This is a genomic window from Paenibacillus sp. 79R4 (assembly GCF_013393165.1).
In the GTDB taxonomy this organism is placed as follows: Bacteria; Bacillota; Bacilli; order Paenibacillales; family Paenibacillaceae; genus Fontibacillus.
Window position 1 is genome coordinate 1 of sequence record NZ_QJOT01000021.1, and the last position, 57,671, is coordinate 57,671.

Sequence of the window (57,671 nt, forward strand, 5' to 3'; positions counted from 1 at the left end):
CCAAGGACAGGGATTCACGGGAACTGGGACTCCGTTTTTCACCAAGGACAGGGATTCACGGGAACTGGGACTCCGTTTTTCACCAAGGACAGGGATTCACGGGAACTGGGACTCCGTTTTTCACCAAGGACAGGGACTCATGGGGACTGAGGACTCCGTTTTTCACCAAGGACAGGGATTCATGGGGACTGAGGACTCCGCTTTTCACCAAGGACAGGGATTCATGGGGACTGAGGACTCCGTTTTCGTGCCCTAAAGGCGGGGAATACACAAGGCTTGGTACTCCCCTTGTTGCGCCGGACCAATCGGACATGGTTGACCGTTAACATGCTTCCCCAATACGGTCGTCCCCCTATACCGGACAATAATGTCCATTACAGGGGCATTATGACGAATTGGGGGATCATCACGCCAATTTCTTTATACGGCTAACGGAAATTAGAGCCCTTATTTTCGTAAAATAAGGCCATTTGAATTTCTAACGGAACTGGGGTACGTTATTAGACCAAAAATAAGGGATATTACTCGGATCTAGCCCAAATAACGTCCCTCATTTCCGTTAGAATTTGTAACCTGCTGATTTCGGCCATTTAGCGGATCATATTTCCGTTAGCAGTGCGACTTAGTATGATTGAGTCGTTAGGAGCGATAAATGTAATAAGCGAATGAGGGCGATTGATGCGTTAGGAACAGTTGGTGGGTAAGTAGATAATGCGGTAAAGACGGTAAGTGCGGTAGGGGAGATTAGGGGAGATAAGTGCGGAGTGGCGTGAATAAGTACGATAAGAGTGATAAGTGTGTTGTGATAAGCGAATGAGGGCAATGTAGGAGATGGGAGCGTTGGAAGCTATCATGGTAACCCTAAAATTCCTGACGCATAAACTTGCTGAATTTCATTATACGGCTAACGGAAATCAGAGCCCTTATTTTCGTAAAATAAGGCCATTTGGATTTCTAACGGAACTGGGGTACGTTATTAGACCAAAAACGAGGGATATTACTCGGATCTAGCCCAAATAACGTCCCTCATTTCCGTTAGAATTTATAACCTGCTGATTTCGGCCATTTAGCGGATTACATTTCCGTTAGCACTGCGAACTTAGCTCTTAAGGCTCAGTTTTAACACTTTGGCTTTGCGCCTTGTTTTCAACACTATATTTCTATACTATATTTCTACACTTAGCTTCTACACTTTTGCTTCTACTCTAACCTCTGCACCCAGCTTCTGTAGTTCACTTTTACTCTAACATCTACATCTAGCTTCTGCTCATCATCTCCCACCCTACTCTCCGCACTCAGCTTCCACACTTTACTTTTGCTCTACTCCTACCCCCTGCTTCCAACTTCAAGTTTACTCTAACACCTACACCTAGCTTCTGCTCATCATCTCCCACCCTACTCTCCGTACTCAGCTTCCACACTTTACTTTTGCTCTACTTCTACCCCTGCCTTTGCACTTCAATTTCACCCTAACACCTACATCTAGCTTCTGCTCATCATCTCCCACCCTACTCTCCGTACTCAGCTTCCACACTTCACTTTCACTCTACCTCTACCCCCTGCTTCCAACTTCAAGTTTACTCTAACCACCTATACCCTCTAGCTTCTGCACGTCATCTCCCACCCTACTCTCCGCACTCAGCTATCACACTTCATTTTTACTCTGCTTCTAAGCTACTGCATTTTATTTCTACTCTACTCTCCGCACCTAGCTTCAAACTTTAAGCTTCACACTAAACTGCTATCCTAACTCCAGCGCCCTACATTTCACGCAGAACTCGCTCCTACCTGCCACCATATGCTACGGAATCAAACGAGTTTGAAGATGTTATCGTAGACGGTAGGCTTGATTTCCTACCGAGGGGTTCTGATAGAGCGTCAACCTATGATGACTCAGGGGCGCCGGAGTCAGGAGCCAATACCGCCGCTACTGATCTTAAACCAAATGGCAGGCTACATGATGATCGCTGCCCATATTGCGGAATTGCGGAGCCTCGGATTTGCAGCGTTCTACGGCGAACGGACAGCGGGTATGGAACTTGCAGCCTGCTGGCGGATTGGCTGGACTCGGTATATCCCCCTTCAACACGATTCTCTCTCGCTTCAGCTTCGGAATCGGAATAGGCACCGCTGACAGCAAGGCCTTCGTGTAGGGGTGCAGCGGGTTCTTGAACAGCTCGTCTCGCGGTGCTGTCTCCATCATCGTACCGAGGTACATCACGCCGATCCTCGTGCACAAATGCTCTACTACACTCAGATCATGCGAGATGAACAAATAAGTTAAGCCGCGTGTCTCCTGCAAATGGCGAAACAGATTAATGATCTGCGCCTGAATCGAGACATCCAGCGCCGATACAGGTTCATCAGCAATGATCAGATCCGGATTCAGCACAAGCGCGCGGGCGATCCCGATCCGCTGCCGCTGACCGCCGGAGAATTCATGCGGGAAACGATCGATATGATAAGATGACAGGCCGCAGGAGGCCAGCACCTCCTCCACCCGTTCCCTCACCTCCCCCGCCGGTACAAGGCCATGATCGATTAGCGCTTCGCCAATCGCATCGCCGACACGTACCCGCGGGTTCAGCGAGCTGTACGGGTCCTGGAAGATCAGCTGCAGCCGCGGGCGAATTTTGCGCAATTCCTGCGGGGATAAGCCATATAAGTCCTGGCCCTGGAAGATAACGTCCCCCGACGTCTTTTCCGTCAGGCGTACAATGCTCTTGCCAACCGTGCTCTTCCCGCTGCCGGATTCCCCGACCAATCCGAAGGTTTCGCCTGGATTAATTGCAATATTTATATCATCAACGGCCCGCACATGACCCACGGTACGGTTCAAAAGACCGGATTTGATTGGAAAGTACTTCTTCAAATGATTAACTTCTAATAACGGCTTAGACATGAACCGCCGCCTCCTTTTCGTACAGCCAGCAAGCGACCTTCTGCTCCGTACCAAGCTCCCTCAGCTCAGGTCTGCGAACTTTGCAAATCTCCATGCAATGCTCACAGCGATCATGGAAATAGCAGGATTCCGTCAGCTCCAGCGGATTTGGCACCTGCCCCGGAATCGAGTACAGCTCATCCTGCCGCTGATTCAGAATCGGCTTGGCCCGCAGCAAACCCTGGGTGTACGGATGTTTCGGATTCGCGAACAATTCGGTAACCTCGCCTTCCTCTACAACCTTGCCGGAATACATCACGATGACATAATCGGCCATCTCGGCAACAACGCCGAGATCATGCGTAATCAGCAGGATCGACATGCCTGTCTCTTCCCGGAAATTACGCAGGATGTCGAGAATTTGCGCTTGAATCGTAACATCCAGCGCCGTCGTTGGCTCATCAGCGATCAATAATTTCGGCTGACATGAGATCGCGATGGCGATCATAATCCGCTGCAGCATACCGCCGCTAAGCTCATGCGGATAAGAGTCCGCAATCTGTCCAGCGCGCGAAATGCCCACCTGCTCGATCAATTCGATCGCCCGCTTGCGCGCCTCTTTCTTGCTCATCCGCAGATGTTCGATCAGCGGCTCCATGATTTGCTGCCCGATGGTCAGCACCGGGTTCAGCGAAGACATCGGCTCCTGGAAGATCATCCCGATCTCTTTGCCACGGATAACCCGCCGCTCGTTCTTGTTCAATTGGAGCAAATCCGTTCCGTCCAGATCGATCCTGCCACCCACAACCTTCCCGTTCGGACCTTGAATCAGGCCCATGACCGACATCGCGGTTATGCTCTTTCCGCAGCCGGACTCACCTACGATACAAACCGTCTCTCCCTTACGTACTTGCAGGCTGACATCATCAACCGCCTTCACAGTACCTTCCTCTGTATAGAAATGAGTGCTTAAATGTTCGATATCGAGCAAATGCTTTGCCATGATGACAGCCACCTACCTTTTATTTTTGGGGTCCAACACATCTCGAAGTCCATCACCAAAAATATTGATAGCAATGACGGTGATGAAAATACACAGGCCTGGCGGAATCCATAGCCAAGGCCTCTCTTGGAAATCGATCAGATTGTTGGCTGAATCGATCATATTCCCCCAAGTGGGAGTTGGCTGAATGACACCCAATCCGAAAAAGCTCAGCACCGATTCCATCAGGATTGATCCCCCAATATTTAGCGTAGCAATAACGATTAATAACGGTGTAATATTCGGCAGCAAATGATGAAATAGCTTGCGGCGATCCCGCAAACCAAGCACAATCGTCGCCTGCATATACTCGCGTTCACGCAAGCTAAGCATCTCGCCCCTGACCAACCTGGCCAGACCCGGCCAGCCTACGAAGCTGAGCATGATCATCACGATGTACATCCGATAGTCGGTCGGAACCTTCCAGGCGGACAACATCGCGCCGGCGATGAACAGCAGCGGCAGACTGGGAATCGTCAGCAGCAGATCGGCGATCCGCATAACAATTTGATCAACAACACCGCGGTAATACCCGGCGACCGCTCCCAGCAAAGAGCCGATAAATACCGACAGAACCATCGACGCGAAGCCAACGGTCAAGGAAATACGGCCCGCTAGCATCACGCGAGTCAGAACATCGCGGCCAAGCTGATCTGTTCCCAGCCAGTGCTTGGCGCTAGGCGCCTTATTCATCATCGCCAGATTGTTATGATTGCCCGAATACGGCGAGAAGAGCGGGCCAATAAAGCAAAGCAGGATCATAAAAATAACAATGACAAACCCGCTAACCGCGAGCTTGTTCCTCAATAGACGTTTTAGGGACTGCCTCCACAGCGAAGACTTCACGGCCGTTGTCTTGACCGGTGCCTTCGCCCCTCCGGAGGCCAGATTACCACTCAGAGCTGACATAGGGTGTACGACCTCCTTATAGTTTCACTCGTGGATCAGCCAATTTGTAGAGCAGATCCGACAGCAATGTTCCGATCACGGTCAGAATAGCAATGAACATCGTGAAGCCCATCAGCAGCGGATAATCCCGCGATGAGAAGGAGGACATATAAAGCTGTCCGATCCCGGGCCAGTTGAATATTTTCTCGATGATCAAGGAACCGCCGAACAATGCTGGCAGGTCGAAGCCGACCAGCGTGATCGCCGGAAGCAAGGCGTTGCGCAAAGCGTGAGTGAACAGTACCTTACGCTCCTTAAGCCCTTTGGCGCGGGCCGTACGAATATAATCCTGCTTGATCACATCGATCATATTGCTGCGGAAGTAACGGGTTAAGGACCCGAGACTAAGCAGCGTCATAACTACGACCGGCAGCGTCATATGCTGAACGACTTCCTTCACATAAGCAAATCCGGTCGCATTGCTCCCAGTCGTCGTCATACCTCCCGGAGGCAGCCACTTCAAATCGACAGCGAAGCCCTTAATCAGCAGCAAACCGATGAAGAAGGACGGGATCGACATCGCGGCAAAAATGACAACCATAATGAGCGAATCAAACCAGGAATATTGCTTGTATGCTGCGATAACGCCAATGATGACCGAGATCAGCCAAGTAAAGAAAGTGGAGACGATCGCCAGCAGGAAGGAGTTCCATATATATTCATTAAAAAGCTGAAGAATCGGCTTCTGCTGTGCCAGAGAATAGCCGAAGTCTCCATGGAAGGCGTTCTTCATCCAAATCGCATATCGTTCAAGAACCGGTTTATTCAGCCCGTAAATTTGCCGAAGCTCCTCTTTACGCTCAGGACTAAGCTTCAGGTTGCCGCTGATAAAATCGCCAGGCGTAAAAGCGTACAAGCAAAAAATGAGCAGCGACGCGGCAAACAGAATGATAATCATATAAGTGAGACGTTTAACAAGATATGTGCTCATGATCGGCTCCTTATGATGCATCCCCCATACTGTCAGACAGTACAGGGGATGAGTGGATTAATAATTTATTTCAGAGACCAATGATTAACATCCTGGAATCCTGCGAACGGATTGTTGATCACCCCGTCCAGCCGGCCATTGTACGCATAATAGCTCTTTCTGTAGCTTGTAAAAATAACCGGCAGCTCGTCGTTCAAAATTTTGTACATTTCCGCATAATACTGCTTCCGCTGCTCCGTATCGCTTGTAGAGAGCGCTTCATAATACAGTCCCTTCACCTGCGGATTGTCATAACCCTTGATTTCTCCATTGATGAACTGCTGCACACCGTCGGAAGGATCGCTCAGAATTGGCGTGGAGAAGGATACGAGATCATAATCCCCGCTTTCATACTTAGCAACCAAGGCGTTGAAGTCCGCGAATACCTCAGGTTGGAAATCGATGCCGATCTCCTTGAAGTTCTCTGTAGCCACCGCAATAAAAATATCGGTAGCCGGGCTCTTGCTGCCCAGGAAGTGCAGAGTCAGCTTCTTGCCGTCCTTCTCGCGGATTCCATCCGAACCAACAGTCCAGCCGGCGTCATCCAGGGTTTGCTTCGCTTTTTCCGGATCATAAGCATAAGGATTGATTCCATCTTCGGTGTAAGACCAAGAGATTGGAGCTGTCGGAATATTCGCCACTTGCCCTGCTCCCTGGTTGGCATCGACATAAATCCCCTGACGATCCAATCCGTAGGCGAGCGCTTGACGCACATTTTTATCCTTATAAGCTTCATGCTCCAGATTGACGCCCAGATAGCCATATACACTCGGAGTGTAAGGAACGATATTCAAGTACCCCATATCTTTCAGCTTCTTCAGATTGTCCTGTGTGGCTGTAAAGGAACCATAATCTACTTCCCCGGTCTCCAGGTACTGCCAGGTATCCCCTTCAGAGGTTTTGTAAATGAAATGCTCCGTCTTCGGCTTGCCCAGGTAGAAGTATTCATTGGCTGCCATGCGAACTTCCTGGCCCGGAATGAATTTCTCCAGCTTGTAAGGACCGTTGCCCACCGGATTTTCATGCAATTTCTTGATGTATTCCAGATCGCCGAATTTATAATCTTTGCCATAATACGCTTTGGACAGAACCTCGCCGCCGAGTACAATCGGTGCTGTGGCAATAGGCTTCTCCAAAGTAACGGACACGGTGAGCGGATCAACAACTTGAATTCCCTCGATAGTGGTGGTCTTGCCATCTTTGTAATCCTGCCCGCCTTTGATCCCGATCGAAGGAATGATCGAATCGCCATCATAAGCTTTGTCATATAGCAAAGTCCAGGTAAAAGCTACGTCATCCGCGGTCATCGGAGAACCGTCGCTAAATTTCAGATCTTTGCGCAGATGGAAGGTGTAAGTAAGCTGATCACCGGAAATATCCCAGCTTTCTGCAAGCTCCGGAACGGCCAGCCCCTTGTCATCCTGTGTGACGAGTCTGGAGTACAGTAGCGAAGATACATTGCCGTCATAGCCGCTTTGTTGAAAATAAGGTGTGAAGGCACCGCTTGGATTCGTCAGGCCAACAATAATTGTATCTGTACGCTTCTGGGCCAGCGCTGGCAACTTTGCCATATCGCTCGCGGCAATCGGCTGATTCGCATCGACAGCACTGTTCTCCGCATTTGAATTGCTGGAATTGCCGGATACGTTGCCGGTTCCGGTATTTGCCGTATTCCCCGCATTATCGCTCGAGCACGCGGACAATAGCAATGAACCCGCCAATATTAATGAAGTTAACAAAATTGCACTTTTTCTCATGAGACCTCTCCTGCCCCTCTTGAAAATATAATTTTGTAAATCCTTTAAATATTAAGCATATGTAGAATTTCGATTATTCCGACAAACTAACTATGCTTTGAAACTGTTAGTGTTTATTATAAGTACGTTCACCAGTTCTGTAAAGAGAGAACTGATAAAGAATTCTTATATTAACGAAACCTCAAGAAATATAAGTAAAAAAATAGCCTCTCCCTCGCATCTGCGAGAAAAAGGCCGTCTGCTATTTTTCAATATAATCGAGTAATTTGCTCTGAATTTCATTCAGCGCTTTGCGGCGCAAGCTATATTCCGTCACGGTCTCGCCCTGAAAATGCACATAAATAAGCCCGGCGCTGCGCAGTTTGGCAATATGATCATGGGTGATCCCTTTGGACAAATTCATTTCACGCACAATTTCGATGAAACTGCGAGGTCCATGATGCAAATAACGAAGTATTCTTAAGCGGCTCTTCTCCGATAGCGCCCGGATTGTACGAAAATCATGCGTTGGCATAAAATCCTCTTCTCCGATATCCGTCCTGGACGAATAGTGACAAAACAGCACATCTCCGTATTGCATGATGACATTCATCGGCTGGAAATGATATTGCGGGACGAGAAGCAGCTTGTCCACTCCGGAGACAGGTTCAAACACCAAGCCATTTGTCGTCTCATCAATAAATGCTTCCTGCCTCATATGTCCCATAGCCGTTCGTCTCTCTTGATCATGGGCGAGCAGGGCTTCGTGAATAGCCGGATCAGATCGTTCGAAGTATTGCCGGTTCCATTCGCTGAAAACCGTGATCATTCTCTGCTGGAAGTCCCCCATATTCGTTGGGAACTGATTGCCGTATGGCGCAAACAATTCATAGAGATCCCCGACAGACATATTCTGCAGCCAAGCGATTACCTCTTCGATCTCATTCATTCCCGTCGAGAGCAAAATGAGCAGGTATGAGAATTTCCAGTCTCCATTCACTTCTAACTCATCGAGCATCGCGGACAATTCGGGAGTAAGCTGTTGTTTAATTTTTTGAGCCCAGTTTGGTGTCAGATCAATTTTTTTGTGAGATTTTCGGCATATATAGCTATGTAGGCTGCTGATAAATTCAAATTTGCGACTATACTGCATGTCTAAATGGTATGACACCTTTTCACACTCCCTTAGAGGTTGCCCAAAAAGTTCCCTTCTCCGTCCCTAGCTCCATCCAATAAAGAAAGTACATTGGAAGTGTAACCCTGAGTACTGGAAGTCTGACTTATTGAACCTACTCTTATCAATAAATTCTAAATTCTGCTAGAAACTTCTAGTTTTTATGCTGTAATCGTTTTCTGTAAACGAAGGACACGATGAAATGATCACCGTGCCCTTCATTTATCTATGGTCTAAGCGCCTGCTTCTTCCAATGGAATAAATTCCTGCTTCAGCAATTTGACGCGTGAAATTCTCTTGTTGTCAGTTTCCTCTACGATGTATATACAACCATCATATTCCACAGTTTGACCGACCTGGGGCGGCAATACTTCAATTCTTGAATAAAGCCATCCGCCAATCGTATCATAATCATCAGAGTCCAGTTCTAATCCGAAGCGATCATTTACCGAATCAATCAGCATCAGACCGTCAATGGAATACACATCCTCTCCGATTTGTTCAATACCTGGTCGCTCCTCATCAAATTCATCCTGGATTTCCCCAATGATCTCCTCAATGATGTCTTCTAGCGTAACAAGACCGGAGGTTCCACCGTATTCATCAATCAGAATCGCGATTTGACATTTGCCGCGCTGCATCTGCTTCATCAGATTGCTAATCGGCATGGACTCTGGCACAGCCATAATCGGACGAATCAAATGATAATAATCATCTGTATTAGAGCGTATCAGATCTTTAATATGAATGAAACCAATAATATGGTCCTTATCTTGATTACATACAGGATAACGAGTGCGAGTACCCTCCAGAGCAATCTGTAAATTCTCATCCATAGAATTTTGGGTGTAGAGACAGATCATCTCGGTACGTGGGATCATAATCTCTCTTGCCGTTGTATCGGCAAATTCAAAAATATTGTCAACCAGCGACATTTCCGTGCTGTCAATCAGTCCGCTCTCGCTGCTCTCCTTCATCATCACACGGATCTCTTCCTCCGTATGCAATGATTCCAGTCCGGAGACCGGCGTAATGCCAAATAATCTCAACAGACCTGCAGACATCGAGTTAAGCAACCACACAGCCGGATACATAATTCTATAAAATATTTTCATCGGCGGCGCAAACAATAAGGTCACAGCTTCGGCCTTGCGCACCGCAAAGGTCTTCGGAGCAAGCTCTCCGAGCACAATATGAAACATAGCGATAAGCACAAAAGCCAGCGTTAATGAAGCCGCATGAACCGAGCTCTCACCCATTCCTGCCCATGCGAATACAGGCGTTAGAATCCGGGCTACAACCGGTTCACCAAGGAACCCAAGCCCCAGTGAGCATAAAGTAATTCCGAGCTGGCAGGCGGATAAATAACCTTCCAGATGATTTAATAAGTGCTTGGCAGTCATAGCACTCTTGCGTCCTTCTTCGACCAAAGCGTCAATCCGGCCGCTCTTGATTTTGACGATCGCAAACTCGGCCGATACGAAAAAACCGTTTAGCAAGACCAATAACAACATCAGTCCTAATGAAAAAAGACTCGGTAAGGGGTCAGTCAAGACGTATCCTATTCCCGCTTATTACGGAGAATAGGTGCACCTCCTTCGCGGTATAAAATAATATTGCTGTTTATTACGGTTATATATTGTCAACTCCCCAATGAACTCATCTCCTTTTAAAGTTGTTACATCAATGAACTAAATGAGTGTTCAAAAAGATCGGTTTTCCGCACCGAGAAGGTTGGACGAAGCTACGGGCAAAGACGTGGGCTCCACGATCTCATAGAAAACGAATTCGTGAGCCTGTGCTTGAAGCTGGTGTGTGAGCACCAAGCATGTTTCCGCAGGAAACATCGCTTCGTAAGCTCGCTTAACCCCGGCTGAATCCAAGACTTGCTGTCGGATAAGCGCTCCGTGTTTCTTCGTGTTAGATATAGAATGGATTCTCGTTATCCACGGAGTTGATGAAATTCTATATCGCAAGAAAACCTGCATTGAAATCGGTCGCTCATTCTTGGATGACTTCGATTGGTTTTCTTATCCAAAACGATCTTTTTGGAACTACATCTATAATTATATTATTATACACTACACAGTCAAACCATAGTGTATGACTGGGGTACAGGCGTTTTTTATGAAAAATATCCACTCTATTCTCACGATTCCACAATGTGTTAAATAACAGGAAAAAGGGACTGTCTCAAAAGTCGATTTACCGACTTGGAGATGCCCCTTTTGCGTTTAACCTGATCACCCGGACATTTTTGACCCTTAGCATTGCTGCTTTGTTACTTTGCCCTTGAAACGGACCGTACGATTGTGTCCATGGCAAAGGCAAAGGTTGCGTATAACCGCAATAATGTTGCCGGGTCGATTCCTACGTGTCGCATATTTTGCTTCTAAAGGTCAGAAATGTCCGTTAGAAACATGTAATTGTTTTTTCTGGCTCTACAAATGCTCACTCTTGACCGCCTGATAAGTTCGATGACGCTGGCTTTCCAGACAACTAGACGCTAGACAGCGGTTGCTTTCCTATTCCGCTTCTTGCTTTTAGCAGCAGCCTCTTGTAGGAGGTACACTGCCCGAAGCATATGGATATTGATATTTCAGCGGCTCGTCAAAGGTAGCATAGTCGAAGTTCACCATCAGGAGCATCGTTCTGACCCCGGTTTTCGGGTCGCTAATAATAATGTGGTCCCGACCGGCAGCTTCCAGCACACCCTTGAAAATTTTCGCGTTCCATTCCGAGTTGTTCTCATAAGTCATATAGAAGGTACCGATCTTCCCGAGATTGAGGCGCAAAATATTTTCAATATAGGATTGCTCGAAAACTGGCGTTTGGGTAGGCACAACGGTTCCCGCTGAAGTCATCGGGCTGCCTACTGGAACCTGCGGCGGCATGGTAGTAGTCTGGGGATGTCCTGTAGACATCGGTGAATAATTGCCTCCTGACGAATAACTGCGAGGAACCGCATATCCGGCATTATAACCGGCCGGGCGATAAGGTTGTGTGAACATGAATCAATTTCCTCCTTAAAATAAAATTACAGTCAAGCGCTAATATACACTTGGGCAATCTTCGCCGGAAGGAGCAAAGAAGCAGTGGGCTTTGAATCTTCCGGTATTCTGCTGGTTATACCAGGTAGCCGGACAATCTCCGGCTGGTCTGAAGAACCATAATGCGTTGCTGGCTGGCCAAGTCCTCTCACCGTTAATCGCTCTCTGGGCCAGACGGATATCCCGATCGCGCGCTCTTTGATAGAAGTAGCCTTTTTGCGTTGCCTCGAAGCCGCCAGGTGATTGAAACACCATATCGTCCATACTGCGGATATTTTTGAAATCAAGGCAATCGCCAAGAATCCGATTCACGCCTACGTTCCCTACCATGAGCATTCCGAGCTCGCCTTCGCCTTCGGCCTCAGCGCGAATCAATCTTGCCAGGAGACTGACATCTGAGGAGTTCGTTTTTATGACTGCCACGTACCGCCCCCCTTTCCTCACTTCTCAACGCTATATCGTATGTGCAGGAGCCTATATTGGTGCAACAATATAGAAGAATATGATGGCAAAGACATCGATCCACTAAAAATCATATTCGCGCTGTATGCGATTTCAATTTTGAATATTTCGTGTCTATTTCTATGGACGCGCTTACATGAATAGCATATACTGTAAATGAATATGGATAAAATACAGCACTTCATATGCGTACTCACCCAGAGCTCCTTCCATAACACCTTTTAGGAGGTTCTCACATGAAAATCGCGATCATTGGCGGTGGACTTGCCGGCTTAACTGCCGCCGCTTACTTATCCAACAGTCCAGACACCGAAGGTACGGTGTTCGAACGCAGCCCGCAAATCGGCGGACGAGCGTTCACTTATGAGAAATCGGGTTTTACATTGAATTTTGGGGCACATGCGGTTTACGGAATCGACAGACACACGCTGCATAATATGGAGAATGAGCTGGGTCTTCAGTTCCAGAGCAAGCAGGTCGATAAGCGCAAAGTAGTGTATGCCAAGCATGAGGCTCTCACGCCGGCTCCACTCGACTTTGTTAATATTATGAAGACTGATGTACTCAGCAAGCGGGAAAAAGTCAGGTTCATTACTGAAATTGCTGCCGTAATCGGGCATCTCCATCAATTGAAGAACCACCGCACATTGGGAGAGTATCTGGATCACACGAATGCATCCCAGGACGTCAAAGAACTATGGGAGCATCTGGTCTGCTCCAACTTCTTCATCAGTCCAGAGGATGCTCGCCAAGTATCCGGCGAAGTCATCGCTGATTATTATCACAATTTATTCCTCTCCGGCAGGCCGGTAAGCTACATCCTAGGCAGTTGGTCCTCCATTACCAATCAGCTTCGCGGTAAAGTCGAAGCGAATGAGAAGTGGAATATTGCTCTCAAGGAGCCTGTTGAATCCATTCGGATGGAGAATGGCAAGTACATTCTGAACACCAAGAGCCGGGAAGCACTTGAGTTCGACCGAGTTGTTATGGCGATGCCGGTTCAGCAAATCGCCAAGCTGCTTGAGACCACATCCTGGAATCAAGCATTCGAGCCGTACAAGAACAACACGCCAAATGAGGTACTAGTATATGATATAGGCCTCTCCACAGTGGTCTCGCGACCGTTCCATTATATTAGCGATATGGACAACAAGCTGTTCATCAGTGATGTGTCGGCCACCGACCATACCGTGGCTCCATCCGGTGGGCAGTTATTGCAAGGCATCGCTTATCTAAATGATGACTCCTTAAGTGAGGAAGAGAAGAAGCAGTACCTGGATAACAAGGTCCAGCAAATGGAGAAGCTGTTCGATACGTATTATCCGGGCTGGCGTGAGGTCACCGAAGTCAAGCGGATGTCGAAGAAAGCTATGGTATCCAGCGTCAAAAATATTGTTACGAATCGAATGTTGCCGCTTCAGCTTCCGGATGTGCCTTTCTTCTTCTGCGGTGACGGTTGCGAAGGCAAAGGGGAATTGGCGGAACGCGCCTTCTCCAGCGGCAGGTCGGTAGCCAAGCTGCTCCTGTCCCGGACCGAATCTTTAGCGCACTAATCAAGTCTTATCTATTATATATAGGCATACAACAAGAGCTGTCCGCCCAGGACAGCTCTTAGTATTCTTGTACTATGAGGCCTTAATACTCATGAAGTCCGCGATAGGTTCGACCAAGACGTTCAAATCCATAGTAACGACTCCCTTGGAACGTCAGTTTTCCTTCGTCTCCTTCTGAGCATTGGCCATATTCCTGCCCGCTTACTACAAATTCAAGACGGTCCCCGCTCTCAACCTCAAAAGTAACGAAATACTTCGTATCCGAGCGATTCACGGACGTCTCCGTATCATGCCTGTGTGATACCTCGGTCCGTTTGCCCACGATCACTGAAGTCACACTTAGTACAGGCTGTCGGTTATTAGCAAAATAACGTCTAATTCCACTCGCCGATGTCAGGAGAATCACCCCAAAGATGACGACGAGAAAGATCGGAAAAGCGGTATTCATTACCCCCAGCATTTCAGCCCATGATTCCATTCTTCTCCCTCCTAAGATCCAACTCGAGCGGTGCCTTCGTGAGCCCTTTGAAGCCCTGTCTTTTTTATGTATATGCCGTCTTACTTAAAACTTGATATTTGCAAATGTAGGAAAATATGAGATCTTGTCCTAAAATAACAGCAAAAGCCCCCGATCCCTTTTTAGAATCGGAGGCTATATTTCGATCGTTTGGCTTATAGAGTTATGCATAGTACATTTGCAGAAGTTGACGTGTTTCTTCGGCACCGTCATGTTCTGCTTCCAACATCCCTTTCTTGGCCCAGCAATCCTGGCAAGCTTCTTCTGTCGTACACAGATGAGCGTCTTCACAAGTATAGCAGAATTGCAGATAATTGCGGGTAGTTTGCTCTTGGTTCATGGTTTTCATGATTACTCACTCCTAAGTTTCATTTTCGTTAGACTCTCTCTTGTTATTTCTGTTCCTCTTTACAAGTTAAATATATCACAAAGTTTCAGGTCAACATGTGATTATTTTCACAATATTAGAAATATCACAAATTCTTTTTATTCAATTTCTCCTCTACTTACTGGCCCTATAAAAAAAGCCGGCATGTGCTACAGCACGCGCCAGCTTCTTCCCCCATCCGAAGTCTGCATAAGCAGTGAGCGTTTCCCGTCACTCTTGGCCACAAGCAGCCAGCCGAACTTCGCCGTGAAAAATTGCAATTTTACCACTTGATTGTATGCTAAATCCGTCATCACATCATGCAGCTTCCCGTTAACCGGCAATGCGGTCCAGGTCTTTCCTTGATTCGTTGTGTGGTATACCGCACCGTTACGAATATTCCAGCCTTCCAGGCTATTGAGGAAGAATGGGGCAGCTCCCTTATTCGTCTCCGTAATCCAATCGATATCAAATGGAGCATAGGTCCAGGTCTTCCCGCCATCCGTTGTAAAATATCCGTTATACTTCACAGCATCATCCCGTGAGCATCCCACCGGAATCCAGCCGATATCCGAATTATTGAAGAAAGTAGGCGCCCCCGTCAGAAAACCGGAACAATTCTTATACTTACTCATATCGAAGAATTGATCGCTCTTATTCCAGGAGGTTCCCCCGTTCCTCGTCACATAAAGCTCCGGATGTCCGAACTCCACCGCACTAATGTATCCCAGCTTGTCGTTTGAGAATGTCATGGATACGGAGTTGCTCTGAATTGGCGTTGAATTCGTGGCCTCAGGCCCTGTCGGGAACAATGGAGAACTCATTACCTTCTTCCAGCTTGCTCCGCCATTATTGGTTAAATACAGCGTTTTCGTTGTATCGTTCTTTTGACTGTTATCAATCGTTAAGATCCAGCCCCGGTCCTCACTAATAAAGAATACGGAAGCAACCTCATTTGCCTTGGGCAAAGAGGTCATCTTCCAGGTAATTCCCCCATCAATCGTCCGAAGCACAATGGCCTCGCCGGACTCGCTAAAATTACGGATAATCCAGCCGTGGGTCGGACTCACAAAATAAATGTCTTTCCCATATTGGGGATTGCTGGAGAATAACACCGACGTTGCTGGAGATATGTTGGTCCAAGTTTCACCGCTGTCATTTGTCATGTACAGACGAAGTTCACTGCGGGTTGTTCCCCAAGCAAGGCCCGTGGAATCCCCCAGCAGCTGAAAATCCGTCAACCTAGTCTGAATCTCATATTTTTGTGTCTCATTAGCAGGACTATTCGCAGCCGGTTTATTTCCTACGGAATCCATATTAATAACAGTCAAGGTTTGTCCTTCTTCAGAAAGCTCACCCGCTTGATCCTTAGGATCAACTGCAGGCGCTTGGGAAGAACAGGCAGTCAGCAGCATGCCCGCTACTGTGACAATCACGATTAACGTATACCACCTTCTCAAGAACTAAAACCTCGCTTTCACATCTCGTTCATTCCAATCATTATACTATATGATTTCTCTCCAGGACTCTTTCATTTCTCACTAAGCTTAATTATTGAGCTATTACGGCTTTACAAGCTAATTACAATCTATTGTCTTTGGCAAAATTCACCGAGAAATGTTGATCAGGCTTATAGACGGCAAAGGTATAACCTTTACTTTTCAAATAGGAGATCACATCCGGCAAAATCTTAACGGTCTGAGATCGTTCATGCATAAGAATGACTTCTCTGTCGCGATGAACCTGCTTCTTCACCTGCTGCAAAATTTTCTCAGGGTGTTTCGAATAACTCCAGTCCATGGAATCAACCGTCCAATCCCACATTTTGAAGCCAGCATCAACGATGTCATCACGGAATTTCTTATCAATCATTGGCGCACTTCCGTAAGGAGCACGGATCAGCCATGGCGGCGTTCCAATAATCTCCTCCATCATTCCTTGTTCCTTCTGGAACTCCTTAATGAAGGGACCACTGCCATGATCATACAGCTTCTTCTTATCATGAGTCATACTATGCATACCGATATAATTGCCTGCCTCATACGCCTTCTTTACTGCTTTCTCATTGCCTGACAAATTCCCGCCGACCATAAAGAAAGTAGCATGAATCCCGTTATCATTAAGTATTTTGACAATCTGTGATGTAAACTTGCCGGGACCATCGTCAAACGTTAAGTAGATCACTTTCTTAGCGTTATTTTGATCATCCTTCTCCACCGGCTTCTTCGAAGCATCGTTGTTCTTATCTGCCGGAGTCTGGTTCTTGCCTTGATCCTTATCTGCCTGGGAGTCGTCCTTGCCGGAATCCTTAGGGTCTTGAGCCCCTTGACCTTGATCCTGTTCCTCCTGCTTGCCATGATCATCAGAATTCGTGTTAGAGGAAGGTTGGTCTGAATTTCCATCCTTATTTGAAGAATTATCAGCAGGGTTATCACCCTCTTGAACAGCTTCAGGTCCCGAGGAAGTGGAATTGTCCTTCTGACTTTCCAATTGAGGAGATACGACCGTAGCCGAGGAACCTGTCTTATCATTCATTAAACTCTTCGATGCAACTACAGATAAAATAATTGCAGCCGACGCCAAAATTATCGCGATAGTAACAATGGGCTTAATTCGACGTTTTCTCTTGTTTCTCGATTTTCTTGGTCTCATGATGACTGGATCTTGCGTGTTTCTGGAATTAGACATTCAATATCACCGCTGTTCCTATCTTTATTTATATTAACATTAATAGAATAATATATTTAACTTACGCCGTCCTTACAGAATGGTTACAATCTATTACGGCTAAGTAAGTATATCTGAATCACTAGCAGGCAGTCCTGCATAAAATGCGTCGTATTATGACATAAATAAACCATCACCAAGGATAACGAATCCATGTTGGCATATTTCTTTCGACAATATATATTAAAATTTTGTAGTTTAAATCATAACTTTTTGCTTCAAATTTAACCCATTTCATGTACAATGAATGAAGTACGATTTACCGGGTACATACATATATGTACTACTTATCGAGCCAATAAGGAGTGAAGATCATGGAACCTAAAGTTTCTTCAAGTAAAGTCGTTATTATCGGTACCGGTGCCGTTGGAGCAACCACCGCCTACACTTTATTGCTTCGGGAACGAGTATCAGAGCTGGTTCTGATTGACGCAAACAAAGAGAGAGCGTTAGGGGAAGCTCTTGATATGAACCACGGTCTGCCTTTTACAGGCGGCATGAAAATCTGGGCGGGCGATTACAGCGATTGCGCTGGCGCCGACATTATCGTCATTGCAGCCGGAGCGTCCCAGCAGCCCGGCGAGACAAGAATCGACCTGTTGAAGCGCAATGCCCGTATTTTTGACAGCATCATCCAGAACATAGTGAAGTACAATACCCATGGTATCATCCTTGTCGCTACGAACCCAGTGGATATTTTATCCTATGTATCCTTGAAGAAGAGCGGTTTCCCTTCCAACCGGGTCATTGGCTCCGGCACGCTGCTTGACAGCGCACGCTTCCGCTACCTGATCGGCGAGGCGAAGGAGATCAATCCGCGCAGTATTCATGCTCATATTATCGGGGAGCACGGGGATTCCGAATTGCCATTGTGGAGCCTAGCTAACGTAGCCGGGATCGATGTGGAATTCACAGATGAAGAGCGGGAAAGTATTTTCGAGAGCACCAAGAATGCCGCCTATGAGATCATTAATGCAAAAGGGGCAACCTTCTATGCCATTGCCCTGGCGCTCGATCGGATCATCGTCTCTATTCTGAAGAATGAAGCTTCCGTCCTGAACGTCTCTACCCTGTTGAATGACTACAACGGAGTATCGGATGTATATCTTGGAGTACCTTGTATTGTAGACAGTACAGGAGTGCGAGAAGTGCTCGATCTTGAACTTAATGATGAAGAACTTGAGAAATTCCAAGCTTCAGCCAACAAACTCAAGGCCGCTATTGCCGAACTTGAACTGTAAAATAAGAAAAGCAGCCAACATGCGGGTTAACCTGCGAATTGGCTGCTTTTTTTAGTAAAACATGATATTTATATTTTGGTTGCTTCGACGGATTGGAGATACATTTGCTGGTATTCACCCTGGCTCTGGACCCAAAGGCGGTAATCCCTCTCCGCTCTGGCCCGATCCTGCTCTGAGATATAACCATCCTGCACCATCTGCTTGCCTTTGAAATCAGCAACCTCAGCCCAGATCAGTGCTTTGTGGATAAAATCCGGATCTTGGCGTTGAGTGAATTCAAGTTGGGACAGAGATACGATATCGTTCAGTTCACCGGTCCTCTCCATCAGCTCGGCCAAATGGTCGGCCATTTCATTATCCATCCCGGCATCTGAGCGCCAACTCAGGAAAGCATTGTAAAAACTTTGCATCGACGACGGAATCGGTGGACTCCATTCTATTCTATGATGGTTATAATCAAGTATGAGCAATTTCCCACCGCTTCGAACCCTTTTGACCATCTGTTCAATTGCCGTGTAAGGGCGGCTCAACCATTGCAACACCCTGGCAGAAGTCACGATATCAAATTGCTGTTCCAACGGAAGATCATAGATATCTCCGACTTCAAAGGAGATCCCCGCTGTTCCCTGCATTTCTGCTCTCGCTTTGGCAATCCAATCCGGATCGTTATCGATGCCAATGACTAAACCTTCCGGGCCAGTGATCTCTGCAATTCCCCGCGTAATTGCTCCGGTTCCACAACCTATGTCCAGTACGCGCATTCCGGGTCTGATCAGCTCGGCCAGCCGCCTGTGTGAATCCGCCAGCGTACGTGCGTCAATCACACCAGAATGATTTAATACCGCTCTTCTCTTTGCCGCTTCATCACTCATGCATTCACCCACTTCCTCAGAAGTTGTTCAAAGTTCGCTTTGGAATAAGTAAACTGACCTTCTATTTAGTAAATCACAATATTTCCTTCACGACGCTTCTCGCGGTCTTGGCGGCTGATGAGACGATTCATCGCTTCCAGATAAGCCTTCGCACTCGCCTCGATGATATCTGTGCTCACGCCGCGGCCGTTAGCAGATGCCTCCCCCTGCCTCAGCACCACATGAACCTCACCTTGCGCATCCGTTCCATGGGTTACCGAATGGATTGCGTAGTCTTCCAGTTCGGCAGCAATGCCAGTTGCTTTGGCAATCGCTTGGTACACAGCATCCACCGATCCGTTGCCCACCGCGGCCTCTTCTACCCTATCCCCGTTCTCCTTCATAATACGAACCGCTGCAGTAGGCATCGTCTTATTTCCATAAGACACTTGAATATTGTCCAGCGTAAGCGGCTTAGGTCCCTCTGCCAATTTCTCGTCCAGCAAAGCCCGGATATCTTCGGACAGAATATTCTTCTTGCGGTCCGCCAATACCTTGAACTTGGCAAAAGCGATATTAAGCTGCTCCTCGTTAAGCTCATAGCCCAGATCGATTAATTTCTCCTTGAACGCATGGCGGCCTGAATGCTTGCCAAGCACGAGCTTGCTTGAGCTTGCGCCAATCGTCTCCGGCGTAATGATCTCATAGGTGCTGCGATTCTTCAGCATACCGTCCTGATGAATGCCCGACTCATGAGCAAATGCGTTCGCGCCTACAATCGCCTTATTGCCAGGCACGCTCATCCCGGTTAATTTGCTGACCATACGGCTAGTACGGTAGATCTCACTCAAGTTCAAGGATGTTTTCGCCCCGTAATAATCACTTCTCGTCTCCAGGGCCAACGCGACTTCCTCCAGGCATGTATTCCCCGCTCTCTCGCCAATCCCGTTAATGGTTCCCTCAAACTGATCAACACCGTTTGCGATCGCGGCCAGCGTATTGGCCGTCGCCATCCCCAGATCATCATGGCAGTGCGTGCTTAGCTGAATCTTCTCAATACCCGGTACACTGGATTTGATCGTCTTGAACATATTGCCGAATTGCTCGGGAGTTGCAAAACCCACAGTATCCGGTAAATTAACAACACAAGCTCCGGCATCAATTGCCGTCTTGGTCACCTCGCAGAGGAAATCGATCTCGGTGCGGCTGGCATCCTCTGCGGAGAATTCAACCTTGCTGAAGAACTTCCGGCCATAGCGAATCGCTGATGCAGCCGTCTCCAAAATTTTTGCCTTATCCATATGAAGCTTATGCTCCCGGTGGATCGGCGATGTGGCCAACACGAGATGGAGGCAAGGATCTTCGGCCTCACGCAGCGCTTCTACAACTGCATCGATATCCTTCATGTGACAACGGGCCAGACTCAGCAGCGTTGCATTCTTGACCTGTCTTGATACCGCACGGATGCTCTCGATCTCTCCCGGAGAGGCTGCGGCGAAGCCCGCTTCAATCCGATCGATCCCCAGCTTCTGAAGCTGAATCGCAATCTCCACCTTTTCCTCCGTCGTCAGGCTTACTCCCGGCGATTGTTCCCCATCACGCAATGTCGTATCAAACACGTAAATTTTCCTCATTTTCTGTTCCATCCCTTCAAAATGATATTAAAAAAACCTCTCACGCCTCTGCTACAGGCCAAATAACCTGTGCAGGGGCGAAAGAGGTTCTCTTCCACGGTACCACCCTTGTTTTGCCGTCTACCTCAAGCCAGCAGGTTCCAGGCGGACCCTGAAACTGCCAAACTGTAATTTACGGCCTCAGATGAATCATAACCACTTTAGGGTCAGATCCAAAGATGCAATAACGGGCAAAACCCGGCATCTCTTAATTACTTCCATCCGCTATATACAGAAGCGTTCGGAGATGCAGCTCCAAGGCGAGTTGATACGCTGATTAAGGCGGCGATTTCAGCATGTTCGCCGTTCTCTGGACATAATCCCTCGTATCCGGTCCTTATCTTAGCTATTCCCTATTCGATTAGAGGTTGTTTAAAAAGCCCTCTTTTTAAACATGTACTTCCAGGCTTTTTTACGCCGGAACAATCAATAACAAATCAAAAAACCCCTCTCATCCCGCGCATCAAATGCGCCATGGGACGAAAGGGGTTAGCTTCCGTGGTACCACCCAGCTTCACTATACATTGCTTAATGTACAGCCTCAGGCAGAGCGAAAATATTCGCTATCTGCGCACGTTAACGGATGCAGACCGGCCATCCCTAACGCTAATCAGCGGTTCAGGACAGCAGCTCAGAGGCGAGTTGGTGCTCGGGATTAAGGCGGTGATTTCAGCAACTACACCGCTCTCTGGACATAAGCGCCCGTATGACCTGCTCCTCTTCATAGCCAATCTTTTCAAAAACTTGATCATATTATATTCACAAATTTAGATTTTAGTCAACCGTTATTTTTATTTTTTTGTATTGCCCCTGCTCCCGGGGAGCAAGTTACTTAACGGAAGAGCCTGTATCCTCAATGATCAAATCAACATCATACGTCACTTCCGACTTACTAAAGACACGATCCCAATCCTGCTCCACCTTCCTCCAAACCTTGGGATGCTGCATCCGAAGATGATCCCCGAATCTTCCAACATCGACCTGGTATACATCACGCATTTTATGAATGACATCCTTCATCATCGTATTCAGCTCTTGCTTGAAGGCTTCTTCCGCTTCGCTGATAAATTCCTCGTTGCCGGCGGACTCCTCCATATCCCAGTTCTCCATAAGCCTTCCCTTCGTCTCGATCTTTACATGAAACGAGATATTGTCCCCATTGACCTGCGATTTTGTGCTTGACTTGGCCGAGATCACTTCGTAGATCAGCACGTTGCCATCCTTGTCATAAGTCTTAAGCACCCCGCCATGGATCGACCCATGAATCCAGGACAGTGCCTGAGTCTCCCGCACGGATAACGATCCGATCCATTTCCTGTTCTTCCCTTGAATGATGGAGGATCCGGCAATAGCTACCTCATCCTTGGAGCTGGACAGATTCTGCAAAGTAAAGCTTGTGCCGGAATTTATGATTCCGTTCAGCTTGGTGAGATTTTTAGGAGGTAATACATTATTGGCTTTGCCCCCGTTCTCGGTCAGGCCGGTAAGCTCCAAGGAGGGGATTTCGCCGGAATTGTTGCTGACAAGTACCTCGCTCGCTTTGCTCTTGCTCATTAATACAAGGCAGCTTGGTCTGATCGCGTTATCCCTTAGCACGAATTTCAACAGCTTGTCAATTTCTATTCGCTGTGCAAGCTCCTCTGAAATAACAATCACTTTGACATGATGACCCATCATTGGCTTGGATCTCCGGGTGGCCATTTGACGGATCATTTGGAACAGAGAGTCCCCGGTTTCCTGAATATTCGAATATAAATCGCTGCTTGATTTATCCGCTTTGCCGGAAGTTGGTCTTTTTTGAAAAGGAATAATTTGAAAAGTGAGTGTAACCCGATCCTTCTTGGGGTAGGCATTCCCATTCATGGCCAGCTCCTTCTCTTCTTTCGATGGTTCGGCCACATCCATCCCCAGCCCCACAAGTACCGTCTGATCCTCGATTTCTTTAATTCCCCAGCACCCGGTAGTAAGAGTCAGCAAAAGCAAGAGCGGGAAGATAGCCAGTATATATCGTCTCAGTCGATCCATTTCACCTCGCATCCCCCTTTTTGAAAATAATGGCATATAGCAGCATTAATGGAGGCAGAATGATGAATATAGCAACCCCGACATTAGCAAAGAAGCCACCGAACTGAAAGAGCTCATTTACGTCTCGGGGAAACGAAGCAATGATAAATATGACCGGCATCGATAAATATAGAATCGGTTTCTTGCTTGTTCGGAAGGTTTGTGCAATCCCGGTTGTAGATATATATTGCAAAATAGAGAAGGTTGTTAGAATTTGCATGATCCAGACAACAAGCAGGAAGAAATCGAACCTCTCGAAGAAAAGCCCCTTAATCTCGAAGCTTCGCAATAAATCCACGATCGGCCAGGTACTGCTGACGGCCCCATGCACACTAATTCCGCCGATCACCATGATGAAAGCGATCAGATTCAGGAATAAAGGGACCGTAATCCCCATAACTAGCGCCGTCCCGGCCTTTCCGGGATGCTTCATTGAAGCGGTGAGGATGAACATAATTTCATGCCCCAGAAATACGAGCACGGTTGAACCGACACCTTGCAATGCTGGGAGAACTCCGTCACCAAGCACAGGGAGCAAATTGTCTATTTCGAACACTTTACTGCTCAGAATCATCGAAAAAACAAATACCACGATAGTGATTGGCAGTATGATCTCGTATAATCGGGCTATCGCCCCAAGCCCACCCAGGATTAGATATAAGCCAACCCAAATAAAGGACATCATAATCCCCCATCGGGGAACATCCTCAAGCAGGTAGAGCGTGGTTACTTCGAACATCACTCTCAGCTCAAAGGCAGCTATAAAAATATAAAAAGCCGCAATTCCAACGTTAAAAAAGCTTCCCAGCCACTTTCCCATAAGATCTCTGGAAAATTGAAAAAGTGTCTTGCCCGGAAATCGCTGGCATAGCTTAACGATGCAGGTTCCGGTCAGCACGACCAGAATGCCTCCGAGGATAATGGATATCCAGCCATCAGAGTTATTCATCTTGTCAGCAAGTACTCTTGGTAAAGTGAGTATCCCCGACCCAAGCATACAGTTGCTGATAATCACTGCGGTTTGTGAAGTCGTGATTTTCTTATCCTCGGTTAACATATAATCCTCCTCGATCACGCCCTCATTTACTTCTGCGGCTGGAATCCTTCGTCTTCATCAGGATGGGGCGCCGGTTCATCAGCTTGAATGGCATGCGAAATACAAAGTCCTTCCAGTCATTCAACCGGTATGGAGACATTGGGCTGACATATGGTACGCCAAAGCTCTTCAGCTTCGACAGATGGCTGCAGATCAAGATGAAAAACAGCACGGTTCCAAACAGCCCCAGAAACGCCGCAAAGAACATCGCCAGAAACCTCAGCATCCGTAGAGTAATCCCGGCACTGTAGGATGGAATAGCAAAGGATGATATAGCCGTTACCGCCACAACAATAACCAGGAAAGGACTGATAATCCCCGCATTTACCGCAGCATCGCCAATAATCAGACCTCCAACGATACCCATCGCAGGGCCGATTGGCTTGGGCAGCCGAATGCCGGCTTCTCTAAGGATTTCAATCGAAACTTCCATAATTAGCGCCTCAATTATCGAGGGAAACGGGACGGTCTGCCTGGCCTCTATAATCGTGACTACTAACTCAGTAGGAATCAGTCCCTGATTATAGGTAATAAAGGAGATATATATAGCGGGTGTAAATACGGCTAAAAAAGCGGTGAAAAATCGCAACAACCGCAGTAGTGTAGCTGGTATCCAGCGCTCGTAATAATCCTCCGGCGACTGGAGCAGCATGCTGAAGGTCACGGGAACAATTAATGCAAAGGGAGTTCCATCAAGTAAAATGGCTACCCTGCCTTCCATTAAAGCACCGATGACCCGGTCCGGCCGCTCGGTGTTCTGGACTTGCTGGAACAGGCTCATGCTGTTGTCCTCAATCAGCTGCTCCACATAACCTGATTCCGCCACATAGTCCATATTGATCGCTTCAACCCGGCGGATAACCTCTTCGACCAGTTCAGAATTGGCGATATCCCTCATGTAAGCGATGATCAGATCCTTTTGGGCGCGCGCTCCAACCTTGAATTTGGTCATCTGCAGGCTCTCGTTCCTGCCATGACGCCTTAATAAGGCGGTATTCTCGCTTAAGGTTTCTGTAAAGCCAGTGCGCGGGCCTCTTAACAGGCCTTCGGATACCGGTTCCTCTATAGGCCTGCTATTTCCGGCAGATCCGTTCATAAACACCACTTCTTCTACCCCTTCAACCAGCAGCGCTACAGAACCCGTTAATATGCTTTCTATTACCTGATCCAGATGGCGAGTATCGCTGACTTGGCTAATGGACAGAATCTGCTCCAACAGACTTTCCCTCGTAATGGGAATAGGGGGGTCATCCCCACAATGGTTCATCAATGATTCCAGCACCCGTGTATCCATCAGATTTTTATCATAAAGACCATCTGCATACAGAAGAGCGGCCTTTTTCTCTTCCCGGAGGATGAATTCCCGAATATGAACATCGCAATGACGAACGGATTGCTGCTTAAGCACCGCAAGATCACGGTCATAGTTCCCCGTTACCGGCTGTTCGCCGGGAGTCTCTCCCCCGTCATTATTACTTGCAGCTTTCGACGTACTTGCCCCCTTGCTCTTTGCAGAGCTGCGATTGTTCAATTGGGATTTCAACCAATTAGACAGAAAGTAGAAGACCACCGGCAGAACCAATGACATGACCGCTTGAAGAATAACGTCCCACCCCGGAAAATGGGATACTATGAATTTCCACATATTTATCATCCTAACGGCTCAAAAGCCATGAGATTACCGAAATTCGACGTAATATTCGCAACATGTAGTCTTTCCATAACTGTCCAAATCATGCAAAAGGAGCATGTGTCCACAAGAAAAAGCGCTTATCCGGCGGTAAACTATTCCGCAGCGAATAAGCGCTTGTTGCCTGTTGTATGATGATCAAAAATAAAACCTAAAAAGGAGGCAAATCATCGTCCTCTACCTCTACCTTCTTATCCATGATCCGCTGAGCGACAACCTCAAATGAATCCGGCTGCAGCAGCTCTACCGGAGAGAATGCCTTATCAAAAGAAATAGATTCACCTTCGAGGATAACCGCATAACGGCCATTCAACTTGGCGATATGAACCTCATTGCCGAAGTCAGCTAATTTTCCCTTAACGACCGTATCGCCGATTCTGAATTTCAGTTCAATCTCCGGCTTAATCTCTACAATACGCTCGGCGGCCTCAATAACCTCTGCCGGCTCCCATTTATCCTGGATCACCCGCTTCTCACTCGCCGCCCATAACTCAATTTCCTTCTCTACCTGCTGGCGCTCTTCCTCGTTCTCATCCGGCCATTTGTTCTCAACATAAGTCTGGACGAACTCCATAACCTGCTCATTGACGATCTCCGGGATCGACATCTCATACGTAACAAAGCGAAGGAAATCTTCAAAATATTTGGCATGGGAGGATTGATGAATCTTCAATTCCCATTCGTCAACCATCCCTTCCTCATACATATGCGGATATAGGATTGATTTCATATTACGCGCACTGATCGCCATCTCAACCGTACTGATCAGGCTGCGTTCATCAGAAATCCGGGCGATCTTCGGTTCAAAGTCACATTTCAGTACGAAGATATACGGATCCTCCGAATATTTCTCCAGCTTCGCCTGTATAACGATCAAAGCTCCTCCGCGAACGGAGCTCGTATCCAGGTAGCTGCGAACCAGATCATCACAGGCATTCTTGTAATCTTCCTTATCCTCAGCTCCGCGCAGTCTCGCGAACATATTGAAGTTCGGATTGCTGTCCAACTCATAGCCAGGTTCTACAATAAAACGCCCTATCTTCGTTGGAGCCTGCTCCACCGCAGGATTCTTCTCCACCTTGCGCTTGGCGATCCGTGAGAACTCCCCGTCCAGAAAAGAACGGATCTCACTGTCCACGTACTCGTAGCCGTCCATCGTCTGAAAATGCTTGTAATTCTTGACTGTCTGGCCTTCCTTGCCCTCAACCTGAATAACGAAGAATGATAAGTAATTAACCGTAAATTTCATGAAATAATAACCCCTTTACGCATCTGAAAAATCCGTAGCAGACAATAGCTCATTATATCACGAAATATGTCGCGAAGGTGTTGTGTCCATAAAATGAAAATACCCTGGAACGGATCCGGTTGCTGATCGATCGTTCCAGAGTATTGATTGGCCGGGATTAAAATTCATCCAAAAAATGAATCCCATCCAAAGCAGCTATTGGTATTAATGTCCGCTTGGAGCATCATCCACATGCTTGACATGGTGCTGGTTCATAAAGACGAACAGGACAGCGATGAGCACAAAGGCAGCTCCCACAATAAATGGCACATGAGAATTGAAGCTTTCGCCTAATTTCCCCGCCAAATAAGGGGCAATCGCTCCGCCGATAAAGCGCAGGAAGCTATAGGCAGCCGAGGCTGTAGAGCGCTCAACCGGAGCTGCATTCATAACGGCAGCTGTAATCAATGTGTTATTGTTGCCCAGCAACGCACCGGCAGCTATTACGGAGATAATGATAGCCAGCTTGGAATCTGTCCAGATCCCCATCGCAAGCAGGCAGAGAGAGAACAAGAACAACAACGCGCTCATCGACTTAATGGTGCCGAATTTTTCTTTCAAAATCGGGGCCACGAATACAGATGTGATCGCCAGCAAGATTCCCCAGCCCAAAAAGATATAACCGAGGCCATGCTCATCCACGCCCATCTCACCCAGTACTAGAGGCGCATAAGCCATCAGTGTAAAAAATCCAAAATTGTAGAAGCAGGCAGTTAATCCGAGAACAAGTAAAGAGCGATGCTTCAAAGCACGGAAGGGTGCTGAAATTGAGGTTTTGGAAGGTGTTCCGGAACTTTCGCCTGCCGAAGCTGAAACCTTAGACCGAGGCATAAATGCGCTAAGGCCGATGAAAGCTACAACCATTAATGAAGCTACGCCAAAGAAAGGGCCCTTCCAGCTGATGGCTCCGAGCCATCCGCCAAGCAATGGCCCGACAGAAATGCCTAAACCGACCGCGGCTTCATACAAAATGACCGCTTGTGTCGTGCCGCTGCCGGAGAGAGTAACAATCGCTGACAATGCGGTAGCTACGAACAACGCGTTACCGAGGCCCCAGCCTCCACGCATGCCGATGATCATCCATATATTGTCGAAGTAGCCGCCTAAAAATGAGAATATCGCAATAATAACGATGCCGAGCAATAAGGTTCTTTTTATTCCCAGTCTTGAAGATATCACGCCGGTAATCAGCATGGCAATCGCCATCACCGCGTTATAGCTTGTGAACAGCAAGGATACCTCACTGCTGCTGGCATTTAAATTTTTTGCAATCGCTGGCAGAATCGGATCGACCAGCCCCAGACCCATGAAGGCAACGATACTGGCAAAGAATACAGCCCATACCGCTCTTGGCTGCTTAAGCAAGCTCGTTGCGGTCTGTTCCGGCTCCAATAGACTTGATTCGGCAGATAGTGCCGCTGATTTTGAAGACATGTATCATTTCCCTCCATCTCTGTTTCTATAAAATGTAATTGTACAATACAACTACATCATTGTATTATACAACTACTTTCGATCTTGTCAATACAATTTCGATCAACTTGCTTTGAATTTATATTGCTATGCGCAATGTGTTACTATTAGTTGGTGGACATAATACAGCTTGTATAATTATTTGAGGTGAGTTGAAGTGGAACATTATAATCTGGATAAGATTGAGCTTGAGCTTGCAATCCTATACCGCAGAATGACTAATCGTAAGCACGAGGTGCTTGACCGCTCGGCCTATATCTTAATGCATCAAATAATGAGGCATGGAAAGGCTGGAATTAAGACTTTGGCCGATGAATTCCATCTTGATATATCGACCGTCAGCAGACAGGTATCTTCGTTAGAAGAGAAAGGTTATGTATTGCGCACCCCTGATCCGTCTGATGGCAGAGCTTTTTTTCTGGAGGTAACCGAATTAGGGCAGCATAAATTTCAGGAAGCGAGAACGGCGCGGCAGGAACGGATCAGCAATCTGCTGAAGGATTGGAGCGATGAGGAAGCTGAACAATTTGGCGCTCTCTTGAAGAAGCTCAACCGAACCTTTAATTGAAAGAGCTTTTTTCTGCTTTGGAGTTTTCAACTGCATCTTTTTGACGGTGGATGTTAGCGCTAAAAAATGTAAAATTTGCATTATTGTTCGAAGCAGCAAGATACGTTTTTGGGTCTTTCTATTATGAATTTTTCATATGATGTAATTTTATAATAAATGAGATTTGTTGATATTTTCAAGCCGCATTCGTGTACAATAGAAAGTAGGATTTAAGTCAGTTTTGCTAATAACCAATAAACTAGGGTTTATATTTAACATCCAAGCTTCCCGGTGCTGAAAACCGTCCTTTTCTGAACACTTATTTTAAGCAAAGGAGATGCGCTCTTATGAACTATAGCGACTATCCTGTGGAGATTATCGAGCGGGCGATGACCCCCCGAGGCGAAATCCAGCTTCAACGTAGGGGAAAAGATTACGAAATCATCAGCAATGGCACATTTCTCATGGCAACCTACAATGGGGAATCAGAGCGCCTGCTTGTGCGTTGTGCTTTACAATATGTCTCACAGCCTCATCATGTATTGATTGGCGGACTTGGCGTCGGGTTCTCCCTGCAGGAGGCCCTGATCGACCCTCGAGTAGAACGAGTGACCGTCGTAGAAATCGAGCAGAAGATTATTGCGTGGAATAAGCTGGAACTGGCGGATAAGTCCGGTCGGGCATTGGAGCATCCTAAAACCCGACTCATTCACGCAGATCTCATCGAATGGATGGAAGTGGCGGAGGAGCAATTTGACCTAATCTGTCTGGACATTGACAACGGCCCGGATTGGAAAGTGTTCGAGCAGAATCATTCCCTGTATCACGAGAACAGCTTCTGTAAATTGCATAAGCTGCTTCAGCCCGGTGGGTGCATTACCTTCTGGAGTGCCACTGCTTCTCCTGAATTTGCAGAACGAATGAAGCGATATTTTGGCCATGTCGAGGTGCTTACGGTTGAGCAATCCCGTGGGGAACCGGATTACATATTTCTCTCACGCAAGCTGGAGGTGTAATAACAAATGAATGTACAAAAGGTGATCGATCGCAAGAAGCTGGACGAACGGTTAGTTCACATGCCTTGGTTCGTACAGCAATTCATCGATTATAAGCTGCCGGATCTCTCCCCCTCCACACTGCTGGAATATATAAGAGATTATGAGCAATTTTTGGGCTGGCTTCGTGCCGAAGGATTATCTGCAGCTGTAAATAACGCAGGGGTTACTCTGCTGGAGCTGGAAACCTTGCGAATGGAGAGCATCGTTGGCTATCGCCTGCATTTAACGACTCGCACAGAGGGGACGAACTCCAAGATCACGGTTTCACGCAAAATGTCCTCCCTCCGCTCCCTGTTTCATTATCTAAGTCAAATCGCCGAGGACGAGAACTTCTACCCGCTGCTGAAACGCAATATTATGGCCAAGGTGGAAATTAAGCGCATCCATAAACCGAAGGATACGGCAGCCAAGCTGAAGGGAAAGATCCTTGAAGAGGATGAACTTATTGAGTTCATTAGCTACATTGCCGAAGGATATGGACATGATATCGAAAATAATAAGCAGGCGCTGTATGCGCACGAGCATAATAAAGAACGCGATGCCTGTATTGCCAGCCTTATTTTGAATTCCGGACTTCGCGTATCCGAGGTCGTTAATTTGAATGTGAATGATCTGGATCTGAACAATAAGCTGCTCTACGTATACCGTAAAGGGAACAATGACGAGACGTTCAAGACCCCGGTCTATTTCCGCGAGCAGTCCAAAGACGACCTCGTCCATTACTTAACGTTGCGGGAGACCAGATACCGCACCCCGAAACGGGAAAAAGCCCTCTTCGTCGCGCTTCCCAACGGCCAGGCCGAAGGCAAGCGAATGACAAAGAGAGCCATCCAAGCAATGATTATCAAATATGCCAAACGCTTTGGCAAACCTTATCTGACTGTCCATAAGCTTCGCCATTCGTTTGCTACCGATTACTATCTGCAAAATGACATTTATAAGACGAAGGAGCAGCTTGGCCATGCCTCGACCGAAACGACCGAGGTATACGCTCACTTGACCGACAAGACGATGTCCGAGGCGATCGAGCGGCGAGTTGAATAGTACATTATCCTATTCAGCAAGGGGCGTTAGCCCCGCTTCGCTTAGGACCCAGGCCGCTATCTTCTCAAGCTCATTTGCAGCAAAATGAGCGAAAGGCGCGGCGGTGACTTCCCCTCCCCGCAAGGCTTGTCCAGTCCCTGCCAATTGCGCGGGGCCGGACTGCGCTTTTGCAGTCCGGGGGATTTCATTCGCCGCTTTTCCATTCCCTGCCGTCTCTATTTCCCTCACTACATAGGCCTTCACCTGATTTAGCTCCTGCAGCAGTACCCGATCTTCTTCGCTGCGAAGCATCACAATCTTCGGAAATGCCTCTCGCTTATAACCCTCCACCAGAATCAGATCGTAACCGCCGAATCGCGCGATTAATTCCATCAAGGAAGTCTCCTGCTCTTCTATCAAGGCCGTCCGGTAAGGAGATGTGATAGCGATCGCTGCTGCGCCATGATGGCGAAAAGCATACGTATCCGTCCCATCATGATCGATCTCAAAGCCATGAGCATCATGCTTGATCACGGCTACTCGCAGCTTCATATGGCTGAACAAGGGCAGCAGCCTGCTGATCAGCGTTGTTTTCCCGCTGTCCTTATAACCGACGATTTGCATAACAGCGGGCGGCGCAGGCCTACTCATCGCTCACCAGCCCCCGCCAGGCAGCCTCAGCGCTTTAACCTGCTCACCGGCCTGAAGCCCTGTGGTCGTTGGGGGTATGACGATCAGCACGTCGCTGTCCTTGATCGTGACCATGACAGACGATTCATCAAGCGCTGCCGGATAAGCGATTGCCTTCCCGGAGGAAAGATCCAGCCTTCCTCTTACGAACCGGGTGAAGTTGTTGATTTTCTTGTAATCGCTGCCCAGTTCCGCAGGGATCTCCGTCAGAAACGGCTTCTCCCGGCCAAGCATCCCGCCAAGCAGCGGACGTACAAACAGCTCGAAGCCGACGAAGCAAGCGCCGGGATTACCGGAAAGCGCAAACAGCATCTTCCCGTTCTTCACCGCTGCTGTCGTCACACTGCCCGGGCGCATCGTCACTTTGTTGAACAGCATTTCTACATCCGGCCCCTTGACCAGATCAGCCATAATGTCGTAATCGCCGACGGACACTCCACCGGTCGTAATCACAACATCATAATTGATCAAAGCCTGCCCGATGATCCGCCGGGCCTTGTCCAATTGATCGGGAATCGCTTCAAGCAGATGAGGCTCCCCTCCCGCTTCAATAATCTGACTCGCCAGCATATAGGTATTGCTATTGCGAATCTTGCCATCCACCAGCGGCTCATCCACATCCAGCAGCTCGGAACCGGTAGAGAGCACAGCCACCCGCGGACGCTTCATTACCGGAACCGCAGCCAACCCGAAGGTAGCCAGCACAGAGATCTCGCCAGCGGACAGCTTGCGTCCTTTCTCCAGAAGCCGTTCCCCTGCGGAAATTTCGTAACCGACCGGAGTAATATTAAGGCCCGGCGAAATCGGCCGTCTTAGCTTGATATAAGTTCGTCCATCCTGGATCTCCAGCTCCGTCATCTCTAGCATAATAACCGAATCCGCCTCATCGGGCACCTTCGCCCCCGTCATAATGCGAGCCGCTGTGCCGGGAACAAGAGGTACAGAAGGCAAACTGCCGCAAGGGATTTGATCTACCACTTGCAGCAGAACCGGCTCCTCCGCATGACAATGCTCTGTATCGCTGCTCTTGACCGCATAGCCGTCCATGCCTGAACGGCGGAAGAACGGATACGGATGGGGTGCAACCACATCTTCAGCCAGAATCCGCCCCATCGATTCAGCAAGCTTCACTTGCTCCGTTCCGCCCGGGACGACGAATGGCATGATGCGAGCCTGGGCCGCTTCGACGGATACGGCATGGCGACGGAATTTATCTTCGTTTGTTGCTGCTGTCTTGTCCATGTCTTTTCCCCTTCCTTCCTATTCGGAACAGGCGCTGAGATAATCGCCGAACACAGCTTCCGTACGAGCCGACACTTCGGTGATTTCAGCCTTGCTTAAGTGATCATAATGAATTCCCATAACGACAGTCACGGTACATTTCAGCCTCTGTGCTGCTTTTCTAGCCATATTAACCGTCAAGACATGCTCCTTATGCCCCGGTACTGCGGTGGTCTCAACCTCTATATTTTCACCATTCCAATAAGCCGTTGAAGCGGCACCGATATGTTCGACCCCGCCAGTAATCAAGATCACCAGATCGCGCCCCATGGGAACAGCCTGCAATTTAATATCCTCAAACGCCATTCTTCCTGCCTCCTCTGAACATCCTCTCCTAATTCTATAGGATGCCGCGGATTTCGTCCAAGGTAGAAATGTTCTCGGCGATCATAAATTGCTCCACTTGATCAAGCAAGTCCACTCCGGCCCGCAAATTCATAAAATTATAGGTTCCAACCTGCGTGATTGCTGCCCCGGCCATAATAAATTCGATAATATCGGTTCCGCTGCAAATCCCGCCCATTCCCATCACCGGAATCGATACAGCCTTGCTTACCTGATGCACCATGCGCAGTGCGATCGGCTTGATCGCAGGGCCGGATAAGCCGGCATAGAGATTGTTAAACACGCTGCGGCGTTTGTATATATCGATCTTCATCGCCGAGAAAGTATTTATGAGGGATACGCCATCGGCCCCTTCCTGCTCACACATGACGGCCATGCCTACAATGTCCTCCGCATTCGGAGACAATTTGATGACAAGCGGCAGCGACGTCGCAGCACGTACCTTCCTGACGACCTCCCGTGCCGTCTCCGTCTGGATGCCATAGGCCATCCCGCCCGCTTTGACATTGGGACAGGAAATATTGAGTTCAATCATGTCGACAGCCGGATTACCCGCAAGCGCCCTTCGCTTGGCATCCGCTTCGATTCGTTCAGCTCCCTCCACATAGTCCTCCATCGTATTCCCGCCCAGATTCACAATGCGAATCAGATCCAGCTGCTCCCAGCGCGGACACTCCTCGCTTAGGAAAGCTTCGACTCCCGGATTCTCCAGGCCAACGCTGTTCAACAACCCGGATGGCGTCTCATAGACTCTTATGCCGTCATTGCCTGCCTTCGGGTGAAGGGTCAGCCCTTTGCCGGAAATTCCCGCAAGGCGATTCAGCTCATAGAGCGCTCCATATTCCTGTCCAAATCCGAAGGTTCCGGAGGCCATAACGAGCGGATTCTTAAACGTCAGCTTGCCGAAAGAACATGATAAATCGATCATTCGAATACAACCTCCTCTGCCGGAAATACAGGACCATCCGTACAAGCCTTCTTCCGTTTGTCTTTACATTTTACACTGCATACCAGACAGGCCCCAATCCCGCAAGCCATCCGGTTCTCTAGTGAGACATATACCTTGGCTCGTCCGGATGAAGCTTGTTGCTTGCGCTGCACAGCGTGCAGCATCGGATGGGGTCCGCAGGCTATGATCGTATCATAGTGCTCAAAATCGAGATCGTCGAGAATCACGCCACCCACATTGACATGTATCTGTCCAGCGGAAGCTGCACGGAATTCTTCTACCATGTAAGACTCGCGGCTAAAGCCGAGATACACGTCGGCATTCGGAACCTGGCGCAGGGCATAATAAAACGGGGCAATCCCGATTCCCCCGCCAACAAATGCCGTCTTGCCTTCCGGAGCTTCAAATCCATTTCCAAACGGACCTTCCAGCCTCACATGATCCCCTTGCTTCAAATTTGAGAATAGTCTCGTTCCCTCTCCAACGACTAAATACAGAAATTCGATCCGTCCAGGCGTAATATCGAAAATACTCAGCGGCCTGGACAGCAGCGGATAATGGTCCCATGCGCGTATCATGTAAAACTGGCCCATCTTCCCGACGAATTGACCGGCAACGGCCAGACGAAATACTCCTGGTGCTACTTCCTCATTGGATATGACTTCCGTCAAATTGTTCAGTCCCCTTTCTTATTGAGGTTGTTCAAAAAGCCCACTTCCGATCCGAAAAGCCAACGAAGCCATGTGGCCTGCGAAAGCCTCTCAGTTGTTCACGACCAACTTCCTGCGCCCCTCTTCTCAGTTCCTATGCTCATCCAACAGAAGCGTTTGGAAAAATATCGGAAACATGAGCTCCGGTACTGCAAAACTGGCCTTTTTGAGCACACTATAGACGCCTGCTTGATTTTATACACTTCATTTAAAGATGCAATTTTTCTCGCCTACCAGTCTGTGATAAACATCACTCCAAAACGATTTAGCCCTGAGTAAAACGCTTACCTTGAAAATTAACCATTTCCTCATATTTTTCAATGAATATGGGCATACCAGAACATGACATTTATTTTGGAGAAGAGGTAATGCTATGTCCACAAAACTCAAACACTGGATGATCGTCTGCACCATCCTGCTCATGTTGTTCCCAAGCTCTGGGAGCATTGAAGCCAAACGGTCGTCACCGGGTGCACCAGGTACGGAGGACACGGCACCTACATCCACTGAGAGCAGTGAAAAGCCGCTTAATCTAGCCGAGCTGCAGCGCAAATATTCCGAGACCTTTGTATTCCGCGGTCCTCGGGTGAAGCAGGTCGCACTTACTTTCGACGATGTGCCAGACCCCCGATTCACGCCGCAAGTGTTGAAAATACTGAAGCGTGAAGGTGTCAAAGCCACCTTTTTCGTCGTAGGCAGCCGGGCCAAGAAACATCCTGATCTCGTTCGGCAAATCCACCGTGATGGCCATATCATCGGCAACCATTCCTATACTCACAATCAATTCAAGAAGCATTCGATGCAGGAGTTCCAGTCCGAAATACTGCGGACCGAAAAGGTGATTCAAAATATCGTCGGTTATCGCCCGAAGCTGATTCGGCCTCCATACGGTGATATTAATGAAGCTCAGGTTCGTTGGGCGAAGCGGCATAGCTACAGAGTCGTAAACTGGAACGTCGATTCTCTGGATTGGAAGGGGCTCGACAAGGACAAGGTCAAGCAGAACGTGCTTGAAACGGTTGGTCCCGGATCGATCGTTCTCCAGCATGCCGGAGGCGGCTCGGGCTCTAACCTGAACGGTACGATCGAGGCGCTGCCCGAGATTATCGAACAATTGAAATCCAAAGGCTATCAATTCGTTAATGTGGCCGATATGCTCCAAACCAAGAAAAATAAATTGTAATAAATAGGGCCGTACCGGAACAGCTTCTGTCCGGTACGGCCCTATAAAATCGATGAATCTATAATCTGCTATTTCAATACAAACAACTTAACATCCTGATAACCAAACTGGTTCACAAAGGAAGTACTGCCCGGGATGAAAATATCGATCCGGTTGCCCTTGATCGCTCCACCGATATCTGTCGCTGTCGCTACAAAAGCTTTCTTAGGCAGGCCTTCATGATCATGTCCGGTTACGAGCACCTTGGTGCCCAGAGGAATCACTTTCGGGTCCACTGCAATCGTTCCTAGTTTGAGCGGGTTGCCATAATAATCTACCGCGCCATATCCGCCATTTTCACTTGGAGCTGAAGAATACGCCGTCGCTTTGGCGCTGATCGTCTTGGAGTAATTAAAGCTCTTGCCCCAAGCTTCAACCACCTTTTGATCTGCAAGTACGCTTAGCGTAGGCAGCAGAATGGCGCTGTCCGCAGATGAAGCCTTCATTTCCGGAGCAGACATCGTATTGCTCTTGTTATCAGGAATTGTGATGCTAAGACCTTCGTATATATTGGTTGCCTGGATGGTCGGATTAGCGGTCATCAGCTTGTCCATCGGCACTCCATACTGCTTCGAAAGTGTATAGAATGTATCTCCTTCCTTCGCTGTATGTAACGAGTCGGCCAGCGCAGGAACGGATTGGATCGCTCCAAATAATCCAGCGGTAATCAATGCTGTCTTCATCATGCGCTTGAATGTCCATGTATGTTGTTTCTTCATGTTGTCCTCCTTTGATTTCGCCTGCGGAGTTAGTTGTCGGATTCGGGAAAAGGAAGCTTCCCTACGCGAGAATAGTAACAAATGATAGATTCATTTTTTGTTACTTTATCCGCGCTTCACCCCAAGATAGCCAATCTGTAAATGATTCCATTTCAAATCGGCCTTTCGTTAAATCGTCCCCCGCACTTGTCCTAGTAAGTTTCGGCTCATTGAATATATCACAACTTTGTAACCAATAGCTCATGTAATTGTTACCATTTGCGCACAAAGCCTGATATAACAAGGTATTTTTAATCTTAATTAATGACAAATACAGTTATATGTTTACTATATAAGCGCAACTCAACATGAGAAATGTGGACTGGAAAAGCCGGACTTGCTCTTTCTTTGGTTCGACCTCTATAGTAGTAAAGAACGGATAGGATGGTATTCCGCATAGCGAAAATATTGGGTTGGAGGGGTGAAGCATTGGGCTTGCTGCATCATATCGAGATTTACGTATCAAACCTTAAACGTTCGGCAGAATTCTGGGGATGGTTTCTGTCAGAGCTTGGTTATGCGCCGTTTCAGGAATGGGAAGAAGGCCGGAGCTGGAAATTAGGAGACACTTATCTAGTGTTTGTTCAAGCCAAAGAGAAATACCTGGACGTTCCCTACAATCGATGTCGTGTGGGGCTGAACCATTTGGCATTCCATGCGAATTCACGGCAACAAGTGGATGAGCTGACTGTCAAGATTCGGTCCAGAGGATTAAACGTGCTTTATCAGGATAGGCATCCTTTCGCCGGCGGAGAAGACTATTATGCCTTGTTTTTCGAAGACCCTGATCGAATAAAAGTCGAGTTGGTAGCACCTTGAGCATCCCTGTTCGCGATACTAGCAAAAAGGGCGATCCCCAAGTAGTATTTACTACCGGGATCGCCCCTTCCATTCCTCGCGCAAATATATCGCTCGGTTAGAGTACTTTGCTCAGGAACTCCTTCGTCCGCTGCTCCTTAGGCGCACCAAATACTTGCTGTGGCGAGCCTTGCTCCAAAACCTGGCCTTGATCCATAAAGATGATGCGATCGCCGACCTCTCGGGCAAAGCCCATTTCATGCGTAACGATGACCATCGTCATTCCTTTGTCGGCCAGCTTCTTCATAACATCAAGCACTTCTCCGACCATCTCGGGGTCAAGCGCGGAGGTCGGTTCATCAAACAGCATTACATGCGGCTCCATCGCCAGCGCTCTGGCAATGGCAATCCGCTGCTTCTGCCCACCGGACAATTGTGAGGGATAGGCATCCCGCTTATCCTGCAAACCGACAGTTTGCAGCAGATTCATCGCTACGGCCTCTGCTTTGTTCTTGTCCATCTTCTTCACGCGTATAGGCGCAAGGGTGATGTTATCGAGCACCGTCTTGTGCGGAAACAGATTGAACTGCTGGAACACCATCCCCATCTTCTGACGAGTCAAGTTAATGTTGTGCCCTCGTACGGTAATCGATTCGCCTTCGAACAGAATCTCGCCTTCAGATGGAGTCTCCAGCATGTTAAGACAGCGCAGGAACGTGCTCTTCCCCGATCCGCTCGGACCGATTACAACGACAACCTCCCCTTGCGAGACCTCAAGGTCTATCCCCTTCAAAATATGGAGATGACCGAATTTTTTATGCAAATTTTTAACGGTTATCACTGGCCTTCAACTTCCTTTCGAACACACCCAAAACCCGAGATAGTGTGAATGTCAGAATAAAATAAATTACTGCAACGATCAGATACGGTGTCATCCCGTTATACGTGATGCCAACGACAGAGCCGGATTGGAAGATCAGCTCGGTCACACCGATAATGGAGACGATAGAGGACTCTTTAATAATCGTTATGAATTCATTGCCGATGGCCGGAAGCACTGATTTAATCGCCTGCGGAATGATGATGAAGCGCAGCGACATTCCCTGCGACATCCCGAGTGAACGCGCCGCTTCCCCTTGTCCGCGATCCACGCCTTGAATACCTGCGCGAAAGATTTCCGCCAAATAAGCCGAGCTATTGATGGACAAAGTAATCGCACCCGATTGAATCGGAGTAAAGTTAACGCCGAATAATTGCGAGAAGCCATAATGAATAATCAACAGCTGTACCATCATCGGCGTTCCGCGCAGGAACTCCACCCAAGCATGGCCGATGAAACGGACGATTTTTAAGGGCGACATCCGCACCAAAGCAACCACAAGCCCGAGAATAAAACCGCAGATAACACCGATCGCAGCCAATAAGAGCGTATACTGCACACCGGTGAAGAAGTAATCGCGGTAATCCCAAAACATCGTAAAAAACTTCATAACCAGACCATTCCTCCCAAATTCATCAGAAAACTTGCTAAAAAGCAGAAAATAGCGAAGCTTCTCCGCTATTTTCTAGAGCAATTCCTTAAAAATCCAATGTTTATTTCACAGCCAATTCGCTGGCTGCTTGAATATACTTCTCTAGGCTTCCATCTTCCATCAGGCGTGTCAAGGTAGCGTTGACCTTATCAAGAATCTCGCTATTGCCCTTCTTCACAGCGACAATATATCCGTCATCCTCAGCCTCCGGCTGAGCCTCTGCAATGGTCAGACCCTCGATATTGCTTATATACGCCTCTGCTACTGGACCTTCGATGATAGCTACGTCTACACGGCCTGTTTTTAGCTGCATCATAATATCTTGAGTTTTCGCCAGGGAAGTGATCTTGGCATCCTGGACCGTCTTGGCAATATCCTCCTGGATCGAACCCTTTTGAACGCCAATCTTCTTGCCAACCAGCGCATCCATCGTCTTGTAGCTGCCTTCTTCACCGGTACGAGTGACAACAGCCTGCATTGCCGTAAAATAAATCTTAGACATATCTACTTCCTTCTGACGCTCAGGTGTTGGACTTAAACCGGAAATGGCAAAATCAATCCGGCCGCTGTTCAACTCATTCATTAGCGAATCGAATTGCAGATCCTTGATTTGCAGCTCAGCGCCCAGATCCTTGGCAATTTCCTTGGCGATTTCAATGTCAAAGCCGACGATTTCATCCTGTCCTTGATCATTTTTAATATGGAACTCATATGGAGCAAAGTCTGCGCTGGTGCCAAGCGTGATGACCTTTTTGTCTGAATTCCCGCCATCGCTTCCTGCTCCTTGCGCGCTCCCATCATTATTTTTATTTTGTCCGCATGCGGCAAGCAAGCTGGTTACCATCAATAGAGCTATAACTAATGTTCCCCACTTTTTCATTTCTCTCTCTCCTGTCATTTGCTTTCTTTAATCTATAATCACTTGGCCAATTATAAAACAAAATGCATATATATGCAAAGGTAAAATATGATACTTCATCATTTATTCACAGATTTTTATCCAAGTATTGAGGGTTAATTAAGCTGTGGTTAATTAAACGAAGCTGATAAGTTAACAATATCACAGCAATCCATCTTAACGGAAATTGGTTCCGCTATTTTGGCGAATTCGACGTTTCCGTAATTGTAACGGAAATCTGATCCTCTATTTGGGGATCATCTACCTATATTCTGCTGAAAAACTTCAATTTAAGGGACTCCATTTCCGTTAGAATTCAAAAATGGCTCTTTCAAGCCAAATAGCGGCACTGATTTCCGTTAGATCTTTCTGGGCCAAAAACCGCTCACCTTCACCAACGGCTCAGCGTATCGAACATACGGATTAGTCTAGCCGGTATAGTTAGTGGCGGCGTATTGTTGGGGGAATGGGGGAATTCGTGCTGTTGGGGCTACTACATTCTAAAATGACGATTTTGAAGTGCAGAAAATTACATTCACGCGCTGTGTCGCGTTAAAACGTTAGTGAATATTTATGAGATTCGCTTAATTTATTGCCCTGCCTTTTATTCAATTCCAAAAAGCTTGGACATAATAGGACAAAGGAGTTGAATCTATGCTGCTGGAAGCTCTATATCATGTTCCAAGAGATAAGTGGGCCTATGCCTACGATAATTCAACGATTCATCTGCGGATTAGAACGAAGCGTGATGATCTGGAGCAGGTCATTGCCATGACCGGGGATAAATATAATTGGGCCGGTACCTATCAGGAGTTCAAAATGGAGAAAGCGGCTCATGATCTGATGTTTGACTACTGGGAGGTTGATGTTCGCCCCCGCTACAGGCGCTTATCCTATGCCTTCAAGCTCGTTGCCGGAACGGAGACGATTTACATGCTCGATTCGGGCTTGCAGCATGATCCGCCATCCCCGCCGGGAGAATGCTTCGAGTTCCCCTATATTCATGAAATCGACGTATTCAAGGTCCCGGAGTGGGCCAAGGAAGCCGTCTTCTATCAGATTATCCCGGAACGGTACGCTAACGGGAATCCGGATAATGACCCGAAGCCCGTGGAGAATTGGGGAGGCACACCGAAATTCGATAATTTCTTCGGCGGCGATTTACAAGGGGTGCTGGATCATTTGGATCATCTGGTCGATTTGGGGATCAACGCCATTTATTTCACACCTTTATTCACTTCGCCATCCTATCATAAGTACGATACGACGGACTATCGGCAGGTCGATCCTCATTTCGGTGATAACGCACTGCTTAAGAAAGTTACCGAAGCCTGTCACGAACGTGGTATTCGTGTTGTACTCGATGCCGTCTTCAATCATTGCGGCGAGCAGTTTCCGCCGTTCCAGGATGTGCTGAAGCATGGGCAGAACTCCAAATATGCAGGCTGGTTCCATATCAACGAGTTCCCGGTTAAGATCAAGGATGGGATGCCCACCTATGATACCTTTGGCTTCTATGGGAATATGCCTAAATTCAACACGGCTAACTCCGAAGTGAAGGAATATTTGCTTGGGGTAGCTGAATATTGGATCCGGGAGATCAAGCTGGACGGATGGCGTCTTGATGTCGCTAATGAGATCGATCACCATTTCTGGCGAGATTTCCGCAACGTCGTGAAAAGAGTGAATCCGGAGGCTTATATTATCGGGGAAGTCTGGAGCGATTCACTGAACTGGCTGCTCGGCGATCAATTTGATTCCGTCATGAACTATCCCTTTGCCGACAAGGTGCTTGAATTTTTCTGCGGCGGAATGGATGGCTACAACTTCTCGAATGAGATGGGCTCGCTTATTATGCGTTATCCGCAGCAGACGAACGAAGTGATCTTCAATATGCTCTGTACGCATGATACACCACGGTTACTGACACGGGTGGGCGGTGACAAAAGAAAGCTCAAGCTCTGCGTCGTCTTCCTATTCACTTATATCGGCACGCCTTGCATCTTCTACGGCGATGAGATTGGCTTAACCGGGAATACGGACCCGGATTGCCGCAAATGCATGGAATGGGATCCGCAGAAGCAAGATCGTGAGCTGTTCGATTTCTATAAAATGATGATCGCCTTGCGCAAGAAGCATGTGGTGCTTAGACAAGGACGCTTTCGCTTTCTACAAGCCAATAGCGGCAATCCCTGCATCATTTATGAGCGACTGGATCACCGTATGCATTTCACAGTCTGGATGAATAATACGGATAAAGCGTGCGTGCTATCCCATCCGATTCAGACTAGCGATTGGCAGGACGCCCTGACCGGCGAGAGAGTTGCTCCCGACTCGGGTACAATGAACATCAGCCTGGACCCCTATGGCTTCCGTATTCTGTATCGTCATATCAAATGAACATAAATAAGCCGGGATCTGGCAGATCGATCCATTAACCAACGGATCACGCCAGTCCCGGCTTTTCTTATACATTCTTCAGCCTTGCGTAGATTTCGCTATACTGTCTTGCCGATTGCTGCCAGCTATAGTCACCGGACACCGCTGTCTTGACGAGACTTTCCCAAATTTCCGGTTGTTTATAGAAGGAGACAGCCCGGCGCAGTGTATATAACAGATCATGGGCGTTGAAGTCATGAAAAGTAAATCCGTTGCCCTCCCCCGTATATTCGTTATAGGCATGCACGGTATCATTAAGCCCTCCCGTCTCCCGAACAACGGGAATGCTTCCATAACGCAAGGCCAATAGCTGGCTGATGCCACAGGGCTCAAAACGTGAAGGCATCAGGAACAGATCGCTGCCGGCATAAATCCGCCGCGACAGCCGTTCGCTGAACAAAATCTGTGCAGAGAGCTTCTGCGGATGGCGCCGAACCGCTTCTCTGAACCATTCCTCATAGCTGTTATCCCCGGTACCAAGCAGTACGAATTGAACATCATCCTCATTCAGCCATTCATCCAGAATACGCGTCAGCAAATCGAGGCCCTTTGGCTCAACCAGCCGCGTCACCATACCGATGAGCGGAACGGAGGCTTGCTCGGGAAGTCCCAATTCCTGCTGCAGCGCCAGTTTATTTTGCCTTTTCTTGGTCAGGCTGCTGCGGTATTTGACGTATATATCCTCATCCGTCAACGGATTATAAAGCTTTGCATCAATCCCATTCAAGATCCCTGACAAGCGATCCCCCAGCGAGCGCAGCAATCCGTCCATTCCATAGCCATAGTAAGGGGTGCGGATTTCTGCAGCATAGGTGGGACTTACTGTCGTAACATGATCGGCGAACACAAGCCCCGCTTTCATAAAGCTCACATTGCCGTAATATTCGACTGCCCCCGCCGTAAAATAGTAATCCGGCAGCCCGAGTAAATCGCCCAGCACTTCCCGGGGGAAAATCCCCTGATACAGCAGATTGTGAATTGTATATACCGTTCGGATAGAACGATATGCTATATGGCTCTGATAATGCTCCTTAAGAAGCAGCGGAATCATCGCTGTATGCCAGTCATGACAATGGAGAACATCCGGCAGGAATTCAATCATCGGCAGCATATCAAGCACTGCCCGGTTCAGGAAAGCGAAGCGCTCCCCATCATCCGGGTAGCCATAAACACCATCCCGGCCGAAGTAATATTCATTATCGATAAAATATACTGGCATCCCTTCATGAATGAAATACTCGATCCCTCCATACTGCCTGCGCCAACCAACAGGCACTTCCATCGCCCCCAAATGCGTCATCTGGTCGGTGAAATGGGACGGGATATCCTTATATTTAGGCAGCACCACTCGCACATCATGACCCGCCTCTTGCAGCGCCTTTGGAAGTGCACCGATCACATCAGCCAACCCACCTGTCTTAATAAAAGGGACAACCTCGGCAGCGGCGAACAATATTTTCATATATGCTTCCTCCTTGGTGATTTAGTGCCTGGTTTAATCTTGTTCGATAAGCGGAGCTTCACCCTCCGCCCGGATCTGATCGCCGGCTTCAGAACGATGAAGCTGAGTGGCGCAAGGGCTAGCTCCAGGCTATACGGACAATCATGCCAGCGCTTCAGCTCGCTATGCAATGGGGCAATGCGAATCTGTTCTGCGCCGCCATAAACTTCCAAATTGCTGTTGAACATCTCGACATATGCCCCATACTGCGGTACACCGATTCGGTAATGCTCCCGTGCAACAGGTTGAAAGTTAATAACGATCAGCAGCGTATCCTCGGTTCGCTTGCCCTTTCGCAAGTAACAAATGACGCTTTGCGTATTATCATGCGGATTAATCCATTGATAACCGCTGCCGTGATGATCGTTCTCCCACAAGGCAGGCTCTCTTAAATAGAAATGATTCAGCGAGCGGGTATATTCCAGCATTTTGCGATGCATTTCATAATCCAGCAGCAGCCAGTCCAGCTCCGCCTGATCCCGCCATTCAATGAACTGGCCAAATTCCCCGCCCATGAACAGCAGCTTTTTCCCCGGCGATGTCATCAGATAACCGAGCAAAATTCTTAACCCGGCAAACTTTTGCTCATAACTTCCAGGCATTTTGCTAAGCAAGGACTTCTTGCCATGCACCACCTCATCATGCGATAAAGGCAGGGTGTAATTATTCGTAAAGGCATACCAAATCGGGAAGGTAAGCAGATGATGACTTTCCGGCCGCTGATCAAATTCCGTCCCCATATAGGCGAGGGTATCGTTCATCCAGCCCATGTTCCATTTGTAGTTGAAACCAAGCCCTCCTTTATCCACGGGGTCCGTAACCCCGGGCCAGGAGCTGGATTCCTCCGCCATCATCAGAGCATACGGGTCATACTCGAAGACGACCCGGTTCAATTGCTTCAGAAAATCAATCGCCTCCAGATTTTCCACGCTTCCAAACTCATTCAGCGGATGCCGACCCGGCAGCTTCTCAAAATCAAGACGCAGCATACTGGTTACAGCATCGACCCGCAGCCCGTCGAAATGATACCTATCCAGCCAGAACAAGGCATTTGAGATAAGAAAGGATCTGACCTCCGGCTTGCCGAAATCGAAGCTCAGCGTCCCCCACCCCGTTTTTTCGGCCTTGGCCTCATCCTCATATTCGAACAGTGCCGTACCGTCGAATCGCCGCAGACCATGCGCATCCTTCGTGAAATGGCCGGGCACCCAATCGAGCAAAACCCCGATCCCTGACTGATGACAGCGATCCACGAAGTACATCAGATCCTCCGGTTTGCCATAGCGGCTTGTCGGCGCATAATAGCCAGTAATCTGATACCCCCAGGACAGATCATAAGGATACTCGGCCAGCGGCATTAACTCGATATGCGTATATCCCATTTTTGCTACATAAGGAATTAGGATATCTGCCATCTCACGATATGTATAGAAGCTGCCGTCCTTCCTTTGACGCCATGTTCCGAAATGCAATTCATATATATTCAGCGGCCTTTGATACAACGCTCTGCGGCTGCGTCGCCATTTCTCGTCATGCCATGTGTAGCCCGTTATCGATTTAACGATGGATGCCGTTGCCGGACGAACTTCGGCATAGGTTGCATAAGGGTCGGCCTTCAAGCTTTTGACCCCGTCCTGGCCGATAATTTCATACTTGTAAAAAATTCCTTCCTCTACTCCCGGAAAAAAACGAGTCCAAAATCCCGATTCGGGTATCTTATATAGTAAATCATTCTCCCCGCTCCACCGGTTCCAATCCGCGGCGATCGATACTTGCCGCGCGTGGGGCGCCCATACGGTAAAGCGAACACCGGACTGACCGTCCTCGACTGCCAGATGCGAACCCAGGGTTAAGTAGCTTCGGTATAGTGTTCCTTCATGAAACAAATAAATATCATCCTTAGAAATTAGTTCAGTTCGTTCGGACAATGTATAATCACCTGCTTCTCCAAATAATTTTATAGAGGCTAATGAACAGCCGGGACCGCTTGAACCACTATTTATCCATAATTTTGCCTTAACTCCCGATATTGAAAATTAAAATGCTCTTTTACAAATTTCTTTGTAATAATTTCTGATAATTTCCATAACTTTAATTTCAACAACATCATTCATATCTAGTGTATGTAAGAACAACACAGTCCAAACCACACGGGAGGGAAAAAACGAAGTGAATAAAAAAAATTGTATTGCAATGCTGCTGGCTGGAGGTGAAGGTCGCAGATTATCCCCGCTCACTTCCAAACTTGCTAAACCCGCCGTACCGTTCGGCGGCCACTACCGGATCATCGATTTTCCTCTCAGTAACTGCGTGAACTCAGGGATCGATACCATTGGCGTACTTACTCAATACGAGGCAGAATCGCTTCACGAACATATTGGCGAGGGTAAAGCATGGAACCTCCCGAAACATGAGCATGGCGGTATTTCCCTGCTGCCATCCTACAACGCCGGTGTGAAGGAATATGCCGGAACAGCAGATGCAATTTTCAAAAATATCGAGTATGTGGATCGATTCAAGCCGGATCAGGTACTGATCCTGTCGGGCGACCATATTTATCATATGGATTACCGTAAGCTGCTTGATTATCACTTGTCTGTGAACGCAACCGCAACTATTTCCGTCATGCCAGTGCCTTGGGAGGAAGCGCATCGCTTTGGGGTGATGTGCACCGATCAGCAGAATAGAATTACGGAATTCGCGGAGAAGCCAAAACATCCGACCAGCAATCTGGCCTCGATGGGGATTTATTTATTCAATTGGGACTTCCTGAAGCAGCATTTGCTGAATGATGCCACGGATACAGGAAGCAGCCATGACTTTGGCAAGGATTTGATTCCGAAAATGCTGGCTGGCAGGGAGCCGCTGCATGCCTATGAATTTCAGGGATACTGGCGTGATGTAGGGACTGTGGAAAGTCTGTGGGAAGCACATATGGACTTACTGGCCGAGAACGCAGATTGGAAGCTAACGAATAATGAAGCCTGGCCGATGTTCACCCATGGATTGCCCGGTGCTCCAAGCTTTTTGGCCCGTAATACACAGATCAGCAACTCGATGGTGCATCAGAATTGCGAGCTGGAGGGACAGATCGAGCAATCGGTTGTGTTTGGCGAGGCAAGTATCGGCCGATATACGAAGATTAAGGACAGCGTCATTATGCCTGGCGCCAAGATCGGACGCAATGTCTGGATCGAAAAGGCCATTATCGGTGAAGGTGCAGTCATTAAGGACGGTGCAATGATTAAAGGAACGTTAGGCGATATAGCCGTTGTGGGTCCCGGCGAGACCGTTACCGCCAAGCCTGCGCTTATTCCACAGCCAAGCAGATTGCTTATGGAGGTCTATGAGAAGACGCCGCGGCTTAGAGCAGAAGGCATGCCTTCCTAGATAAAGTTCAAAAGTCCGCTTTGGATAAGAAAACCGGTCATAGTCATCTGAGAATGACCCCGGATTCAACCAGCTGAGCGTTTTGCAAAACGCCCATCAGCAGCATAAGCTTCGGTACTGAAAACCGACTTTTGGGATTATATATGAAAGGGACTCTCTAAAGTACAGCATCCTTAGAGAGTCCCTTCTTGATGTAACTACATATTTAGTTCTGATCCTCACTGTTTATTAGCTCTACCTCTTCGTCCCGGCTCTCAGGATCATGAATCGGCATCGGCAAAGTGACAGAGACCGTGGTACCAGCACCCAGCTCGCTGCGAATATCCATTTTGCCGTGATGCAGTTCCACGAGCTGCTGGCTGATCGCCAGTCCAAGTCCGGTTCCTCCACCCTGGTGATTTACCTGGAAGAAGCGGTCGCGAACCCGGCTAAGATTTTCCTCGCTGATCCCTATCCCGCTATCGACCACTTCGACTTGAACCTGCTCCGCGGAAATGGGATTGATGACAAGATGAATCCAGCTATTCTCATGGGAGAACTTAATCGCATTATCAACCAGATTCAGAAAGACCTGCTTCAAGCGATTGGCATCGCCGATAACGGTAATCGGCTTATCCATTTTATCATCAAGCTTGATCTGGATCTGCTTCTTTTCCGCCTTCGCCCACACGTTCAGCATAATCTCCTTCAGCAATTCCTGCAGCTTGACACGACCGATCACAAGCTTCATCTCGTTCTGCTGCAGCTTGGAGAAGTCCAGCATTTCCTCAACCAGTCCGATCAGCCGATCGGTCTCCTTGGAGATAATATTCATCCCGATCTTTGTCTCATCCGGATCGAAGCCGCCGGAGGTCAGTGTCTCGCTCCAGCCCTTGATGCCCGTTAATGGAGTACGCAGTTCATGGGAGATGGACGAGATGAAATCATCCTTGATCTGGTTGCTGCGAACAATCTCCTGTGCCATGTAGTTGAGCGTCGAAGCCAGCTCGCCTAATTCATATTTATATTCGCCTTCAATGCGTGTATCGAATTTTCCCTTCGCTAACTGGGCGGATACGGCTCTGATGTTATTGATCGGCTTCACGATCGAATTCGCGAGTCCGATACTGAACAAAGTAACGAGCGCCAGTACGGCAACGCATACCGCTGAGGACAGCAGGGTCAGATTCATCATTTTGGAATTAACCGCCTCAAGCGAAGTGACGTAGCGAACGATATAGGCGTTCTCCCCGCGTACCTGAAGCGGGGAGGATACAGCCATGACCATTTCTCCTGTTGACGGCTGCCTGCCGATCCATTTGCCTACACTGCCCGATGCGGCCTGCAGTACATCGCTCGTCTGGATCGCCTTCTCATCCTGGAACGGATTACTGCTCGCCTTGACATTGCCTTTCCGGTTGAGAATCAGAAGCTCTGTATCCTTCAATTCAAAGGCATCAAGCATTTCCGTAAAATAATGCGGGTCATTATCCGCATTCAGCTTTACGAATTTCTGAAAATAATCGGACGCCCATGTCGTATGGTTCGACATATGGTTATAGATCGTATCGTAATAGTACATGCGAATGGCCAAGGAGAAGATCAGTTCAACCATGAACAGAGTTACGAATACGACGATAAAATAATGCATTACGATTTGTCGTCCGATGCCCTTTTTGATCATTGTCCCTCGCCCTTCCATTTATAGCCAAATCCCCAAACAGTCTGGAGGAACATCGGCTCGGAAGGATTATTCTCGATCTTCTGGCGAAGCCGACGGATATTGACGTCAACAATTTTCGGATCGCCCATGTATTCTTTGCCCCATACATGATCAAGCAATTGATCGCGGCTTAGCGGGGAGTTCTCGTTCTCCAGGAAATATTGGACCAGTGAAAATTCAGTTGGTGTCAGTTCTATCAATTGACCACCACGCTTAAACTGCTTAGAGATCAGGTCCAGCGTGAATGGACCGGAAGTAAATGTAACTTTGGTGCTGCTCTCCCGATATACGTTAACTCTTCGCAGCAGGGAATGGATGCGGGCGATCAGTTCTGTCGGGCTAAACGGCTTGCTTACATGATCATCCGCTCCGACGGACAGCGCGTAAACCTTATCCTGTTCCTGTACTTTTGCTGTCAGAAAAATAATCCCGATCCGCTCATTCGTCTCACGGATTCTGCGGCATACCTCAAAGCCATCGATGCCTGGAACCATCACATCAAGCAATGCAATATCGATGTCCGGCACGGACTGCAGCTTGGCAAGCGCCTCGTGCCCATCTGCAGCCTCCAACACTTCGAAGCCGTTCCGCTTCAAATTAATCACGATAAAACTGCGGATCGATTCTTCATCTTCCAATATCAAAACTTTGCTCACTTCGCGTCTCCTCCCTCTATCATAAACAGCCTCTATCGCTTAATTTCCTGTTCGCCCTTATTCACCTTCATATTCGTCTTGCTATAGAAACCGATAACCTTGTCGTAATCCCAGGCCAGCAGCTCCCATTGTTCCTTGTAGTTCTCCCATTCTGATAGGGAGAAGAAGCGTATTTCCGCCACTGTCTCCCCGCTGTCCACCTTGACGAACCAGAGATGTTCATCCGGATTGGACTTTGGATCGATCGTTACGTTATTGGTCCATTCCTTGGGGAAGTTGAAGTAGAATCGGCCCGAAGGGTCCATATATTGCTGCTTGACGAACTTCCAGCCGACGCCCTCATCCCATTGATAGTAAGAGAAGAGCGGCATATCATACGGAGGTTCCTCCCAGCCAATCGGCTTCTCTGACCGTGCCACCTCAAGGATGCCATCGCCATCCACGTCGCCACTGTATACCGGGTAGTTCTTGAAAGTGAAGTCCTGCGACGGTACCAGGTCCTCAAATTTGCCATTTTTCATCACAAGCATATGGGAATATGCATAATGGGCACCAAATGAAGCATCGAGGATAATTCCCCTCAGCTTTGGTGTAATGTTGCCACTCACCGTATTGTAATATTCCTCCACCGCATCATCCAGCTGGATTTGATCCAGTTCCTTGAACGATGATCCGCTCAGCTGATAAGTAGTTACGGTGGCATTTTGTTCCCGCTTCAAGTTAATGACTGTAATATCCAGCTGTCCATCCTGATTCAGATCATCAATGAGGAAATTGCTGTACGGCAGGGTCAGCAGATTGTCCACCTTCTCGCCATCATACGAATAGACGGTCAAACCTTTCTGTACATCCTCTCCCCCGCCGGAAAAGCCTGCGATAATATTCAGGCGACCATCGCCGCCCAAATCCTTCAGATCGAAGGTTTCAAGATTCTGCCCCTCGCCATCAAAGCGAACCTTCACGCTCCAGCTATCCCCTTCCTGCTTGAGGATCATGCCGTGGATTCGTACCGTCTCGTCCGGGGTCTCATAGAAGACGATCGCTTCCTTCACGCCGTCATTGTCCAGATCAGCGGTTCGAATCGAGCTCTTCACATCCTTGGGCGCTATAATCGAGCCTTTCGTCTCGACATTGATGACGTTGAACAGCGATTCCCGATCCGAGGACAGCTGCGGCGTGCGCATTAATGCCTTTGGATCATCAATGATGCTGCAGCCGCTCAGCAAGAGCAGCAGCAAGCATCCGGAGCATATCGTCAGCCAGCGTCTTAAATTACCTCTCAAACTCATCACTCTTTTCATGCTAAATCAATTAATCGCTTCTCCCCGGAGGTCAGCCGTCTCCCAACGATGTCTATTTTAAGTTCCCCAGATTGGATACCCCAAATTCGCGTGCAATATTTCTCAGCCAGCTCCAGCGGAAGTGCGGTCACTACGGTTGTTCCCTGGGTTTTGCACAGCTGGCTGAACGTCTCAATGACCCTCTCAGCTGATTTGGGATCCAGTCCGATCGTCGGCTCGTCCGCGGCGATAAATTTCGCGCCATGGACAAGTGCCCGGCAAATGGCCACCCGCTGCTTCTCTCCACCGCTAAGTTTGCCAGCCTTTACATGGGCCTTATCGAGCAAGCCGAATTTCTCCAGCTCGTCCATCGCTCCCATATAATCATCCGACCGGACCATACCCGTAAAGCGGCGAACTGCCGATACTTGACCAACTTGTCCGATCAAAACATTTTTAAGCGCCGTTCTCTCCGGATAAAGGGAAGGATTTTGTTCCAAATAAGCAAACTTGGAGCGCATTTTATGCGTTCCCTTGCCCCCGCCTTGGATCAGCTTGTCCTCATTCCATGTGTAGTCCCCGCTGTTCCATGAATCGCGAAGCGCCAGGCAGCGCAGCAGCGTACTCTTTCCGCTGCCGCTCGGACCTACAATGCCGACCAGTTCTCCTTGGGCGAATTCCGTGCTGATATCACGCAGTACTTGCTTTTTATTCCCATCCACCGATTTTTTTAAGTGGCTCACCTTGATCATGTCCGATTCTCCTTTGGTTGTACCTATATCTATATCAGTTCGTGTTCAAAAGTTCAAAAGTCACTCTACTCTATAGTGTATTGGAAATAGCCGTGAAAATCCATTACAGCCTGTTCATATTTTCATTTTTTTCGAGAGTTTGTTTTCTAAAGCCCAGTCCAGCTAAAGTAAATAATACATATAAACTGCCCAGAAGGATGAATAACGCACCCGGACTAATAAATTCCATCGCAGCTCCACCGACATTAGGCCCAAGAATACTACCGAGGCTGAAATGGAAAGAAGCGATCACATTGGCAGCCGGTAACAGCGCTGCCGGCAACAGATCGGCGGCATAAGCAAGTCCAAGCGAGAAGAAGGAACCCACCAGGCCTCCGGCACCCAGGAACAATAGCATTAATCCCCAGAAGTTATTTCCCGCCAGCGGCGCGATTAGGAACAATCCCCCTCCGCCGAGGCCCGCAATCATTAATACAACCTTGCGGCTATAACGGTCGCTCAGCATTCCTAGCGGAAGCTGCAAAATCAGCCCCCCGATTCCGAAGAAAGGAAGCAGGGTTGCAATTTGCTCTGCACTTAAGCCAATCCGCAGCCCGTAAATCGGGAAATTGCTGTTCATCGTTGATTCCATATATCCATATAATAAGGATGTGAACAGAGCAAACCAGGCCAGCCTGTAGATCCGTCCGTATTTACGAGTCTCCTTTACGCTCCCCGCTGTTCTCGTCGGATACTCATTAGGCATGCGAAGTATGATGAGGAGTACCCCTATTGCAGTAAGGATAGACAGTAGTAAAAATGGAAGCAGCTGACCATAGCTCAACAATCGGATCCCGAAGGGGCCGAAGCTGAAGCCCAGCCCGTAGGACATCCCATAGAGCGAAAGGTTCCGTCCGCGGCGTTCTTTGGGCGACAGCATAAGCAGCCAGAGCTGTGAGGTAAAGTGGATCGCGCTGTCTCCGATTCCGACGATCAGACGAAGTACGAACCATACCGACAAGTTCGAAACTAGCGGAAAGATCGGCAAAGCGATCATCACGGCGATCATGCCGCCGATCAGCAGCTTTTTGAAGCCGGTATGTCCAAGCACACGTTCGGCAACCAGCGTCATGGCAAATGAGCCAACATAGAGAGCAGCGGCATGCATTCCGTTCACAGAGGAAGGGATTCCGCGCTCCTCCATAAAGATGGCAAGAACCGGCAAAAGCAATCCCTGGCTTAAACCCGATATAATAATGACTAATGTCAATAAGAAAAATGGCGATACTTTTAACGGAAATTTACTAGAATTTGAAGCTATTGTCATGATGTCTTCCCCCTGCATAACAAAAGAAAACCGTCATGACAATATGACGATTTCCCCTTTAAGTGTGTGGTTCAAAAAGGTCGGTTTCAGCACCGAAGCTTATGCTTGCGATGTGATTTTTTCGTAATCTCAGTTGGATAAAGCCAGGGTCTAAAGAGCGGGGCAGCGCGTTTTCGAAGAGAACAACTTCGTAAGCCGCTGCTTGTATTGGGTGCATATGCCCCGAGAGTTTTCCGCAGAAACCATGACTTTGATCCGTTTTCTGATCCGAAGCGGACTTTTTGATCAATCTCTAAGTTTAGGTAACCGGTAAAACAACCCCTAAACATTATAGTAGACAAGCCCTATTCTCACAAGCATAATTAAGAGGTATGCATTATAGTTCTGGGAGGACTGACGGATGGCTTATGATGTAAAAGTCGATGTGTCACCGATTTATGAGTTGCTCAGCAGCTTCATGTTATATACTACACGAAAATGGATTAACAATCTGGACATCGGACGCGAATGGATTCACGACATTCAACAGAACCTTAGCGAGGAAGCGCGGCAAGCCTTTGCCGAGGCGGCTGATTATCCGTTTGGCGATTACGACCTGCTCTACGCCCTGGCGCTGGATCGCGACTCCTCGGTACAAATCCCCGGTTATCTGGAGGAGCTGTCTCACGGTCATACCGATTCATTGCTCGCCCGGATTACTCCATATGTTCCCGCTGCGACCCTGGAAGACGTGCAACGGCTTCAGGCTGACTATGCGCCGCTCCTTAATATCTGGCATGACAGTTACTTTCAAAGCATCGAGGAGCAATACGCGTCCATAATGGAAGAAGACGCCATGGAGAAGAAGGGGCTGCTTGAGAAAATAGATCCCGAACCGCTCATCGAATTTGCCTCGGGTGGGCTTGTGCTTGATCAGGAGCTTCCCGTGAAGCATATTATTCTCGTTCCATCCATTCATTTCAGACCGATAAATACGTACTGCTTCTTCGAGGAAGAGCTGCTTATCCAATATCCGATCGATATTCCGGAAGCTGATGAGGACGAGCCGCCAATTTGCCTGCTGCGGCTGACCCAAGCGTTATCCAAGCCGGAACGCCTGCAGCTGCTTCGCTATTTGGCGAATGAACCGAAGTCGATGCAGGAGATGATCCGGGACACCAATGAATCGAGAGCCCAACTGCACCATGAGCTGATGATTCTCAGATCCGCGGGTATGCTTCGCGTTCATCTTACCGATCGCAGTACGGAGAAGTTCAGCATTCGGCCAGACGGCGTATCCGAACTGCAGATGTTCCTGGAGTCCTATATTCGTATTTAAGGGTTAGCCTGGCATGAGGAACGATATTTGCATTTCTGCTGCTGCCTCTGATAAGTTAGGAGAAACAGGATATCGCGCAAGTGCAAGAAGGAGTGATAGAGATGAAACAGACTGTGCAGCAACAAATCATTTTTGATCTTGATGATACTTTGATCTATTGCAACAAGTATTTCGAACTGATTCTCGGTCAATTTGCCGACCTCGTATCGGAATGGTTCAGCGAATACCAGCTGCCGATCAAGGAAATCCGTGATAAACAGATCGAAATCGATGTGGCCGGCGTGCAGCAAATTGGATTTGCCAGTCAGCATTTCCCGGAATCGCTGATCGACACCTACCGCTACTTCTGCCAGCAATTCGGCGAGCGCCGTGAGGAGCTCAAAGAGAAGCACCTTATGCGGCTTGGCCTCAGCGTATATGAGCAATCCGTTGAGCCTTATCCAGGTATGGTGGACACGCTCGATTTTCTGCAACGGCAGCAGCATGAGCTGTACCTGTACACCGGCGGCGAGACCGTAATTCAACAACGGAAAATCGAGCAAATGAAGCTGGCCGATTATTTTCAGGACCGCATCTTTATCCGCCAGCATAAAAATATCGATGCATTAGAAGAGATTCTGGGCTCTCGCCCCTTCCATCGTCAAAATACATGGATGATCGGGAACAGTCTGCGCACCGACATTTCGCCAGCGCTCACAGCAGGCATCCATGCCATTTATATCAAGCATCCCGATGAATGGTCCTATAATCTGATCGAGCTGGCACCGCGGAATGATTCCTATCTATATACGGTAGCTTCGCTCGAAGAGATCACGTCCATTATTTCCGCCTCCGGGCAAGCCCGCGGCTCTAAGACAATGTCGCACAGATCCAGATAGTGTTATGCCATGAACTGAAAATAGCTCCACAGAAAACCGGGTTGATGGAAAGAATCCATCAACCCGGTTTTTTGTCATTAACCCTCTGTCCGCTCTACGCTTAACTTTCCGCTCTCGTGATCAAGCAGCGTAATTCGCCCTTTGTAGTCTCCATCTGAATGCTTGAAGGATAAAATTTGCGTATGGCCTTTCTCCAGCAAAGATTGCAGCATCGTACGCGAAATTTTTTTGCCGGCATACTCTTTCCAAATCACAAAGCCGCAGCCCTGCTTATAATGAGTGCAGCCATAACCTTTGCGGCCTTCGATCAGCTGGCCGCCGCAGCCGCTGCGCGGGCATGGGGCCAACGCCTCGAAGCCGCCGGGGCCAGCGGCTTGTCCCGCCGCCGGCCCTCCGGCGGTCCGTCCGCTGCCGGAGGCGCCGCTTCCCCTCCTGGAAGCGTCTCCTGCCGCGGTGTCGCCCCCTTTGGAGCGAGAGCCTGTGCGACTGCCGCGCTTACCCTTCTCCTCCGGCTCACCGGCAAACCGCGAAGCGTCCGCTTTCTTCTGTACGCGTACCTTCTCAATAATCGAGATCGTAAATTTCTTTACGTTCTCCATAAATTTCTCGCTAGTCGCTTCTCCCTTGGAAATTTGGTACAATCGGCGTTCCCACTGACCTGTCATTTCGGGAGAAGTTAACAGTTCTACTCCCGCATGTCTGATTAATTCGATGGCGGTGCGGCCCTTCTGCGTGACCGTGATCCGCTTGCCCTGCATCGTGATATATCCAACGCTCTTCAGCCGCTCGATCGTGGCGGCCCGGGTCGCCGGCGTTCCAAGCCCCGCATCCTTCATCGCTTCGCGGAGCTCATCATTCTCAAGCTGCTTGCCAGCGCTCTCCATAGCCTTGAGCAGCGTGCCTTCGGTATAAGGCTTCGGGGGCTGAGTGGCTTTCTCCTTCGCCTCTGCTTCCTTGCATAACACCGGCTTATCGCGGTCAACAGAGAACGGCTCACTGACCTCTTCCTCCGGGTCTTCCTCTTCATCCTTCTTCTTGCCGCGCTTTGGGGATTTGCTATCATCACCCGGCAAGCACACTTTCCAGCCCAAGGACAGCAGTTCCTTCACATTCGTCTTGAACAATTCCTTCTCAACTTCCGTCATTACCGTGTGCTGCTTGTATTCCGCCGCCGGATAGAAATGCGACAGAAAGCGGCGGACGACAAGGTCATAAATATTCCCCTCTTCCTTGCTAAGCGTTCCCGGCCTTCTTAACGTCGGCAGAATGGCATGGTGATCCTCCACACGAGTAGGATTGCAGACCGACTTGTTATTCACATGCACCAGCTTCTGGTTCCCGCCCTCGGCCAATTCCTTATAGTCTGTAGATTTCAGCATATGCAGCGTTTTGTGCATGCCTTCGATATTTTGTTCGGTGACATAATTGGAGTTCGTACGCGGGTATGTAATCAGCTTATGACGTTCGTATAAAGCCTGGGCCAAATCAAGCGTCTTCTTGGCCGAATAACCAAACTTTGCGTTCGCATCCCGTTGAAGCAGTGTCAGGTCATACAGCTTATAAGGATATTCCTTCGTCTCCTTAACCTCATATTCCACGACCTGGCCTTGCTTGCCGCGCACCTTATCCGCTAGAGACCGCGCCTTCTCCGCGTCTGTCAATCGATCTCCCTGCCAGGTTCCGATATAGCAACGCTCGTCCTGTTCAAATTCGGCTTTGATCTCGTAATACGTCAAGGAATCAAAGCTCTCGATTTCCTTCTGACGATCATAAATCAGCGCGAGTACAGGCGTCTGCACCCGGCCGACCGAGAGCAGCGTGTTATGCTTCGTCGT

Annotated in this window: 49 protein-coding genes and 1 riboswitch (1 of these 50 running past the window's edge); of the genes, 12 read left to right on the forward strand and 37 right to left on the reverse strand. The window is 48.3% G+C overall.

Features of this window, described 5'->3' with window-relative positions:
- On the forward strand, positions 1-256 hold a 256-nt coding region (locus DMN77_RS23675; protein ID WP_218653075.1), incomplete at its 5' end, for a hypothetical protein.
- A 1,680-nt stretch (positions 257-1,936) separates the two neighbouring features.
- On the opposite strand, the gene DMN77_RS21245 is transcribed toward DMN77_RS23675, so the two are convergent.
- The 9 genes from DMN77_RS21245 to DMN77_RS21285 all read right to left on the reverse strand — a co-directional run bounded on the left by DMN77_RS21245 (position 1,937) and on the right by DMN77_RS21285 (position 12,224).
- Positions 1,937-2,902, reverse strand: coding sequence for an ABC transporter ATP-binding protein (locus tag DMN77_RS21245; protein ID WP_179016244.1), 966 nt, complete (start codon positions 2,900-2,902; stop codon positions 1,937-1,939).
- Entirely contained in the window at positions 2,895-3,884 is a 990-nt protein-coding gene (locus DMN77_RS21250) for an ABC transporter ATP-binding protein (protein ID WP_068781423.1), read from the reverse strand. The genes DMN77_RS21245 and DMN77_RS21250 overlap by 8 nt, the downstream gene beginning before the upstream one ends.
- Before the next feature lie 12 nt (positions 3,885-3,896).
- Positions 3,897-4,832: an oligopeptide ABC transporter permease gene (gene opp4C, locus DMN77_RS21255; RefSeq protein WP_179016245.1), complete on the reverse strand. Its 936-nt coding sequence runs from the start codon at positions 4,830-4,832 to the stop codon at positions 3,897-3,899.
- Positions 4,833-4,848: 16 nt separating this feature from the next.
- Positions 4,849-5,802 (reverse strand): ABC transporter permease, encoded by a 954-nt coding sequence (locus DMN77_RS21260; RefSeq protein WP_179016246.1) that lies wholly within the window; start codon positions 5,800-5,802, stop codon positions 4,849-4,851.
- A 65-nt stretch (positions 5,803-5,867) separates the two neighbouring features.
- Complete coding sequence (locus tag DMN77_RS21265) at positions 5,868-7,598, reverse strand: ABC transporter substrate-binding protein (protein ID WP_179016247.1); 1,731 nt, start codon at positions 7,596-7,598, stop codon at positions 5,868-5,870.
- 241 nt (positions 7,599-7,839) lie between these two features.
- Positions 7,840-8,748 carry an ArsR/SmtB family transcription factor gene (locus DMN77_RS21270; RefSeq protein WP_372776366.1) on the reverse strand — a complete coding sequence of 303 codons (909 nt, stop codon included), beginning with the start codon at positions 8,746-8,748 and terminating at the stop codon, positions 7,840-7,842.
- A 236-nt stretch (positions 8,749-8,984) separates the two neighbouring features.
- Entirely contained in the window at positions 8,985-10,265 is a 1,281-nt protein-coding gene (locus tag DMN77_RS21275) for a hemolysin family protein (RefSeq protein WP_179016275.1), read from the reverse strand.
- 1,029 nt (positions 10,266-11,294) lie between these two features.
- Complete coding sequence (gene gerQ / locus DMN77_RS21280) at positions 11,295-11,762, reverse strand: spore coat protein GerQ (protein ID WP_068781428.1); 468 nt, start codon at positions 11,760-11,762, stop codon at positions 11,295-11,297.
- A 39-nt stretch (positions 11,763-11,801) separates the two neighbouring features.
- Positions 11,802-12,224, reverse strand: a complete 423-nt coding sequence (locus DMN77_RS21285; protein WP_068781429.1) for a cell wall hydrolase — start codon at positions 12,222-12,224, stop codon at positions 11,802-11,804.
- A 275-nt stretch (positions 12,225-12,499) separates the two neighbouring features.
- Between DMN77_RS21285 and DMN77_RS21290 the strand changes: the two genes are divergently transcribed.
- Positions 12,500-13,816, forward strand: a complete 1,317-nt coding sequence (locus tag DMN77_RS21290) for an FAD-dependent oxidoreductase (protein ID WP_068781430.1) — start codon at positions 12,500-12,502, stop codon at positions 13,814-13,816.
- Between the two features lie 82 nt (positions 13,817-13,898).
- Here DMN77_RS21290 and DMN77_RS21295 read toward each other — a convergent pair whose 3' ends face one another.
- The 4 genes from DMN77_RS21295 to DMN77_RS21310 all read right to left on the reverse strand — a co-directional run bounded on the left by DMN77_RS21295 (position 13,899) and on the right by DMN77_RS21310 (position 17,235).
- Entirely contained in the window at positions 13,899-14,294 is a 396-nt protein-coding gene (locus DMN77_RS21295; RefSeq protein ID WP_068781431.1) for a DUF2500 domain-containing protein, read from the reverse strand.
- Positions 14,295-14,496: 202 nt separating this feature from the next.
- Positions 14,497-14,682 (reverse strand): hypothetical protein, encoded by a 186-nt coding sequence (locus DMN77_RS21300; protein ID WP_068781432.1) that lies wholly within the window; start codon positions 14,680-14,682, stop codon positions 14,497-14,499.
- 188 nt (positions 14,683-14,870) lie between these two features.
- Complete coding sequence (locus DMN77_RS21305) at positions 14,871-16,160, reverse strand: WD40/YVTN/BNR-like repeat-containing protein (RefSeq protein WP_179016248.1); 1,290 nt, start codon at positions 16,158-16,160, stop codon at positions 14,871-14,873.
- A gap of 121 nt (positions 16,161-16,281) precedes the next feature.
- Positions 16,282-17,235: a polysaccharide deacetylase family protein gene (locus DMN77_RS21310; protein ID WP_068781434.1), complete on the reverse strand. Its 954-nt coding sequence runs from the start codon at positions 17,233-17,235 to the stop codon at positions 16,282-16,284.
- A 506-nt stretch (positions 17,236-17,741) separates the two neighbouring features.
- On the opposite strand from DMN77_RS21310, the gene DMN77_RS21315 reads away from it, so the two are divergent.
- Entirely contained in the window at positions 17,742-18,668 is a 927-nt protein-coding gene (locus tag DMN77_RS21315) for an L-lactate dehydrogenase (RefSeq protein WP_068781435.1), read from the forward strand.
- A 68-nt stretch (positions 18,669-18,736) separates the two neighbouring features.
- On the opposite strand, the gene DMN77_RS21320 is transcribed toward DMN77_RS21315, so the two are convergent.
- The 7 genes from DMN77_RS21320 to DMN77_RS21350 all read right to left on the reverse strand — a co-directional run bounded on the left by DMN77_RS21320 (position 18,737) and on the right by DMN77_RS21350 (position 28,764).
- Entirely contained in the window at positions 18,737-19,540 is an 804-nt protein-coding gene (locus tag DMN77_RS21320) for a class I SAM-dependent methyltransferase (protein ID WP_179016249.1), read from the reverse strand.
- Positions 19,541-19,605: 65 nt separating this feature from the next.
- Positions 19,606-21,153: a 2-isopropylmalate synthase gene (locus DMN77_RS21325; protein ID WP_179016250.1), complete on the reverse strand. Its 1,548-nt coding sequence runs from the start codon at positions 21,151-21,153 to the stop codon at positions 19,606-19,608.
- 867 nt (positions 21,154-22,020) lie between these two features.
- Positions 22,021-23,217 carry a Ger(x)C family spore germination protein gene (locus tag DMN77_RS21330; RefSeq protein ID WP_068781438.1) on the reverse strand — a complete coding sequence of 399 codons (1,197 nt, stop codon included), beginning with the start codon at positions 23,215-23,217 and terminating at the stop codon, positions 22,021-22,023.
- 1 nt (position 23,218) lies between these two features.
- Positions 23,219-24,313: a GerAB/ArcD/ProY family transporter gene (locus DMN77_RS21335; RefSeq protein WP_179016251.1), complete on the reverse strand. Its 1,095-nt coding sequence runs from the start codon at positions 24,311-24,313 to the stop codon at positions 23,219-23,221.
- 22 nt (positions 24,314-24,335) lie between these two features.
- Positions 24,336-25,997: a spore germination protein gene (locus DMN77_RS21340; protein WP_068781440.1), complete on the reverse strand. Its 1,662-nt coding sequence runs from the start codon at positions 25,995-25,997 to the stop codon at positions 24,336-24,338.
- 196 nt (positions 25,998-26,193) lie between these two features.
- Positions 26,194-27,291 (reverse strand): DUF3900 domain-containing protein, encoded by a 1,098-nt coding sequence (locus tag DMN77_RS21345; protein ID WP_068781441.1) that lies wholly within the window; start codon positions 27,289-27,291, stop codon positions 26,194-26,196.
- A gap of 204 nt (positions 27,292-27,495) precedes the next feature.
- The gene (locus DMN77_RS21350) at positions 27,496-28,764 is read right to left on the reverse strand and encodes an MFS transporter (RefSeq protein WP_068781442.1); all 1,269 of its coding nucleotides are present in this window, start codon (positions 28,762-28,764) and stop codon (positions 27,496-27,498) included.
- A gap of 196 nt (positions 28,765-28,960) precedes the next feature.
- Here DMN77_RS21350 and DMN77_RS21355 point away from each other — a divergent pair, with 196 nt between their 5' ends.
- The 3 genes from DMN77_RS21355 to xerS all read left to right on the forward strand — a co-directional run bounded on the left by DMN77_RS21355 (position 28,961) and on the right by xerS (position 31,452).
- Positions 28,961-29,371, forward strand: a complete 411-nt coding sequence (locus DMN77_RS21355; RefSeq protein WP_068781443.1) for a MarR family winged helix-turn-helix transcriptional regulator — start codon at positions 28,961-28,963, stop codon at positions 29,369-29,371.
- A 326-nt stretch (positions 29,372-29,697) separates the two neighbouring features.
- Positions 29,698-30,366, forward strand: coding sequence for a spermine/spermidine synthase domain-containing protein (locus tag DMN77_RS21360; protein WP_179016252.1), 669 nt, complete (start codon positions 29,698-29,700; stop codon positions 30,364-30,366).
- 6 nt (positions 30,367-30,372) lie between these two features.
- The gene (xerS, locus tag DMN77_RS21365; protein WP_068781445.1) at positions 30,373-31,452 is read left to right on the forward strand and encodes a tyrosine recombinase XerS; all 1,080 of its coding nucleotides are present in this window, start codon (positions 30,373-30,375) and stop codon (positions 31,450-31,452) included.
- Between the two features lie 9 nt (positions 31,453-31,461).
- Here xerS and mobB read toward each other — a convergent pair whose 3' ends face one another.
- From mobB to DMN77_RS21390, 5 genes are read right to left on the reverse strand one after another with little or no spacing between them, the layout of a single operon-like run.
- Positions 31,462-32,082, reverse strand: a complete 621-nt coding sequence (mobB, locus tag DMN77_RS21370; RefSeq protein WP_179016253.1) for a molybdopterin-guanine dinucleotide biosynthesis protein B — start codon at positions 32,080-32,082, stop codon at positions 31,462-31,464.
- A gap of 3 nt (positions 32,083-32,085) precedes the next feature.
- Entirely contained in the window at positions 32,086-33,363 is a 1,278-nt protein-coding gene (locus DMN77_RS21375; protein ID WP_179016254.1) for a molybdopterin molybdotransferase MoeA, read from the reverse strand.
- An 18-nt stretch (positions 33,364-33,381) separates the two neighbouring features.
- A complete protein-coding gene (lpdD, locus tag DMN77_RS21380; protein ID WP_068781448.1) occupies positions 33,382-33,708 on the reverse strand; it encodes a prenylated flavin chaperone LpdD in 327 nt (108 codons plus the stop codon).
- A 34-nt stretch (positions 33,709-33,742) separates the two neighbouring features.
- Positions 33,743-34,675: a dihydroorotate dehydrogenase gene (locus tag DMN77_RS21385; protein WP_179016255.1), complete on the reverse strand. Its 933-nt coding sequence runs from the start codon at positions 34,673-34,675 to the stop codon at positions 33,743-33,745.
- Positions 34,672-35,367 carry a dihydroorotate dehydrogenase electron transfer subunit gene (locus tag DMN77_RS21390; RefSeq protein ID WP_179016256.1) on the reverse strand — a complete coding sequence of 232 codons (696 nt, stop codon included), beginning with the start codon at positions 35,365-35,367 and terminating at the stop codon, positions 34,672-34,674. Before DMN77_RS21390 ends, DMN77_RS21385 begins: the two co-directional genes overlap by 4 nt.
- Before the next feature lie 412 nt (positions 35,368-35,779).
- Between DMN77_RS21390 and DMN77_RS21395 the strand changes: the two genes are divergently transcribed.
- Entirely contained in the window at positions 35,780-36,589 is an 810-nt protein-coding gene (locus tag DMN77_RS21395) for a polysaccharide deacetylase family protein (RefSeq protein WP_068781451.1), read from the forward strand.
- Between the two features lie 68 nt (positions 36,590-36,657).
- Here DMN77_RS21395 and DMN77_RS21400 read toward each other — a convergent pair whose 3' ends face one another.
- A complete protein-coding gene (locus tag DMN77_RS21400) occupies positions 36,658-37,347 on the reverse strand; it encodes a 3D domain-containing protein (RefSeq protein WP_068781452.1) in 690 nt (229 codons plus the stop codon).
- Between the two features lie 4 nt (positions 37,348-37,351).
- Positions 37,352-37,564: riboswitch (cyclic di-AMP (ydaO/yuaA leader) on the reverse strand.
- Positions 37,565-37,821: 257 nt separating this feature from the next.
- Between DMN77_RS21400 and DMN77_RS21405 the strand changes: the two genes are divergently transcribed.
- Positions 37,822-38,205: a VOC family protein gene (locus DMN77_RS21405; RefSeq protein ID WP_372776383.1), complete on the forward strand. Its 384-nt coding sequence runs from the start codon at positions 37,822-37,824 to the stop codon at positions 38,203-38,205.
- Positions 38,206-38,302: 97 nt separating this feature from the next.
- Here DMN77_RS21405 and DMN77_RS21410 read toward each other — a convergent pair whose 3' ends face one another.
- The 3 genes from DMN77_RS21410 to DMN77_RS21420 form a co-directional block, all read right to left on the reverse strand.
- Positions 38,303-39,025 (reverse strand): amino acid ABC transporter ATP-binding protein, encoded by a 723-nt coding sequence (locus tag DMN77_RS21410; RefSeq protein ID WP_179016257.1) that lies wholly within the window; start codon positions 39,023-39,025, stop codon positions 38,303-38,305.
- Positions 39,012-39,674, reverse strand: coding sequence for an amino acid ABC transporter permease (locus DMN77_RS21415; RefSeq protein WP_068781455.1), 663 nt, complete (start codon positions 39,672-39,674; stop codon positions 39,012-39,014). Before DMN77_RS21415 ends, DMN77_RS21410 begins: the two co-directional genes overlap by 14 nt.
- A gap of 103 nt (positions 39,675-39,777) precedes the next feature.
- Positions 39,778-40,596, reverse strand: a complete 819-nt coding sequence (locus DMN77_RS21420; protein ID WP_179016258.1) for a transporter substrate-binding domain-containing protein — start codon at positions 40,594-40,596, stop codon at positions 39,778-39,780.
- Between the two features lie 672 nt (positions 40,597-41,268).
- On the opposite strand from DMN77_RS21420, the gene DMN77_RS21425 reads away from it, so the two are divergent.
- Positions 41,269-43,014, forward strand: coding sequence for an alpha-glycosidase (locus DMN77_RS21425; RefSeq protein WP_179016259.1), 1,746 nt, complete (start codon positions 41,269-41,271; stop codon positions 43,012-43,014).
- Between the two features lie 67 nt (positions 43,015-43,081).
- On the opposite strand, the gene glgA is transcribed toward DMN77_RS21425, so the two are convergent.
- Together glgA and glgB are read right to left on the reverse strand one after the other, a co-directional pair.
- Positions 43,082-44,515: a glycogen synthase GlgA gene (gene glgA, locus DMN77_RS21430; RefSeq protein WP_179016260.1), complete on the reverse strand. Its 1,434-nt coding sequence runs from the start codon at positions 44,513-44,515 to the stop codon at positions 43,082-43,084.
- Positions 44,512-46,482 (reverse strand): 1,4-alpha-glucan branching protein GlgB, encoded by a 1,971-nt coding sequence (gene glgB, locus DMN77_RS21435; RefSeq protein WP_179016261.1) that lies wholly within the window; start codon positions 46,480-46,482, stop codon positions 44,512-44,514. Before glgB ends, glgA begins: the two co-directional genes overlap by 4 nt.
- Positions 46,483-46,723: 241 nt before the next feature.
- Here glgB and DMN77_RS21440 point away from each other — a divergent pair, with 241 nt between their 5' ends.
- Complete coding sequence (locus DMN77_RS21440; protein WP_179016262.1) at positions 46,724-47,944, forward strand: glucose-1-phosphate adenylyltransferase; 1,221 nt, start codon at positions 46,724-46,726, stop codon at positions 47,942-47,944.
- 205 nt (positions 47,945-48,149) lie between these two features.
- On the opposite strand, the gene DMN77_RS21445 is transcribed toward DMN77_RS21440, so the two are convergent.
- The 5 genes from DMN77_RS21445 to DMN77_RS21465 form a co-directional block, all read right to left on the reverse strand.
- Positions 48,150-49,607: a HAMP domain-containing sensor histidine kinase gene (locus DMN77_RS21445; protein WP_068781461.1), complete on the reverse strand. Its 1,458-nt coding sequence runs from the start codon at positions 49,605-49,607 to the stop codon at positions 48,150-48,152.
- Positions 49,604-50,302, reverse strand: coding sequence for a response regulator transcription factor (locus tag DMN77_RS21450; protein ID WP_179016263.1), 699 nt, complete (start codon positions 50,300-50,302; stop codon positions 49,604-49,606). Before DMN77_RS21450 ends, DMN77_RS21445 begins: the two co-directional genes overlap by 4 nt.
- A 32-nt stretch (positions 50,303-50,334) precedes the next feature.
- Positions 50,335-51,591, reverse strand: a complete 1,257-nt coding sequence (locus tag DMN77_RS21455; protein ID WP_229521143.1) for a hypothetical protein — start codon at positions 51,589-51,591, stop codon at positions 50,335-50,337.
- A gap of 8 nt (positions 51,592-51,599) precedes the next feature.
- Positions 51,600-52,334, reverse strand: coding sequence for a phosphonate ABC transporter ATP-binding protein (locus tag DMN77_RS21460; RefSeq protein WP_068781464.1), 735 nt, complete (start codon positions 52,332-52,334; stop codon positions 51,600-51,602).
- 103 nt (positions 52,335-52,437) lie between these two features.
- Entirely contained in the window at positions 52,438-53,640 is a 1,203-nt protein-coding gene (locus DMN77_RS21465; RefSeq protein WP_068781465.1) for an MFS transporter, read from the reverse strand.
- Between the two features lie 400 nt (positions 53,641-54,040).
- Here DMN77_RS21465 and DMN77_RS21470 point away from each other — a divergent pair, with 400 nt between their 5' ends.
- On the forward strand, positions 54,041-54,958 hold the full coding sequence (locus tag DMN77_RS21470; RefSeq protein ID WP_068781466.1) for an ArsR family transcriptional regulator: 918 nt from the start codon (positions 54,041-54,043) through the stop codon (positions 54,956-54,958).
- A 101-nt stretch (positions 54,959-55,059) separates the two neighbouring features.
- Complete coding sequence (locus DMN77_RS21475) at positions 55,060-55,836, forward strand: HAD family hydrolase (protein ID WP_068781467.1); 777 nt, start codon at positions 55,060-55,062, stop codon at positions 55,834-55,836.
- A 77-nt stretch (positions 55,837-55,913) separates the two neighbouring features.
- On the opposite strand, the gene DMN77_RS21480 is transcribed toward DMN77_RS21475, so the two are convergent.
- A protein-coding gene (locus tag DMN77_RS21480; RefSeq protein WP_179016264.1) for a type IA DNA topoisomerase crosses the window boundary here: on the reverse strand, positions 55,914-57,671 show its 3' portion. Its footprint extends 528 nt past the window's final position; only the last 1,758 of its 2,286 coding nucleotides appear in the window; its start codon lies beyond the right edge, outside the window; the stop codon is at positions 55,914-55,916.

Coding starts and splice junctions, on each gene's coding strand:
- DMN77_RS21245 (WP_179016244.1), bottom strand. CDS start 2,902: ATGTCTAAGCCGTTATTAGAAGTTAATCATTTGAAGAAGTACTTTCCA.
- DMN77_RS21250 (WP_068781423.1), bottom strand. CDS start 3,884: ATGGCAAAGCATTTGCTCGATATCGAACATTTAAGCACTCATTTCTAT.
- opp4C (WP_179016245.1), bottom strand. CDS start 4,832: ATGTCAGCTCTGAGTGGTAATCTGGCCTCCGGAGGGGCGAAGGCACCG.
- DMN77_RS21260 (WP_179016246.1), bottom strand. CDS start 5,802: ATGAGCACATATCTTGTTAAACGTCTCACTTATATGATTATCATTCTG.
- DMN77_RS21265 (WP_179016247.1), bottom strand. CDS start 7,598: ATGAGAAAAAGTGCAATTTTGTTAACTTCATTAATATTGGCGGGTTCA.
- DMN77_RS21275 (WP_179016275.1), bottom strand. CDS start 10,265: ATGTTGTTATTGGTCTTGCTAAACGGTTTTTTCGTATCGGCCGAGTTT.
- gerQ (WP_068781428.1), bottom strand. CDS start 11,762: ATGTTCACACAACCTTATCGCCCGGCCGGTTATAATGCCGGATATGCG.
- DMN77_RS21290 (WP_068781430.1), top strand. CDS start 12,500: ATGAAAATCGCGATCATTGGCGGTGGACTTGCCGGCTTAACTGCCGCC.
- DMN77_RS21295 (WP_068781431.1), bottom strand. CDS start 14,294: ATGGAATCATGGGCTGAAATGCTGGGGGTAATGAATACCGCTTTTCCG.
- DMN77_RS21300 (WP_068781432.1), bottom strand. CDS start 14,682: ATGAAAACCATGAACCAAGAGCAAACTACCCGCAATTATCTGCAATTC.
- DMN77_RS21310 (WP_068781434.1), bottom strand. CDS start 17,235: ATGAATGATAAGACAGGTTCCTCGGCTACGGTCGTATCTCCTCAATTG.
- DMN77_RS21315 (WP_068781435.1), top strand. CDS start 17,742: ATGGAACCTAAAGTTTCTTCAAGTAAAGTCGTTATTATCGGTACCGGT.
- DMN77_RS21320 (WP_179016249.1), bottom strand. CDS start 19,540: ATGAGTGATGAAGCGGCAAAGAGAAGAGCGGTATTAAATCATTCTGGT.
- DMN77_RS21325 (WP_179016250.1), bottom strand. CDS start 21,153: ATGAGGAAAATTTACGTGTTTGATACGACATTGCGTGATGGGGAACAA.
- DMN77_RS21330 (WP_068781438.1), bottom strand. CDS start 23,217: ATGGATCGACTGAGACGATATATACTGGCTATCTTCCCGCTCTTGCTT.
- DMN77_RS21335 (WP_179016251.1), bottom strand. CDS start 24,313: ATGTTAACCGAGGATAAGAAAATCACGACTTCACAAACCGCAGTGATT.
- DMN77_RS21340 (WP_068781440.1), bottom strand. CDS start 25,997: ATGTGGAAATTCATAGTATCCCATTTTCCGGGGTGGGACGTTATTCTT.
- DMN77_RS21345 (WP_068781441.1), bottom strand. CDS start 27,291: ATGAAATTTACGGTTAATTACTTATCATTCTTCGTTATTCAGGTTGAG.
- DMN77_RS21350 (WP_068781442.1), bottom strand. CDS start 28,764: ATGTCTTCAAAATCAGCGGCACTATCTGCCGAATCAAGTCTATTGGAG.
- DMN77_RS21360 (WP_179016252.1), top strand. CDS start 29,698: ATGAACTATAGCGACTATCCTGTGGAGATTATCGAGCGGGCGATGACC.
- xerS (WP_068781445.1), top strand. CDS start 30,373: ATGAATGTACAAAAGGTGATCGATCGCAAGAAGCTGGACGAACGGTTA.
- mobB (WP_179016253.1), bottom strand. CDS start 32,082: ATGAGTAGGCCTGCGCCGCCCGCTGTTATGCAAATCGTCGGTTATAAG.
- DMN77_RS21375 (WP_179016254.1), bottom strand. CDS start 33,363: ATGGACAAGACAGCAGCAACAAACGAAGATAAATTCCGTCGCCATGCC.
- lpdD (WP_068781448.1), bottom strand. CDS start 33,708: ATGGCGTTTGAGGATATTAAATTGCAGGCTGTTCCCATGGGGCGCGAT.
- DMN77_RS21385 (WP_179016255.1), bottom strand. CDS start 34,675: ATGATCGATTTATCATGTTCTTTCGGCAAGCTGACGTTTAAGAATCCG.
- DMN77_RS21395 (WP_068781451.1), top strand. CDS start 35,780: ATGTCCACAAAACTCAAACACTGGATGATCGTCTGCACCATCCTGCTC.
- DMN77_RS21400 (WP_068781452.1), bottom strand. CDS start 37,347: ATGAAGAAACAACATACATGGACATTCAAGCGCATGATGAAGACAGCA.
- DMN77_RS21415 (WP_068781455.1), bottom strand. CDS start 39,674: ATGAAGTTTTTTACGATGTTTTGGGATTACCGCGATTACTTCTTCACC.
- DMN77_RS21420 (WP_179016258.1), bottom strand. CDS start 40,596: ATGAAAAAGTGGGGAACATTAGTTATAGCTCTATTGATGGTAACCAGC.
- DMN77_RS21425 (WP_179016259.1), top strand. CDS start 41,269: ATGCTGCTGGAAGCTCTATATCATGTTCCAAGAGATAAGTGGGCCTAT.
- glgA (WP_179016260.1), bottom strand. CDS start 44,515: ATGAAAATATTGTTCGCCGCTGCCGAGGTTGTCCCTTTTATTAAGACA.
- DMN77_RS21445 (WP_068781461.1), bottom strand. CDS start 49,607: ATGATCAAAAAGGGCATCGGACGACAAATCGTAATGCATTATTTTATC.
- DMN77_RS21455 (WP_229521143.1), bottom strand. CDS start 51,591: ATGAGTTTGAGAGGTAATTTAAGACGCTGGCTGACGATATGCTCCGGA.
- DMN77_RS21460 (WP_068781464.1), bottom strand. CDS start 52,334: ATGATCAAGGTGAGCCACTTAAAAAAATCGGTGGATGGGAATAAAAAG.
- DMN77_RS21465 (WP_068781465.1), bottom strand. CDS start 53,640: ATGACAATAGCTTCAAATTCTAGTAAATTTCCGTTAAAAGTATCGCCA.
- DMN77_RS21470 (WP_068781466.1), top strand. CDS start 54,041: ATGGCTTATGATGTAAAAGTCGATGTGTCACCGATTTATGAGTTGCTC.
- DMN77_RS21475 (WP_068781467.1), top strand. CDS start 55,060: ATGAAACAGACTGTGCAGCAACAAATCATTTTTGATCTTGATGATACT.